Consider the following 57196-nt stretch of genomic DNA (forward strand, 5'->3'; position numbering starts at 1 on the left):
CATCCTCGTGTGCTGCGCGCTGGCACTGGCTTTTTCCTGCTGGCCGTCAGGCTGGACCTGGCCGAACGGCTGACGCACGCGCTCTGGCGCCAGGAACACTGGCAACTCGATGAACTGGCCCTGAGCCTGTTGCTGCTGGCGCTGGCGCTGGCCGGCTTTGCCGTGCGGCGCGGGCGCCAGGTGGCGCTGCTGCTGGCGCAAAACCGCGCCCTCACGCAGCGCCTGCTGCGCGCGCAGGAAGAGGAACGCTGCGCGCTGGCGCGCGAGTTGCACGATGAAGTGGGACAGGACTGCACGGCCATCCGCGCCGCCGCCAGCTACATCCTGCGCGCGCGCGACGGCGACCAGGCGAACGTGCAGGCGTGCGCCGCCAGCATCGCCCGCTCGTCGGAAGCGCTGCACGCGATGGTGCGCACGATGCTGCGCCGGCTGCGCCCGCCCGTGCTCGACAGCCTGGGATTGGCGCCGGCCCTGCAGGCGCTGTGCGACAGCTGGGCCCAGCAGCACGGCATCGCCTGCCATTTCGCGCCGCACGCCATCCCCGCCAGCCTCGACGACAGCACCGCCACCGCCATCTACCGCCTGGTGCAGGAAGGCTTGACGAACGTGGCGCGCCACGCGGGCGCCGACCGTGCCACGGTGGAATTGCGCGCCGATGCGCACGGCGTGCTGCACCTGGCCATCGAAGACAATGGCCAGGGTTTGCGCCAGGACAAAAGGGAAGAAGGCGGTTTCGGCATGCTGGGCATGCGCGAGCGCGTGGCCGGCTTGCGCGGCCATATCCGCTGGATCAGCGCGCTGGGCAGCGGCTTGCGCATCGAAGTGGCGATGCCGCTGGCGGCCGGTGCGGCATGAACGCAGCCATGACCCCGATCCGCGTGATGCTGGTCGATGACCATCCGGTGGTGCGCACGGGCTACCGCCGGCTGCTGGAACAAGGGGGCGACATCGCCGTCGTGGCCGAGGCCGGCAATGGCGAAACGGCATATGCCCTGCACCTGGAACAGGCACCCGACGTCTGCGTGACGGACTTGTCCATGCCCGGCATCGGCGGCCTGGAATTGCTGCGCAAGCTGCTGGCCCGCGATGCCGGCGCCCGCGTGCTCGTATTTACCATGCACGACACGCCGCAGCTGATCGCGCGCGCGCTTGATGGCGGCGCCTGCGGCTTCGTCAGCAAGCAGGCGGACCCGGAACACCTGGTCGACGCCGTGCGCGCCGCCCACGCGGGCCGCCGCTACCTCGATCCGCACAGCGCACCGGGCGTGCTGCAAGGCACGGCCCGCATGGAAGCGGACCGTTTGAGCAGCCTGAGCCAACGCGAATTCGAAATCTTCCGCCTGCTGGCCGAAGGCCGCAGCGCCGCCGACTGCGCCCGCCTGCTGCACCTGAGCAGCAAGACGGTGGCCAACCACCAGACCTGCATCAAGGAAAAACTCGACGTGCCCGGCCCCGCCGCCCTCGTGCACCTGGCGCTGCGCAATGGCGTCATCGAGCACGTCCAGCCTTAAAACGCGTAGCGCAGACCCGCATTCACGCTGCGCGGCGCACCGGCCGCATAGAAGGTCGCATTGACCATCGGATAGTCGCCGTTCACGGCGGGCAGCGGCCGGGCGGAAAAATTGCCGTTGGCGTCGAAGCCGGTGGCGCCCAATTGCGCCGCCGTCGCATATTTGCGGTCGAACAGATTATTCACTTGGGCAAACACGCTCAACTGCGGCGTCAGCTGGTATTTCCCGCTCAGCTCGACCACGGCGTAGCCGCCGCTCTTGCCCGCGCCCAGGTACGCTGGTCCGCCCGCCTGGTGCCGGTTGTTCTCGTTGCCGCGCGCATAGGAACTCGACACGGCCGTCATGGCCAGACCCACCGTCCAGTCGCGTCCGCCCTGAACATCCACGTGCGCCTTCAGGATATGGCTCGGTGTCAGCGGTATGCGGTTGCCGGGCGTGATGACGATATTGCCTTCCAGGCCAGGTGCGTCCGCATCGCTGCTGCTGTTGGCGCTGCCGTTGACGAGCTCCCGGCTTTGATACGTCGCCTGCAGCCACGTGTAGTTGACGCCGAAGTCCAGCGCGCCCGCCTTGCCGTCCAGCGCCAGCTCCACGCCCTGGTGGCGCGTCTTGCCGAAATTCTTGAAGTAGCCAAAACCGGCCTGGTTGTCGGCCACGAACAGGATATCGTCGTGGTTTTCCGCGCGGAACAGGCCGGCGCTCCAGCGGGCCACGTCGCCCCATGGGCCGCGCACGCCCGCTTCCCACGTCTTGGTGACCACCTGTTTCAAGGGCGGGTCGCCCGCCATGGCGTTGGGCAGGCGGCACGGGTTTTCCGGGTCGGCGCAGCCGAGTTCGATGGCCGTCGGCGTGCGGCTGCCTTCGTTGTAGCCAAGATAGGCGCTGGTGCCGCCGGCCGGCGCATAGGCCAGACCGATGGCGGGATTGAAGCGGCTGAAACGGTGGTCGCCGTCGAGCGAGCCGCTGCCGCCGCCCGGCGTGATGGCGTCGCGGTTGCGCACGGTGCTGCGGTTGTAGCGGCCGGAGATGGTCAGGGTCAACGCTTGATTGAACGCCATGCTGTCGCTTGCATACACGCTCCACGTGCGCATGCGCCCGCTCAAGTCGACCCGGTTGTCGACGGGTGTGCCATCGTCGTCGATCTGCGTACCGTCGGCAAAGAAGTCGACGGGCGTGATGCTGCGGTCCGGGTTCAGGTAGCCGAACTGGCTGGTCTGGCGAAAGGTGGCGTGGCTGGCATCGAAGGCGGCGCCGGCCGTGACGGCATGGCGCGCGCCCGCCGCGTCGGCCAGCGCGGTGAGCTGGCCCGTAAAACCATAGTTTTCCTGCTCGGTATGGCTGCGGTTGAGCATGCCATTGCACTTTTCGGCCGGTTCATCGTTCAGCAAGACGTTGGCGATGCAGCGCCATTTCGGGAACGGCGTATTCGACGCGTTCGCCCCGCTGGCGGGAAAGCCCGTGTAGCCGGCCGCCGCCAGGGCCGCCCGTTCGGCCGCGCCGGGCTGGTAGACGGACTGGTCGAGCGATTCGTCGTTCAGGTCGCCATTGAAGGTGTGCGTGTCGATCTTGCGGTAGTACACATTGCCGGACAAGAGCAAGCCGGCGCCGGCCTGGTGCTTGCCCGTCAGGTTCAGCAGGGTCGACTTGTTCTGCGTCAAGTCCGGCTTGGTGTAGACGCTGCGGTAATCGCGCGCCAGCATTCGCTGCTCCTGCAAGCCGTTGCCCGTCAGCGCATTGTCCGCGTGGGTCACGGTGACGGCGATATCCGTGCGCGCATCGCTCCAGCCCAGCTTGCCAAACACCTGGCGTACGTCCGATGGGGAATCGTCGCGCCAGCCGTCTTCCCTGAAGCGGTTGCCCGTCACGTACCAGTGCCAGCCCTGCGCATTGCTGCCGCCATGTTCGACCTCGACGCCGCGACGTTGATCGGAACCGAGGCGCGCCTCGACGGCTGTGCCGGGATTGCTCTTGCCATCCTTGGTCTGCAGGGCCAGCGCGCCGCCCAGGGTGTTCAGGCCGAACAGGGGGTTCGAGCCGGGCATCAAGGTCAGCGAGGCGATGGCCATGCGCGGGATCAAGTCCCAGCTGACGACGTCGCCAAACGGCTGGTTCAGGCGCATGCCGTCGAGGTAGATGGACAAGCCTTGCGGCGTGCCCAGCAGCGGCGAGGCCGTATAGCCGCGGTAGCTGACGTCGGGCTGGAACGGATTGTTCTGCACTTCATTGACATACACGCTGCCCAGGTTGCGGCGCAGGAAGGCGGAAATGTCGAGCGCGCCGCTGCCGGCGATCTGCTGCGCACCGGCCGTCTGCACGGGCGCGGCGAAGGTATCGCGCGGCTGCTCCACGGTGGGCAGCGGCATGCTGCCCGTGATGATAACGGTGGGCAAGTCGTACGCCAGCTCTAGGCTGGCAGGGTCGGCAGCTTGCGCCTGGCACAGCGCCATGGCGGCGGCGGCGAATAAGGTCAGTCTCATGCAGGTCCCCGATTTATCGTGTTTTTTATTACTGCCCAGTATCGGACAGCCACCATCAATGAACTAGGGAAAAACTCCCGCCGTGCGGGGAAGGGGTCACAAAGTCAACGCTGCAAGGGCAGGTAGCTCTGCTTGAGCTGGCGCAAGACAAAGCTCGATTTGCTGTGGCGGATGCCGGGAATTTTATACAGGCGCTCACGCAGCAGGCGTTCGTAGTCGCGCGTGTCGCTCACCGCGATGCGCAGGTAGTAATCGTAGTCGCCGGACACAAGAAACGCTTCCAGCACTTCCGGGATCATGGCCAGCGCGTGGCCGAATTCAAACAGGGCCTGGTCGGAATGGTCGTCCAGGGTGACTTGCACGATGACGGTATCGGCCAATCCCACCTTGGCCGCGTTGACGTTCACCGTATAACCCTCGATGACGCCATCGTCTTCCATGCGCTTGATGCGCGCCCAGCATGGCGACGAGGTCAGGCCCACCTTGGCGCTCAGGTCGTGCAGGCTGATGCGGGCATCCTGCTGCAGGGCCGTCAGGATGGCGAGGTCGAATTTATCCAGTTTCATTCTGTTAATTCCTTATTTCACAGCAAATTTTGCTGAATACTGCATTCTATACGAGAAAACCAGCAGCCTTTTCTGCCGCATCAGGCAGAAAATAAGGCCATGAAACCCGATCCCTCCCCCTCCTCGCGCGCGCCTCCCGCAACGGCGCCAGCACCCTGATCGACACCCTGCTGGCGCTGGGCGTCGACACCGTCTTCGGCTACCCGGGCGGCGCCGTGCTGCCCCTGTACGACGCGCTGCACGCCCAGCCGCGCCTGCGCCACGTGCTGGTGCGCCACGAACAGGCGGCCGTGCACGCGGCCGAAGGCTATGCGCGCAGCACGGGCCGGCCCGGCGTCGTCTTCGTCACGTCCGGTCCCGGCATGAGCAATACCACCACGGGCTTGCTCGACGCCCTGTGCGATTCGATCCCCGTCATCTGCATCAGCGGCCAGGTGGCCACCACCAGCATCGGCACGAACGCCTTCCAGGAATGCGACGCGCTGGGCATTTCGCGCCCCGTCACCAAGTGGAACCGGCAAATCCGCACGGCCGATGAAACGGCGGCCGTCGTGCGCGAAGCGTACGCGCAGGCCACGCAGGGCCGGCCCGGCCCCGTGCTGGTCGATTTCCCCAAGGATCTGCAACTGGCGCCGGTGCAGGAAACGACGGTGCTTGCCCCTGCCACGCCGGCCCCGGTGCCGATGCCGGCAGCCTCCGATCTCGAACGGGCCGCCGGCCTGATCGCCGCCGCCCGCCAGCCCGTGTTCTATGGCGGCGGGGGCCTCATCAACTCCGGCCCCGCCGCCTGCGCCGCCTTCGGCCAGCTGGTGAAGCTGGCGGCCGCGCCGTGCACCCTGACCTTATTGGGCCTGGGCGCCTTTCCCGCCTCGCATCCGGCCTTCCTGGGCATGCTGGGCATGCACGGCACACTGGAAGCGAACCTGGCCATGCACCATGCGGACCTGATCGTCTGCGTCGGCGCCCGCTTCGACGACCGGGTGACGGGACGGCTGGATGCCTTTTGTCCGAACGCAAAGGTCATCCACGTCGATATCGACCCGGCGTCGATCGGCAAGGTGGTGCGCGCCGACGTGGCCCTGCGCGGCGATTGCGCGCCCGTGCTGGCGGCTCTGCTGGCGCAGCTGCGCGGGCGATTGCTGGCGGACCGTCAGCCGTGGTGGCAGCGCATCGATGGCTGGCGCGCGCAGGACTCGCTGGCGTTCGACGACACGCCCGACGTCATCGCGCCGCAGGCGCTGATGCGCCGGCTGCAGGCGGCGCTGGACAGCATGGATGGCGGCGACGCCATCGTCTCCACCGACGTGGGCCAGCACCAGATGTGGGCGGCGCAGCATTTGCGCTTCGAGCAGCCCCGGCGCTGGCTGACCTCGGGCGGCGCCGGCACCATGGGTTATGGCTTGCCGGCCGCCATCGGCGCGCAGATCGCCCATCCGGATGCCTGCGTGGTGTGCGTCAGCGGCGACGCGTCGATCCTGATGAATATCCAGGAACTGGCCACGGCCGTGCAGCACCGCCTGCCCGTGAAAGTGGTGCTGTCGAACAATGGCTACATGGGCATGGTGCGCCAGTGGCAGGAACTGATACACGGCGGGCGCTACAGCCACAGCTACACGGAGGCGCTGCCCGATTTCGTCGCCCTGGCGCGCGCGTTCGGCTGGCAGGCGCACACGGTAAGCCGGCGCGAGGAGCTCGACGCGGCATTGACTACCTGCCTGGCATCCGAGGGCCCGTACTTCCTCGACGTGCGCGTGCACGGCGCGGAAAACTGCTTCCCCATGATGGCGCCCGGCGCGGGGCACCATGAAGTGACCTTATCCAAGGGCAAAATGTACAGCGGACGGTAGGTCGGGTTAGCGAGGCAACGCCTCGCGTAATCCGACACCGTCACCGCCCGCGCCAACGATGTTGTCGGATTACGCTCTACGAGCTAATCCGACCTACGCCAGCTTTCCCATGATGACGCCCGGCACGAGGCGCCATGAAGCTGTCTTATCAAGGGCAAAATGTACAGCGGACGGTAGGTCGGGTTAGCGAGGCAACGCCTCGCGTAATCCGACACCGCCACCGCCCGCGCCAACGATGTTGTCGGATTACGCTCTACGAGCTAATCCGACCTACGCCCATATCCGGTAGATCCAGTAGCTTTCATCTTCCTTCATGGCGCGCGCCAGTTCCGTGGGGCTCAAGCCCGTGATTGCGCGCGTCTCGCGGCAGAAATGCGCCTGGTCGGCGTAGCCGCCGCTGGCGGCGACGTCGGACCAGGACGCCGTGCCCTGCAGGATGGCGCCGCGCTCGTCGAGAAACAGCTGTTCCGCGCGGCGCATGCGGCGCAAGGTGCGCATGGGCTGGCCGGCCCAGGCCTTGATGCGGCGCTCGATATGGCGCGCGCTGCTGGCCAGGCCCGTCGATGCGGCCTGCACGCCCAGGCGGCGCACCCAGTCCTGGATGGCGCCGGCCGGATGGTCGCCGCTCTTGCGCGCCAGCTGCCAGCGGGGCGCGAGAAAATCCTCCACCAGCCTGACGCGGGCCTCGTCGTCCGGCGCGGCCAGCACGGCGTCCGACAGGGCCAGCCAGTCGGCATCGAACAGCGCGCCCAGGGGGCGGAACTGGTCCAGCAAGGCATCCATCGAGATGCCCGTCAACGCATGCAGGGCGGCCGGATAAAACATCACGATAAACGAATGCACGGGGCCGGGGTTGTAGCTGACCAGCGGATACGAACGGGGGCCGCCGAACAGCGCGGGCGGCATGCGCACGTCCGGCAGCGACAGGCCCGGCGCGGCCGCTTCCACGTGGCCGGCGACGGTCCAGACGATGCTGCACATGGGCGCGGCGGGAAAGCGGTTCAGGCGCTGGGCCGGCGGCAGGGGCGCGCAGCCCGTGGTGTCGCGCACGAGCATGGCGCGCACGCAGGAAGCGAGCGCGGCGCGCGGTGCGATCAAACGGGTCAGGGGCGTATGGGCGGCAGGCATGGCGACGATTGTACCGGCAAAGCCGGGCGCCGCACGATGTCGTATTCGTTCAAGACGCGGGCGCGCAAGCGCGCTACAGTGATGTCATTGTCGCCATCCACCAGGAGTCCGCCATGCCCCCGCTCGACCATGCCGCCGCCCCCGCCGTCGCCACGCCCTTGCGCCAGATCCGCCGCCTGCCGGGTCCCTTCGCCCTGCCCATCATCGGCAACAGCCTGCAGCTCAAGCTCACGCGCATCCACCGCGACGTGGAACAGTGGGTACAGCGCTACGGCCCCTTCATGCGCGCCTGGTTCGGCCGCACCCTGGTGCTGGTGGTGGCCGACAGCGAGGCCGTCGGCGCCGTGCTGCGCGACCGGCCCGACGGTTTTCGCCGCCCCCTGAGCAGCTCCGTCGTGTCCGAGGAAATGGGCGGCATCCCCGGCCTGTTCCTGGCCGAGGGCACGGAGTGGCGCAACCAGCGCCGCATGGTGATGGCCGGCATGGCGCCGGGCGCCATCAAGGCCTACTTCCCCGCGCTGGTGACGGTGGCGCAGCGCCTGCAGCGGCGCTGGCATCTGGCCGCCACGCAAGGCCAGGCGATCGACCTCGATGGCGACCTGAAACGCTACACGGTCGACATCATCGCCGGCCTGGCCTTCGGCACGGAAGTCAACACGCTCGAATCGGGCGAAGACGTGATCCAGCGCCACATGGACGACATCCTGCCCGCCGTGGCGCGGCGCAGCCTGTCCATGTTCCCGTACTGGCGCTATGTCAAGCTGCCCATCGACCGCCGCCTGGACCGCGACGTGGCGGCCCTCTCCGCCGCCGTGGCGGACCTGGTGCAGCAGGCGCGCACGCGCATGGCGCACGACCCGGCGCGCCGCGCGCATCCGCCCAACCTGCTCGAAGCCATGATCGCCGCCGCCGACCTGGAAGGCAGCGGCGTGACGGACAGCAACGTGGCCGGCAATGTACTGACCATGTTGCTGGCGGGCGAGGATACGACGGCCAACACGGTGTCCTGGATAATTTACCTGCTGCAACGCCATCCGGCATGCCTGGCGCGGGCGCGCGAGGAAGTGCGGCGCCTGGCGCCCGACACGGCCCACTTCACCATCGAGCAGATGGATAGCCTCGATTACCTGGGCGCCTGCGCCAGCGAAGCCATGCGCTTGAAACCGGTGGCGCCCTTCCTGCCCGTCGAGGCGTTGCGCGACACGGTCATCGGCGACATCGCCGTGCCGGCCGGCACCCTGGTCTGGTGCGTGATGCGCAATGACACCGTATCCGATGCGCACTTTCCCGACGCGCAGGCCTTCCAGCCCGAACGATGGCTGGCCGACAGCGGCGAGGCGAACAACAAGCGCGCTTCGATGCCCTTCGGCGCCGGCTTGCGCACGTGCCCGGGCCGCTATCTGGCCTTGTTGGAAATTAAGATCGCCATGGCCATGCTGCTGGGCAGCTTCGACATCGCCGGCGTCGACACGCCCGATGGCGGCGAGGCGCAGGAACTGATGGGTTTTGTGATGTCGCCCATCGGCCTCGCCATGCGCCTGGCGCGGCCGCAGTGATACCATGGGGGCAATCTCAGTTAACGTGCTTTCCCCATGCAAATTCACCTGGAATCGCCGCAGCAAGCGGACGTGCAAACCCTGATCGCCGAGCTTGATGCCTATCAACAAACGCTGTATCCGGCCGAGTGCGTCTACTCGCTGGACCTGGCATCGTTGCCGCCGGACACCCTGCTGTTCGCCGTCGCCCGCGATGCGGCGGGCACGGCGCGCGCCTGCGGCGCCATCGTCGTCACGCCCGATTTCGGCGAGCTCAAGCGCATGTATGTGCACCCGGACAGCCGCGGCCTGGGCCTGGCCAAGCGCCTGCTGGCACTGCTGGAAGAGCAGGCGCTGGCGCGCGGCTGCCGCTTGCTGACGTTAGAAACGGGCATCCACCAGCCCGAGGCCATCGCCCTGTACGCGCGCCACGGCTACCAGCGGCGCGGGCCCTACGGCGGCTATCCCGACGATCCATTCAGTGTCTTCATGGAAAAACCGCTGCGGGCGGCCGCATGAGCGCCCCATCCGACAGCCTGCTCGACATCCGCGCGCGCCTGCGCGCCTTTGCCGCCGAGCGCGACTGGGACCAGTTCCACACGCCGAAGAACCTGGCCATGGCCCTGTCCGTGGAAGTGGCGGAACTGGTGGAGCACTACCAGTGGCTGCCCACGGGGGCGGACGCCGAGCTGGACGAGGCCAAGCGCGCGGGAATCCGCCACGAGCTGGCCGACGTGCTGATGTATCTGGTGCGCCTGGCCGACAAGAGCGGCGTCGACCTGCACGCGGCCGTGCTGGAAAAGATGGCACTGAATGCGCAGAAATACCCGGCGCAGCAGGTGCGCGGCGATGCGCGCAAATATAGCGAGTACTGATAGGCCCACCCGTGCGTGGCTGCCGCGCAAAAAGCGTAGCATCAAACCATGCGCATTCCTCTCTCCCTGCTGCTCGCCGGCTTGCTCGCCGGTCCACTCTCCAGCGCTGTTGCGCAGGCGCAAACCGCGCCCGTGCCGCAGGTCAAGGTAGACGCCACGCGCGACCCCGTCGACAAATCCTACCGCAAGATGCTGCAAGGCGTGGATCGCTTCGAGCGCGACCATGCGCTGGCGCCGCAGGCCGTGCTGCGCTTTCGTCTGCTGCCGCGCCAGCCCGGCGTGGACATGAGGGGCGTGCAGCTGCGCATCGCGGGCGACACCGTCAGCATCCCGTTACCGCTGGCCGAGGACAACAGCTTTGCTCCCGTGCGCAATGCACAAGCGGTGCGCGAAGACGCCGTGCTGATCGCCAACCGCAAGGCCACCACCATGAGCTGGCGCGCGCAGGTGATCACGCCCGGCTTGCCGCCCGGCACGCGGCGCCTGGGCGACTTGCGCCTGGAATGCCGCGCCGGCATGGATTCGGGCCTGATCTCGAACGACCCGCAAATCATCGCCTGGCTCTCCAGCATGCTCTACAGCACCGACAAGGTCTGCTCGCAGCCGGACGGCAATTATCTGTTCTTTACGGAGCGACCCCTGTTCGGCGTGACCCTCGTGCATGGCGAACGCCGCCTGGCCCTGCCGTTCGCCATGCTGTACGCGGGCGGCGAACAGACGCCCGCCTCGCTGCCCTATTGCGATTGCCAGGTCTTGCTTGACCGCACGTATTACGCGCCCCTGTGGGATGCCAGCTGGCCCGACGATACCCTGCTGGAATTTAACTATATGGACGAGGTGGCGCCATGAAATGGCTGCTGATCGCCATGCTGGTGCTGCTCACCGCCTGCTCCGGCACGCGCGCCTTGCAGGCAAGCAAGAATGTGCCTTACGCCACCCTGGAACAGACGGTGCAAGTGGGCAGCAGCACGCGCGAGCAGGTGCGCGCCGCGCTGGGCGACAGCACATTGATCCGCTTCGACAGCGGCAAGGAAGTGTGGATGTACACCTACCCGGCCGCCTCGGGCACGCCGGGAGAATATGTGATTCTGTTTGGCGGGGATGGGGTGGTGAAGAAGGTACGCAGCGGGGAAGTGTATCGGGTACGGAAGTAAAACCCGCCAACGGTGCGCTGGCGGGATGATCGTCTTAGCGTGCCTTCAGCAAGGCCCGCGACGCGACGCCAGCGCCCACGCTGCGCCCCACGCCGGCAGCCTTGCGCTTGGGCGAGGCCTTCAATTTGAAGATGCCGATCGACTGGGCCACGCTCTCCGTGCGCTGCGCCAGGCTGGTGGCGGCGGCGGCCGCCTGCTCGACCAGGGCCGCATTCTGCTGCGTGATGCCATCCATGTGGATGACGGCCTGGTTGACCTGGCCGATGCCCTGGTTCTGCTCGCGCGTGGTCGAGGAAATCTCGTCCATCACTTCCGTTACCCGGGCCACGGAGGCGATCACTTCCGTCATGGTGGCGCCCGCATTGCTGGTCAGCACGCTGCCCGCATTCACGGTGGCGATCGAATGGTCGATCAGATTCTTGACCTCTTTCGCCGCCGTGGCAGAACGCTGCGCCAGGCTGCGTACTTCGCCCGCCACGACGGCGAAGCCGCGGCCGTGCTCGCCCGCGCGCGCCGCTTCCACGGCCGCGTTCAAGGCCAGGATGTTCGTCTGGAAGGCGATGCCGTCGATGAGGCCGATGATGTCGAGAATCTTGCGCGACGAAGAGCTGATCTCGTCCATCGTGGTGACCACTTCGCTGACGATGGTGCCGCCCTTGGCGGCGACGGTCGATGCCTGCGCCGCCAGGTCGTTGGCCGTGGCCACATGGTCGGCGCTGTTTTGCACGGTCGACGTCAGTTCTTCCATGCTGGCCGCCGTCTGCTCCAGGCTGGAGGCCTGCGACTCCGTGCGGCTGGACAAGTCCATATTGCCCGTGGCGATTTCCGCCGTGGTGATGCGGATATCCTCGAAGTTGGCGCGCACGTCGCCGATGATGCTGTGCAAGTTGATGTTGGTCTGGCGCAAGGCTGCCATCAATTGACCCATGTCATCGTCGCGCACCTTGTCGATGACGCCCGTCAAGTCGCCACCGGCCATCTTGCGCGCCACCGTGATGGCGTCGCCCAGCGGCGCGACGAGGGAGTTGTGCAGGTGCGCCCAGAAATACAGCATCAGCGCCACGGCGGCAGCAGCAGCGCCGCTGAGCCAGCTGCGCGTGGCCGTGCTCGTGTCGCCGTCGATATTCCACACGGCGCAGCCGAGGATGGCCAGCACCACGCCAAAGACGATGCAATGCAGGGCCAGGTCTTGCGACAGGGTCAGCTTGCGCCACTCGGCCAGCTTGGCGGCCCAGCCCTGACGCACGACGCGGCCATTGCGGATCGCCAGGTTCGCGCTATTGCCGTCTTTAAAACTTTTATACAGGGCTGCCGCTTCGTTGATCTGCTCGCGCGTGGGCTTGGTACGCACGGACATATAGCCGATCGGGCGGCCGTTTTCGATGACGGGCGTGATATTGGCGAAGACCCAATAGAAATCGCCATTCTTGCAGCGGTTCTTGACCATGCCGGTCCACGGCATGCCCGTCTTGATGGTGTCCCACAGGTCGGCAAACGCTTCGGCCGGCATATCGGGATGCCGCAGGATATTCTGTGGCGCACCCAGCAGTTCCATTTCTGAAAAACCGCTGACCTCAATGAAATACTGATTGGCGTAATTGATGTTTCCCTGTAAATCCGTGGTGGAAACAATCGTCATGCCTTCATTTAATACGTATTCATTTTGCGTGATAGGCGTATTGACCCGCATCGTCGCTCCTCTATTTTTTTCAACTAGCATAACAAAAACATAAAAACAATATACCACATCAAGCACCCATGATATATCGCCTCGGCGACAGTGACGCTGGTCAAACAATTTAATAAAAATCAATTCATTTATGTTTTAGAATTTACTTTGACTCAACTTGATTGATTTTATTGAAATACAAAATTTAAATTGCGCGCAGATACAATAATTAATAAAAAATTATGTATCGATGCGGCAGGCAATAAAGACGGTGCTTGCGCCGATAAAAAATGCACAAGCGCTGTAATAAGCGCCGGCCCATGGCGGGCCTGCCGGCAAGCATAATGCGGCAATCCCAATCGTTTCTTGAGGGAAAATAAAAACTGGCGCGAACGCGCCAGTGGGGGAACTGTCTCCAATCCGCGACACAGGCGCCGGGGGAGGCGCCTGGGAAGGGACAGCTTACTTGAATGATTTACGCGGTGGCGATTTCGGACGCGGTGGCGCAGGCTTGCGCTCCGTCGTGCCGTCATCGAGGCTGATGCGCAGTTTCTGGCCCGACACCACGACCGATTTCAGGTGGTCGAGGATTTCCGGCGGCATGCCTTCCGGCAGGTCCAGCACGCTGTAGTTGTCAAAGATATCGATGCGGCCGATATGCTTGGCTTCCAGGTTCGCTTCGTTGGCGATGGCGCCCACGATGTTGCTTGGCGTCACGGCGTGCTCGCGGCCCACTTCGATGCGGTAAGCCGTCACGCCCGGGCGTGGACGTTCCTTCTTCGGCGCGCGCGGCGCAGGTGCTGCCTCGCCCGCATCCGCTGGCGCGGACTTGGCGGCAAACGGCTTGCGCGGCGCGGCTGGCGGCGCCAGGTCCGGCGCGTCGCCGTCACGGCTGATGCGCAGCTGCTGGCCCGCGACCCACACGGTTTTCAGCTGGTCCAGCAATTCTTTCGGCATGCTGTCCGGCAAGTCCAAGACACTGTAGTCGTCATAGATTTCGATGCGGCCGATGTTTTTCGAATCGATGCCCGCTTCGTTGGCGATGGCGCCCACGATATTGCCCGGTTTTACGCCATGTTGATGACCTACCTCAATACGGAACGTCTGCATGCCGGCGTCGGCTGGACGCTGGATGCGTTCCTTTTTCGGGAAGGCCGGGCGTTCGCTGCGCTCGTTGCGGTCGAAGCGGTCGCCCCGTTCCGGACGGTCGTTGCGCTCAAAGCGGTCCTGGCGCACGGGGCGGTCGTCTTGCCACGTTGCTTGCTCGCGCGCCTTGTTCTTGTCCAGCAACAAAGGCACATTGCCACGCGCCATCTTCGCCAGCGCGGCGGCGATTTCGATGGCGGGAATGTTCTGTTCGCGCTCGAAATCCTCGATCAGCGACTGGAACTGCTCCAGTTCGCCCAAAGCCAGGGTTTCGCTGATCTGTTCCTTGAACTTGGCGATACGCACGTCGTTGACGGCCTGGATCGTCGGCAGTTCCAGCATGCCGATCGGCTGGCGGGTCGAGCGTTCGATAGCTTTCAACAAGTTCTTTTCACGCGGGGTGATGAACAGGATTGCTTCGCCGCTGCGGCCGGCGCGGCCCGTGCGGCCGATGCGGTGGGTATAGCTTTCCGGATCGTGCGGCACGTCGTAATTGACGACGTGGCTGATGCGCTCGACGTCCAGGCCGCGGGCGGCCACGTCGGTTGCGACCAAAATGTCGATCTTGCCGTCTTTTAATTGCTGGATCGTGCGCTCGCGCTGCGCTTGCTGGATGTCGCCATTGATGGCGGCGGCCGAGAAGCCGCGGGCTTGCAGCTTGCCGGCCAGCTCTTCCGTGCCCAGCTTGGTGCGGGCGAAGATGATCATGCCGTCAAACGCTTCCGCTTCCAGGATGCGCGTCAGCGCGTCGAGCTTGTGCATGCCCGACACGAGCCAGTAGCGCTGGCGGATGTTGTCGGCCGTGCCCGTCTTGGCGGCGACCGTCACTTCGGCCGGGTTCACCAGGTAGGTGGTGGCGATGCGCTTGATGACGGAAGGCATGGTGGCCGAGAACAGGGCCGTTTGATGGCCTTCCGGGGTTTCTTTCAAAATACGTTCGACATCGTCGATAAAGCCCATGCGCAGCATTTCATCGGCTTCGTCCAGCACCAGCGTTTTCAGCTTGGACAGGTCGAGCGAACCCTTGTCCAGGTGATCGATGACGCGGCCCGGGGTGCCGACGATGACGTGCACGCCGCGGCGCAGGGCCGACAGTTGCGGGCCGTAGCTTTGGCCGCCGTAGATCGGCAGCACGTGGAAGCCGGGAATGTGGGCGGCGTACACCTGGAACGCTTCGGCGACCTGGATGGCCAGTTCGCGCGTCGGTGCCAGGACCAGGGCTTGGGGTGAGCTTTGTTTCAGATCGATGCGCGACAGGATAGGCAAGGCGAAGGCGGCGGTCTTACCCGTGCCCGTTTGCGCCTGGCCCAGCACGTCGCGGTTGGCGAGCAATAATGGAATCGTGGCCGCCTGGATAGGCGACGGTGTTTCGTAACCGACATCCTTGAGCGCGCGAACCAGCGGCTCGCTCAGGTTAAGGTCGGAAAATAAGGAAATTGGTGTATCAGACATGAAATCACTCACAAGTTCGCTCGAATCGCCCAATGCGAAAGAGTGTATCTGCTAGTTTACTCTTTACTGGACCATACCGGGTGGAACGAGGCGGCAGAACGCCATTTTTTGCATCCTAAAACGCAGAAAAATCGGCGATCCGCACGCAATTGGTGCAAAAACCAAGCAATATTATGTGTTTTACAATAGATTCAGCTGTTTTACAGATGCGCCCCGATATTGCTTGCCGCATCGACCGAGTGGCGCAGGAACTCCAGCAAGTCCTCGTTCAGGCGGTCCTTGTGCGTCGTCGCCAGGCCGTGCGGCGCGCCCGCGTACACAAGCAATTTGCTGCCGATGATGAGCTCAGCCGTGCGCCGCGCCGAGGCGGCGATCGGCACGATCTGGTCGTCGTCGCCATGGATCACCAGGGTCGGCACGTCGAATTTGGCCAGGTCGCTGGTGAAATCCGTTTCCGAAAATTGCTTGATGCATAAATACGATGCCGGCATGCCCGCCTGCATGCCCTGCAGCCAGAAGTGCTCGCGCACGCCCTGCGACGGCGTGGAACCGGGCCGGTTGTAGCCATAGAAGGCCTCGCTCAAGTCGCGGAAGAAGGCGCTGCGGTCGGCCTGCACGCCGGCGCGGATGGCATCAAAAACGGAGAGCGGCAAGCCCAGCGGGTTATCGGCCGTCTGCAGCATCAGCGGCGGCACGGCGCCCACCAGCACGGCGCCGGCCAGGCGCCCGGTGCCATGGCGGCCGATGTAGCGCGCCACCTCGCCGCCGCCCGTCGAGTGACCGACGAGGGTGGCGCCCGCCAAGTCGAGTGCGTCGATCAGGGCGGCCAGGTCGTCGGCATAGGTATCCATGTCGTTGCCGCCGAAAGGCTGGCTGGAACGGCCATGGCCGCGCCGGTCGTGCGCGATGACGCGATAGCCGCGCGCGGCCAGATAAAACATCTGGTCTTCCCAGGCGTCGGACGACAAGGGCCAGCCGTGGCTGAAGACGACGGGCGGGCCGCTGCCCCAGTCCTTGTAGTAGATCAAGGTGCCGTCGGCGGTACGCAGGGTATTGCTCGTTTGCAAATCGGTGGCAGTCATGGAACGCTCCTTGTCGGTGGGCCAGCGGCCATTGTGGCCGCAATCGGCTTGCGCACGCCGCGCGCTACGCCAGGGCATTGCGGTAGAGTAAGATTGCCGCTGCTTTGCTTTCTCGTATTCACTTTTGGAGTTGTCATGCGCTTTCCCTTCGTCCTCGCCGCCAGCCTGTTCAGCACGGCCGCCCTCGCCCAACCGCTCGTCGCCGAAGCGCCCCTGCGCGCCCATTTGTCCTTCCTGGCCGACGATTTACTGGAAGGACGCGGCACGGGCCAGCGCGGCGGCGACCTGGCCGTGCGCTACCTGGAAACGCAGGCGGCCGTAGCCGGCTTGCAACCGTTACAGGATGGCAGCTACCGCCAGGCGCTGACCATCGTCGGCAGCAAGGCCTTGCCATCGAGCAAAGTCACCTTCAGCGCGGGCGGCAAGACCATGTCTCCCGCCTTCGGCAAGGACATCGTCTTTGGCGCGGCGAATGGCCAGCAGACAGTGGCGTTCGACGCGCCCGTGGTGTTTGCCGGCTACGGCATCCGCGCGCCCGAGGAACGCTGGGACGATTTCAAGGGCGCCGATCTGAAGGGCAAGCTGGTCATCATGATGGTCAACGACCCGCAGCCCACCAGCGCCGAACCGCAGCGCTTTGCCGGCAAGTCGCTCACGTATTACGGCCGCTGGGTCTACAAGTACGAGGAAGCGCTGCGCCAGGGCGCCGCCGGCGTCTTGCTGATCCACACGACCGAGTCCGCTTCTTACCCATGGTCAGTACCCGCCAACGGTTTCGGCCACGAGCGCTTCAACCTGGCCGGCGCGGGCAATGCGATGGAAGGCTGGCTGCAGGAAGACATGGCGCGCGCCCTGTTCCAGGCGGGCGGACAGGACCTGGACGCCTTGCGCGCGCAGGCGGAAACGCGCGCATTCCGCCCAGTGGCCCTGAACGCGACGGTCAAGGTGGCACTGAATAGCCAGGTGCGCAGCATTGAGCAATTCAACGTGGCCGGCATCGTGCCGGGCACGGACCCGAAACTCAAGGACGAAGCCGTCATTTACTCGGCCCACTGGGACCACCTGGGCAAGGATGACGAAGGCAGCGCGCGCGCAGGACAGAGCGACCATATCTACAACGGCGCCATCGACAATGCCTCGGGCGCGGCGGCCCTGCTGGCCATGGCGCAAGTGGCCGTGAAACAGCCGGCGCGCCGCACGCAGATCTTCCTGTGGCCGGCCGGCGAGGAAACGGGCATGCTGGGCAGCACGGCCTACACGCGCGCGCCCCTGTGGCCGCTGGCCAAGACGGCCGCCGACCTCAACCTCGACAGCATGAATTTCGTCGGCAAGACGCACGACATCGGCGTGGCCGGCGCCGAGCGCAGCAGCCTGTACGCAAGCGCCGCCAAGGTGGCCAAGCGCATGGGCCTGCGCCTGGCGCCAACCATTCCCGACCTGTCCGGCGCGTTTTACCGGGCCGACCATTTTGCCTTCGCCAAGGCCGGCGTGCCCGCCTTCAACGTGGGCTCGGCCGTGTTTTCCGGCGACGGCTCGTTCGACTTCGTCAAGGAGCCGAAGGCGTCCAGCGAACGCCTGGTCGCCTTCAAAAAGGATTACCATCAGGTAACGGATGAGTACCACCCGTCGTGGGACTTGTCGGGCATGGTGCAGCAGGCGCAGTTCACCTTGAACCTGGGCTACGAAGTAGCGAACGACAAGAATTTGCCGGTGTGGAACAAGGGCGAGGCATTTGGAAAAGTGAAGCGCTAACGTCAAGCGTAGGTCGGATTAGCGGGGCATCGCCCCGCTAATCCGACAACATTGTTAGCGCCGGTGGTGGTGTCGGATTACGCGGCGTAGCCGCTAATCCGACCTACGCTCTTTGATTCAAATCGCCATGATGCGTTTCAGGTCGACGAATGCCGTCTCGTACAAATGCTGGAACGCGCCCACCATGACCTCTTCCACGCCTTCGGCCGCGTCGAACTCGCTCGACCATTGCGCCACGCACTCATTCGCGCCCGGTTCGCCCGTGACGCGCAGGGTGGAACGGTAGTTCTTGACGGGGATCGGGCCCGAGACGATGGTGTAGCTGTAGCTCTTGTCCGCTTCGCTGTAGCTTTGCAGGCGTTCGGCGATGATGGCGCCGTCCGTGGTTTTCAGGCGGCGCACGCGGCCGCCGTGTTCGGACAGGCTGGTCTTGATGGAGCTCGACCATTCAGCCAGCGACTGGAAGCCGCCGATAAAATCCCACACGCGTTCGGCGCTTGCCGCCAATGTTACAGAAACAATTACTTGGGCCATCTTTAATTCGGTTCCTCATCCAGGTTTGCCGGGCGCCGCGCCCGGCCGGCCGGAGTTGCCCGGCACAGCCGCTATTTTAGCGCCCATGCGGCTTTGCTGCTGAGCAAACCATGGCAACCGGCCAGCCTGGGCTGGCTCTCTTATAGATTTTCCGCCAAGAAAATCAAGGAATTGCCGTGCGCGTGGGCTGCGGCGCGCTGCTGGTAGCTGTCGCGGTGGGTGCAGTTGAAACCGTGCTCGGCGCCCGGGTAGATATGGATTTCCACGTCTTGCCGGTCTTCGAAGCGCTCGGCGATCTTTTGCACGGCTTCCGGCGGAATATGGCTGTCCTGGCCGCCGAAATGCATGAGCAGCGGCACCTGGATCTTGTCGGCCAGGTCCAGCTTGTTCTGGATGCCGCCGCCGTAATAGGCGATGGCCGCATCAACTAGGCCAGCCGCGGCCGTCTGGAACGACAGCCTGCCGCCGAAGCAGTAGCCGACCGAGGCCAGCTTGCCCGTCACTTCCGGGCGGGCGCGCAGGACGGCGACGGTGGCGGCGATATCGGTATTGGCGTGCGGATTGTCGGTGGCCTGCATCAGTTCGACGGCGCGCTTCCAGCCATCCGCGTCATAGCCCAGTTCGATGTGCGCGCCGGCGCGCCAGAACAGGTCGGGCACCAGCACCACGTAGCCATCGGCCGCGTACTGGTCGGCCACGGCGCGGATGTGCTCGTTGACGCCGAAAATTTCCTGCAACAGGATGATGGCGGGCCCCTTGCCCACGTGCGGCACGGCCAGGTAAGCCTGAAAGCTGCCGTCCGGGCCGGCGATATCGATCCACTGCGAAGTTGTGCTCATAGAAACTCCAGTCTGAGGTTGGGGGAAATGCCACAGCCAGGCATGTTACTGGTTTTTCCCCCTTTCTGCGCCCACCCTTTGTTCTAGCTCAATACATCTCGCGCAGGTAAATCACGGGACCCGATTTGAAGACGCCAAAGACGACGGTGCCCACCGTGCTGGGCAGGTAGGGATGACCGGAGACGGAAACGTCGACGCTGCCAGTCTTGCCCCCGCCGGGTGCCGCCAGGGTCAGGCGTTTATTCAGCGGCAAGACGCCCTTGTCGACCGTATAAGTAATAGTAGTGCCAGCGGGGAATGCAAAGTCCTTGCACTCCAGTGTTTTCTTGCAATTGGCAAACACCACCTGGGTGTTGCCGAACGCGCTGATGCTGTCGAGCAGACTGGTGACCCAGGTCTTGCCGTCCCAGTACTGCGCCTGCACCGCCAGCCGCACGGGATAGCGCTCGGAACCGTAGTCATGCGGCACCATCAGGCGGCCCGTGAGCACGGTCAGCTGCGCTTCCTTGCCATCAACTGGCGCCGAGCTCACCGTTCCGGCGGCAGGAAAAGCATGGGTCGCGCGCAGCAGCAGGCCCGTCGGCGAGGCCAGTGCTGTCGGTTCTTTGGGTACGGCGTAGGCGGCAGGGAAGCTGTAGGCGATGGGGCGCGTGGCAACGCCATTGCTGAAACTGGTGACGGGGACGCCCGTCACGGCCGCAGGTGCTTTTGCCCCATCCGTCAGCGTGCTGCCCGATGGCGCCGTGGGTGGATAACTGTTCTTCCCCGTGGCCACGTCATACGGGAGCAGCGTCACTTGCGTTTTGTTGATGTCGTCATTCCTGGCGTCAAAATTCTTGGTGTCCACGCCACCCGAGGTCTGGGCACGGATGGTCAGATCGAAGGGCTGGCGCGAGTACACGGCGCGGTCGCCGGAGCAGGCGAGCGGCGCGCTGCACGGGAAAGGAAACTCCGTCTTCGCCCCCCCGGGAGGTCCACTTGCTTGATAACCAGTTCCGTCACGAAATGATGCGGATAAAAGAGCACAGGGTCGCTCGGTCCCGGCGACGTCAGGCTGCTGCCCAGATAACCGTTTTGCAGCGCAGCCGTGAAGTTGATCTTGCCCACTTCGGGCCAGACCAGCGGCGGCGCCGTGATGACGCCCCCTCTTTTCACGAAATCGAGATCGCCGCCAACCTCTGGATTGGCTACGCCTGTATAGAGCGGCGCCAGCAGGATACGATTGAGCACGACTTTTTGCACGGCGACACCGCTTTCGTTGCCGAAATTCTTCGTCACGGCACCGAGCGCGTTGACGGCCGACAGCATGATGGTCGCACCGGGCGTCAAGGGCGCCGCCGCCAGGCCCGCGCGCTGCATCGGCGCCAGCTTCGTGAACAGAAATTTCGCTGGCGCCACGATGACCGTGCCGCTGCCGCTCATCTCCAAACCTTTATCGCTGCCGCTGTCCGGCTTGTAGGAGGCTGTCAGCAGCAGCGCTCCCGCATCGGCATACAGCATGTTCGGCTTGGCCACGCCATTGGCGCCGAACGTTACCGTCACCTTGGTGCTCGACCCGGCGCAGCTGCTCTGGTCGTTGGCCGCCAGGGCAACATAACTATTTTTGGCACTGTCAAAGATGCGCGCAGGCAATGTCCCCTTGTCCGGATTGCTATACGCACAAGTCAGGTTCAAGTCCTTGTTCTGGTTGGCGAACATGGTCACGCAAGCGGTCGGATCGTTGGGCGCTACTTGCAAGGCGCTGATTTCCAGTTCGCCCGCCTCTTCCGCGTAGCGCGGGAGGCCGCTCACCTGGAAGCCGCTGGAGAGAAAGCTGATCTGGCAATTGCTCGTATTGCCGCCGCTCTTGCACACCAGCGCCCCCGTCGTGGCGGGCGTGCTGACCAGGCTCAGCGTGGCGATGCCCACCGTGGTCTGGCGCACCGCGACATTGGCGTTGACGCCGCTGGTATCAATCTGCGTCGGCACGCCGCCAGGGCTGACGGTGACGCTGGGGCTGGGACTACCCTTGTAGACCGCGCTGCAGCTGGCATCGGCGCAGGCCGTCACTTTCACCGTGGGTACCTGGCAAGTAAGCGCCGTCAGCGGGTGGTCTATCTGGAAATGGTGCAGTCCGCTCGGCGTACTGGGTCCGCACTTCGGCCCCATCGGTTCATTGAAAGCCCAGCCGCTGTTGTTCGTCACGCAGCTGCACGGGTTCGACGGCGTATCGCCTTGCAAGTGATGGTTTGCTGCACCCGGCCCTGCCAGCCCAGGGTGATGTGGTCGACCTTGGCGTTGCCCGTGATATAGGCGTTGGACGAGTCGAGCGTGACCTCGCCGGCATCGACGTTGCCCTTGATGCCATTGCCGGAAGCGATCGACAAGGAATTGCTCGCCTCTACATTGCCCGTGACGAGCAGGCCCGACGCCTTCAGGTCGATCGTCGGCGATTTCAGGTTGCCCGTCACCTGGCTGCCGGAACCGATAGTCAGCGAGGTGGTCGCCGTGATATCACCCTGGATGCGGGTACTGGCGGCCAGGATATTGACGACGGTGCCGCTGATGGGACCGTTGATGACGGAACCCGAGGCGATTTCCACGGGCCCCTTGGCGCTGATCTTGCCCGTCACCGTGACGTTGTTCGAGCCCATCTTGATGGTCGTGGCGGAGATATTCGCCGTGATCGTCTGTTCCTGCGCGCCCATGAGGAAGGTGCCGCCCTCGGCGCTCAAGCTGCCCCCGTCACCTTCAGGTTCGGCGGATTGATATCCTTGATGTCGAGATTGCCCTTGACCGTCAGCGCGGCATTGCCGCTCATCGTCAAGCCCTGGTTGTAGCTCATCGCCAGGGAACTGTTGACCGTCACGCCATACGCGCTGCCGATGACGATGACGTCGGTGGAACCCAGCGCCAGCGAAGCGCACGTGTATTGCAGGCCATCCGTGCTCAGGCTGCAGCCGCTGACGGCACCGCCATTGAAGTTGAGCGTGGCCGCTTGGGCAAGGGATGAGCCCAGCAGCAATGTCAGGGCGGCAAAAATGTGGAGTAAGCGCACGATATCGAGGAATCCGGTGGGTGGGGAGCCAGCGGGCGCGCGGATTATTTCATGCTAACCTACGCCATCGCTGTTGTTGCATTATGGCAGTATTTATCCCCCTCGCGCATATCGCATGATCAAGCAAAGCCCCAAAGAATTCCCCCTGCGCACCGTCGACATCATCGTCTATCCCGGCTTCAAGGCGCTCGAAGCCATCGGCGCCATGAAAGTGTTTGACTACGCCAACACCCATCTGCGTCTGCGCAAGCTGCCCGGCGGCTACGACGTGCGCATCGCCTCGACGGCCATCGGTCCGGTCGAGTCCGACACGCTGATGTCGCTGCACGCCAGCAAGACGCTCGATGCGCACCGTCTGCCCGACCTGGCCGTCATCGTCGGCTGCCACCACGTCGAGCAGGTGCTGCAAGACATTCCCGCCCTCGCCGCCTGGGTGGCTGCGGCGGCGCCCCGCATCGACACCCTGGCGGCCCTGTGCACGGGCTGCTTCTTCCTGGCCGAGGCGGGTGTGCTCGACGGCAAGAGCGCGGCCACGCACTGGAGCGCCGTGGACAGCCTGCGCCAGCGCTACCCCTTGATACAGGTCAATGCCGATGCGATTTTCGTGCGGGAAGGCAAATTCTGGACGTCGGCCGGCGTGACGGCCGGCATCGACCTGGCGCTGGCCCTGGTGGAAGACGATTTCAGCCGCGATATCGCGCTGGAAGTAGCGCGCGACCTGGTCGTGTATCTGAAGCGGCCCGGCGGCCAGTCGCAGTTCTCCGTGCACCTGTCGAGCCAGATGACGACGCATCCGACCATCCGTCAGTTGCAGGGCTGGATCATGGAACACCTGGCCGACGAGCTCACGGTGCCGCTGCTGGCGGCCAGGCTGGCCATGAGCGAGCGCAATTTTACGCGCGTGTTCCAGCGCGAAACGGGCACCAGCCCCACGGAATTCATCGACACGGCCCGCTTCGAAGCGGCGCGCCGTCTGCTGGAAGACAATGTGTCTTCCTTAAAACAGGTGGCCGTGCAGGCGGGCTTGCATAGCGAGGACAGGCTGCGCCGCCTGTTTCAAAAGAAACTCGCCATCACGCCGCGCGATTACCGCGAACGTTTTTCCAGCACGGCGCGCTAGGATTTCAGCGCGGCTTGCCGTGACGCACGTGGCGCGTGGCCAGTTGACGGCTCTGCCGGGCCAGCGGTGTAAACAGCAGTGCGCATAGCAAATACGTGGCCAGCAGCGCCAGCCAGATGGCGGGCGTGGCAAGGGTGGCGGCATTGCTCCACCACAAGGCCAGCAGGGAAGACAGGGCCGCGCCGAGGAAGACGGGCAACATGCGGCGCAAGGTCGCGAGGTAGGCAGTGGCAAACATGAACGGCTCCCAAAGCAAGGCGGTATGCCTTCACACTAGCAGGGGCAGGCAGCGAAGTACAGCCTGCCGCCCTGCCCCGTCCGTCAAGTGTTGCGCAATGAGTACATCCGATAAAATTAGTACAACACGACGGAACGGATCGATTCGCCGCTCTTCATCAGGTCGAAGCCTTCGTTGATGCGTTCGAGCGGCAGGCGGTGCGTGATCAGGTCGTCAATGTTGAGCTTGCCTTCCATGTACCAGTCGACGATCTTCGGCACGTCCGTGCGGCCGCGCGCGCCGCCAAAGGCGGAACCGCGCCATTCGCGTCCCGTCACCAGCTGGAATGGGCGGGTGGAAATTTCCTGGCCGGCCGCCGCCACGCCGATGATGAACGATTTGCCCCAGCCCTTGTGCGTGCATTCGAGGGCCTGGCGCATCAGGGTCGTGTTGCCCACGCATTCGAAACTGTAGTCGGCGCCGCCGTCCGTCAGCTGCACGATGGCGTCGACGACGTTTTCCACCTCGTTCGGGTTGATGAAATGCGTCATGCCGAACTTGCGCGCGATGGCCTGGCGCGCAGGGTTGATATCGATACCGATGATCTTGTCGGCGCCGACCATCTTGGCGGCCTGGATCACGTTCAGGCCGATGCCGCCCAGGCCGAACACGGCCACGTTGGCGCCCGCTTCCACCTTGGCCGAGAACAAGACAGCGCCCACGCCCGTCGTCACGCCGCAGCCGATGTAGCAGACCTTGTCGAAGGGCGCGTCTTCGCGGATCTTGGCAAGCGCGATTTCCGGCACGACGATGTAATTGGAAAAGGTGGACGTGCCCATGTAATGGAACAGCGGCTGGCCGTTCAGCGAGAAGCGGCTGGTCGCATCCGGCATCAGGCCGCGGCCCTGCGTCGAGCGGATAGCCTGGCACAAATTCGTCTTTTGCGACAGGCAGAACTTGCACTGGCGGCATTCCGGCGTGTACAGGGGAATGACGTGATCGTCCTTTTTCAGGGTCGTCACGCCCGGGCCCACGTCGACGACGACGCCGGCGCCTTCATGGCCGAGGATGGCGGGGAAGATACCTTCCGGATCGGCGCCGGACAGGGTGTAGTAATCGGTATGGCAAATGCCCGTGGCCTTGAGTTCGACCAGCACTTCGCCGGCGCGCGGGCCGGCCAGGTCGACTTCTTCGATGGTCAGCGGGGCGCCCGCCTTCCAGGCAATCGCGGCTTTGGTTTTCATGGGGTGTCTTCCTGCTCGGTTTCAGATGCGCCATTATCGGGCGCAGGCGGGCACAGCGGCGTAGCTGGCCCCGCGCTTGTCTGAAAACGCGGCGCATTTGTCCGATGCCGCCGCACGTTTGCGCCAGCTCAATCTTCCCGGCATACAGAGGCGCATTCTTGGCGCAAGCCTAACTCCGCTTGAGCACCCATTGCCGCGTTCCCGCAGGAGACTGATATGCGCCCTATTTTTCGATGCCAGCAGACCTGGCTGGCCCTGCTGCTGGCATGCTGCCTGGCCCTGCTTGCCGCCTGCGGCGGCGGCCATCACCACCCGGCGCCCGGCGCGACCACGGGCAACCTCACCGTCACCATCGGCGGCTTGCCGGCCGGCGTGGCGGGCGCCGTCACGGTCACGGGACCCGCGTCGTACAGCAAGACGCTGACGGCCACCACCACGCTCACCAGCCTGGCGCCCGGCGCCTACGCCATCAATGCCGCCAGCGTGGCGCAGGGCACGGGAACCCTGGCGCCCACGCCCGTTACCCAGCAGGCGCAAGTCACTGCGGGGGCCACGGCCAGCGCCAGCGTCCTGTATGCGGCGGCGGCGCCGCTGGCCCTGCGCCTGCAGGAAGTGGCCAGCGGACTGGACGCCCCCATCTTCCTCACGGCGCCGCCCGGCGACAGCCGCCTTTTCATCGTGGAACGCCCCGGCCGCATCCGCGTGGTGCAGAACGACAACCTGCTGGCCACGCCCTTCCTCGACGTCAGCACGCTCACCACCACCAGCGGCGAACGGGGCCTGCTGTCGATGGCCTTCCATCCGCAGTACGCGAGCAATGGCTATTTTTTCATCTACTACACCAACCTGGCCGGCGATATCGTCATCGAGCGCCGGCAAGTGTCGGCCGGCAACGCCAACGTGGCCGATCCCCTGTCCGCGCTGACCATCCTCACGATACCGCACCCCACGTTCAGCAACCACTATGGCGGCCTGCTCAGCTTCGGGCCGGACGGCTATCTGTATGCGGGCACGGGCGACGGCGGCAGTGGCGGTGATCCGCCAGGCAATGCGCAAAACACGAATGTGCTGCTGGGCAAGCTGCTGCGCCTGGACGTCAACGCCAGCACGGTAGCCCAGCCGTACGCCATTCCGCCCGGCAACCCATTTGCCGGCACGGCCGGCGGGCGCGGGGAAATCTGGGCCTACGGCTTGCGCAACCCCTGGCGCTACGCCTTCGACCTGCCGGCCCAGCTGCTGTACATCGCCGACGTGGGCCAGGCCAACTGGGAAGAGGTCGACGTGCGGCCCGTAGGCCAGGCGGGCAACAACTATGGCTGGAACATCATGGAAGGCGCACACTGCTACAACAGTGCCAGCTGCAACCAGGCGGGGCTGGTCCTGCCCGCCATCGAATACGGCCACGATACGGCCGGCGGCTGCTCGATCACGGGCGGCTATGTGTACCGCGGCACGGCCCTGCCGGAACTGGCAGGGCAATACCTGTACTCGGACTATTGCAGCGGCTGGCTGAAAAGTTTCAGCTACAGCAACGGTGCGGCATCGGCCGTGACGGACTGGGGCATCACCAACGTGGGCAACATCCTGTCGTTCGGCCAGGATGCGCAAAACGAGCTGTACATGCTGAGCGGCACGGGCAAGGTGTACAAGATCATACGTAAATAAGCGTGCGCCAATGAAGCGCAGCCACGCACGTGGCTGGGGCCGTTTTTCGACGGGGCGCGGGGAACCGGCTAAAATTGTTTTTTCCGCCGCGCCCTGCGCACCAGCCCAAGAGAACACCATGGCCCGTTTGAAACTTGAATTTCCTGAAGACCAGTACTGCTATTCCTCGCAACTGACGGTACGCACGACGGACATCAATGCCGGCAACCATCTCGGCAACGATTCCATGATTTCCATGATTTCCGAGGCACGCGCCCGCTTCCTGTTCGAATACGGCGTGCGCGACATCGAAGCGGACGGCACCGGCATCATCGTCACCGACCTGGCCACCACCTACCGCGCCGAAGCCCATGCGCGCGACCAGCTGCTGTTCGAAGTGGGCGTCATGGATTTCAACAAGTATGGCGGCGACATCACCTTCCGCATCACGCGCCCGCGCGATAACACCCTGATCGCGATGGCCAAGTCCGGCTTTGTCTTCTTCAACTACAAGCGCAGCCAGGTCGTGCCCATGCCTGAAGAGTTCGGCAGCAAGTTTCCACAGGTAAACTGGATCGATTGATTCAGGTGCGGTTAAACGGGCCCTCATGCCGCCATGCTGTATGCTTATCAGGAAGACATTAAATCTGGAGCGGCATGCAATCAGCAATCACGGCAAGACTGTGCCTGGCCCTGGCCCTGCTGGGCATATTGCCGCCCGTCCTGGCCGCGCCGCAAACCGTCATCCTGTACGGCGACGATGACTATGCGCCGTACAGCTATGTGGAGCACGGCGCCTTCAAGGGCATGTACATCGATATCCTGCGCCAGGCGGCCAGCCGGATGCCCGGGTACCGGCTGGAACTGCAGCCGCGCCCCTGGAAACGGGGGCTCGACGCGCTGGAAAAAGGCCAGGTTTTCGGCCTGTTTCCACCCGGACGCAAGACGGAACGGCCATACGTGCAGCCGTATTCGGCCATGCTGCACCGCGAATCGGTGGTGCTGTTTTGCCATGACGCCGTCATGCGCACGCCACGCACGCACTTCCCGACCGACTTTGCCGGCCTGACCATCGGCGTCAACACGGGTTTTCTGCTGTCGGAGAAATTGATGGCGCCCGCCCGCAAAGGGCTGCTGCGCCTGGAAGCGGCCAAGGGCAATGAAGCGAACCTGAAGAAACTGGCCCTGCGGCGCATCGATTGCTACGCCAGCGACCGCGGCGCGGCACGCCACACGGCGCGCCAGCTGCAAGGCGAACTGGCCGGCTACGGCTTTCACTTGCGCGAAGTGCTGGAACTATCGTCCGAAGCCACCTACATCGCCTACAGCGCGCGCAATACCCCCGCCTACAAGGCCGATTTCATCGAGAAGATGAATGCCGCCCTGCTTGCCATGCGGCAAAACGGCCAGCTGGCGCGCATCGAAGAGGCTTATTTGCGTTGATTACCTGCGCTGAACGTCGCGCGGCTGCAAGGTCAGGACGGGACTGCTGCGGCCCTGGGGCTTGACGCCGAAGGTATTCTTGAACCACTCGTCGATCATGCGCTTTTCATAGCGCAAGGCGTCGCTGCTGGAATAGCGATTGATATGCTGTAAATAGGACATGTCCGACAGATAAGCGTTGCCGCTGGCAATGACTTTGCCATGTTGCTCGAGCGTATAGCGCAAGCGCAGGCGGGGCCAGTCAGCGCGGCCCGTCATCACGCGCACATCGAAGGCGCCGCGCCGCGCCGGGTCTTCGCGTCCCGCCAGATCGACATCGGTGATCTCGATCCTGAGGTCCTGACCGTGGGGCAAGCTCTTGCCCAGCCAGCTGAAGTGATCCGCCAGGCCCGCCAGCACCTGCTCCCGGTCGCGCGAGCTGAACGGCACATCGGAATAGTCGTCGGGTTTGTCGAACGTCACCTGGACGCCCGCCCAGGCGCTGCTGCCAGCGGCCAGCACCACGGCCGCCACCCATGTTTTCGCCATCGTGGAAATACGCATATGCCTTCCTTTCAGAAAGTTCACGGTCAGGCGGCAGCTGCCATGCCGGCCTCTGCCTGCCCTGTTTGACTATAGCCTGAAGTGAAAATTTCCGGAGCGCAATACGTTTCGTGCGGCGTCAGGTGCGGCGGCACGCCGCGACCGGCCGCGCCGCTTACTTGCGCGCGTGGCGCTTCGGCTTGACGCCAAAGGTAACGGCATACCAGTCGTCGATCATCAACTTTTCATAACGCAATTTTTCATTGCTGAAGTAAGGATTGAGGCGGGTCAGGTACGACATGTCGGACAGGGCCGCATCGCCGCTGCTGATGACCTTGCCATCCTGTTCCAGCACATAGTGCAGGCGCATGCGCGGCCAGTCGACCCGGCCGTTCATGACGCGGATATCCTGGCCGGCACGCAGCGATGGATTTTCACGTCCCGCCAGGTCCACGTCCGTGACGTCGATTTTCAAGGTCTGCCCGGGCGGCAGCGAGGCGCCCAGTTTCTCGAAATGCCGGCTCAGTTCCTTCAATACCTCGTCGCGGTCCTGCGGGTTGAACGGGACGTCCGTGAATTGATCCGGTTTGCTGAACCGCACTTCGGTTCCCGCCCAGGCCGCGCTGCTGGCCAGCAAGGCCAGGCCGGCGATCAGGGCGCGCGTCGTTTGCTTTTGCATGATGTACCCTTTCAGGAAATGTGAGTGGCATGGAGCCACTTCTTATGCCTGCCCAATATAGCGCGCTCCAGTCGATTCCGGCGCGGAATTCATACCTTGTTACTTTTCCGTTGTTCCGCCGGGAAGGAAGACGCCGTATTTTTTTGCAGATTCATTGGCAATATTAATTAAAACAAAGTATTGTCTTGAAAATATAGTTGCCTAAGCGATAAAGTATAGATAGTGTAGACAGCACGGATTTAAAGTGTTTTTTTAGCACGTGTGTTGCATGATTTTAGTCAATTGTTCTTGCTTATTGTTAATACTTAGCGGTCGGTCTACAATCGACAAAATGCGCCCGAAAAACGCGCAACGCCGTTCATGGCGCACAGGAATTCCTGGCGCGGGCGTCTCAGCATTGCGTCAGTTATGCCTTTTAGCGGAACTCGCCCTTATGTCATTTTTGTCTTCAGCATCGCCCAAGTTACCCCCTGGAAAGTCCTGCTCGTCGATGATGAACCCGACATCCATGACATCACCGAGCTGACGCTGAGCCGTTTCCGCCTCGAGGGCCGCGCCCTGAGCTTCGTGCATGCATACAGCGGCGCCGAGGCCAAGCAGGTGCTGGCGCGCGAAGACGGCATCGCGCTCGTCTTCCTGGACGTGGTGATGGAACGCGAAGACAGCGGCCTGGAAGTGGCGCGCTGGATGCGCGAAGACCTGGGCAACCAGTTTACGCGCATCGTGTTGCGCACGGGGCAGCCGGGACAGGCGCCGGAAGAACGGGTGATCGTCAACTACGACATCAACGACTACAAGGAAAAAACCGAGCTCGACCGCACAAAGCTGTTTACCACCACCTTTGCCGCCCTGCGCGCCTACCGCGACATCATGAAGGTGGAAGAAGCGCGCCAGGCCCAGCTCCATTACCGCGAAGGGCTCGAGCGCGTCATCGCCGCCTCGGCGCACATTTTCAAGCAGCGCAACCTGCGCGACTTCGCCAGCGGCCTGCTGCAGCAAGTCGTCGCCCTGCTGCGCCTGGAAACGAGCATGCTGCTGCGCCTGCGCGGCGCCAGCGCCATCTCGGGCGAGCAGGATTATGAAATCCTCGCGCAGATCGGCGACACGGACGACGGCATCCTCAGCCCGTCCCTGCTGTCGCAGCTGGACGACGCCAAGAGCAATAAAATTTCGCGCCTGCATGGCGACACCTATGTCGGCTATTTTCCCAACAGCAGCGGCAAGGCGTCCCTGCTGGTGCTCAAGGGCGTGGAAGAAATTTCCGACCTCGACGCGCAATTGCTGGAAGTATTCTGCTCAGGCGTGGCCATCGCCTTCGACAACATCCTGCTGACGCAGGAAATCACCGATACCCAGGCCGAGCTGATCCTGCGCCTGGGCGACGTGGTCGAATCGCGCTCGCACGAAGGCGGCAACCACGTGCGCCGCATGGCCGAGGTGTGCCAGCTGCTGGCGCAGGCCTCCGGCATGTCGGAGGAAGAAACCATGGTGCTGCGCCACGCGGCGCCCATGCACGACATCGGCAAGATTTCCACGCCCGACGCCGTGCTGCTGAAACCCGGCAAGCTCGACGCGGCCGAATGGGAAATCATGAAACAGCATCCGACGGTGGGCATGTCCATCCTGGACGGCTCGCAGCGCCCGCTCTTGAAGGCGGCCGCCGTGATCGCCCACCAGCACCATGAAAAATACGACGGCAGCGGCTACCCGCAAGGCCTGGTGGGAGAGAACATCCACAAATACGCACGCATCGCCGCCGTCGCCGACGTTTTCGACGCGCTGATGCACAAACGCTGCTACAAGGACGCCTGGCCCCTGGAGCGCGTGGTGGGCTACCTGCGCGAAGTGAGCGGCAGCCACCTCGATCCGCAGTATGTGGAGTTGCTGATTGCGAACCTGGATGAGGCGCTTGCGCTGAATCAACGTTTCCCCGATTAAAAGCTGGCGGTGGTGTCGGATTACGCGCAAGCGCTAATCCGACCTACGGGACATGCGTTAAATCAACGTTTCCCTGATTAAAAGCCGGCGGAGGTCGGATTACCCGATACGCACGCCAGCAAACCACGCGTCGGCCCAAGACCCCAACTTAGGCTCTCAGGCCCGCGTCTCCGGCCCGCCGTTTTTAGCCTAGCCGCCGGCGTCGGATTACGCGGCCTTGCCGCTAATCCGACCTACGTGGCTCCAGCGGAAAGCGTATCTTGTAATGCAACCCCATCCCCGGCGCGCTGACCACCTTCACCGTGCCGCCCAGCGGTCCCGTCACCAGGTTATACAGGATATGCGCCCCCAGGCCGCTGCCGCCCGAGCCCCGCTTCGTCGTGAAGAAGGGGTCGAACAGCTGGCCCAGGGTGGCGCTGTCCATGCCCATGCCGTCGTCGCTGTAATCGAGTTCCAGCATGTCGCCGGCCGTCCGGGCGGACAGCTTGATCTTGCCCGGCTCGCCTTCGGCAAAGCCGTGCACCAGTGAATTGACCACCATGTTCGTGACGATCTGCGAGACGGCGCCCGGATAGCTGCGCAGCTGCACCTCGGGCGCGCAGTCGATTTCCACCTTGACGGGCTTGCCCTTCAGCTTGGGCTGCAAGGAGAGCAGGATTTCATCGAGGTATTTACGCAAATTAAAGCTGCGCAGTTCGTCCGATGACTGGTCGACGGCCACCTGCTTGAAGCTGCGCACCAGCGCCGCGGCGCGCTGCGTATTCGTCGTCATGATGCGCAGGGTCTGGTCGACGATGTCGAAAAACTGCTGCAAGCCATCTTCATCGAGCTGGCCGCCCGCCAGGTCTTCCCGCGTGAGCTTCAATTCCTGCACCAAATGGCTGGTGGCCGTGACGCAGATGCCCAGCGGCGTATTGATTTCATGGGCCACACCCGCCACCAGGCGTCCCAAGGACGCCAGCTTTTCCTGGCGCACCAGTTCCGACTGCGCTTCCTGCAAGGCGTTCAAGGCGCTGTTCAGGGCCGCGTTCTGCTCTTCCAGCGCTTCCTTGGCCTGGCGCATGGCGCTGTCGGCCTGGATGCGGGCCATCGCCACGGCCACGTGGCTGGCCATGAAGGCCAGCACGTCCAGTTCCGCCTGGCCATACACGACGGATTCGTCGTAGCTTTGCACGATGATCACGCCATATTTGCGGTCGCCCAGCAGCATGGGCGCGCCCATCCAACTGGCGATGCTGGTATTGCCCAGCGGCTCGTCCATCTCGCCGCTGGCCACCAGCGCCGCATAGCTGCCGGCATCGAGCAAACACGCTTGCCGGCGCGCCAGCACATAGGAACTCATACCGATGCCGTAATGAAAGCGTTTTACGGGCGCCTGCGCATCCTTTTCATCGACGAAATACGGGATCGTGATGTCCTTGTTGTCCGGGTGATACAAGGCGATGAGGAAATTCTTTGCCGTCACCAGCTCGCTGATGATGGCGTGCAGGCGCGCATACAAGGTGGTGGCGTCGGCCGCCTGCGCCGACAGGTTGGCGATTTCATACAGCGCATGCTGCAGGTTTTCCGCGCGCCGCCGCTCGGCCACCTCGTGCGCCAGCAGGGCCGTGCGCTCCTGCACCGCCTTTTCCAGCCGGTCCATGCTTTGCATGCCTTGCAGGGCGCTCGACACGTGCGTGGCGATCAGCGCGAACAGGGCCTGGTCTTCCAGGCTGAAGCGGTGCTGCGCGTCGTAGCTCTGGATGACGATGGCACCGAGCACCTGGTGCTGCTGGTCCAGCAGCGGGCAGCCGATCCAGTGCTCGGCCGCCGTGCCGCCGCCCCAGGCGCCGCCGCCGATGGCGCGCATGGCGTCGTCGTCGGCCGTCATCACCAGCTGCTTGCGGTTGACGATGACCCAGGCCGTGGGCGACTGCGCGGCGCTGGCCAGGCGCACGCCCTCGTCCGGATCGGGCGCGGCATCGAATTCGTCGACAAAGTAGGGAAAGCGCACGAGGCCGTCGTCGCGGTCGCTGAGCGCCACGTAAAAGTTGGCCGCATACATGATGCGTCCCAGCGCCGCATGCACCGCCTGCAGGAATTCGCTGATATCGCTGCAGGTGCTCGAGCGCTGCCCGATTTCCAGCAACACGGTCTGGACGGCTTCCAGGCGGCTGAGACGGCTTTCCATGGGTGGCTATGTACCTTGTGCAAGTATATGTTCTGAAAATCAATATTATCAGTTCAGCCCAACCTTGGCACGGCATAAAACACAGAATCTTGCCTTGAGGCAGAGCAGCACACGCCACGCGCGCATTTGCCACGCTGGCAATACAGTGGCAGACTAGGCCCCTTCCTACAGACCAGACCGTCCTCATGACCGCCATGCTACGCGCCTCGCTTCGCCCCTACACCCTCGCCGGCCTGCTGGCCTTTGCCGCGCTGGGCATGCCGCCGCTGTGCGCCGCGCCAGCCAAGGCGCCGGCGGCGGAAACGGCCGATGGCGGACGCTATTTCGGTCCCCTCGTCGCGGGCAAGATGCACGGCCAGGGCCGGCTCGAATACGCAAGCGGCGCCTATTACGAAGGGGGCTTCGCGCGCGGCGTGTTTTCCGGCCAGGGCAAGCTGCGCCAGGCGTCCGGCGTCGAATACACGGGCGCATTCCGCCAGGGCGCCTTCGACGGCATCGGCCGCTACACCTCGCCCAAGGGCGAAATCTATGCGGGCAGCTTCGTCAACGGCAGCTTCGAGGGACAAGGCCGCTTCCAGGGCGCCGACGGCGCCACCTTCGAGGGACAGTTCAAGCACTGGCGCCCGCACGGCGCCGGCAAGCTGACCGACACGGACGGCACCGTCTTCGAAGGCGACTTCGTCCAGGGCCAGGTGCAGGGCAAGGCGAAGGTCACCACCAGCGACGGCATCCACTACGAAGGCGAGCTGAAAGACTGGAAATTCGAGGGTGTAGGCGTGCTGCGCACGGCCGACGGCGACGAATACCGGGGCGGCTTCAAGAATGGCCAGTTCGACGGCAAGGGCGTGCTGCGCTACGCCGTGGCGCAGCCGGACGGCCGGCGCGAAGACAGCGGCAACTGGACGGAAGGCCAGCTCGACGACCCGGCCCTGGACAAGCTCACGCGCGACAATATCGAGCTGGCCCTGTACAACCAGCGCACCCTGCTTGACGGCGCCCTGGCCCGCATCGCGCCGCGCGACGGGGCGAAAAAGATCAACCTGTACCTGCTGGGCGTGGCTGGCGACGGTGCGCAGGAAGTGTTTCACCGCGAAACGGCCTTCGTGCAGCGCCAGTTCGACCGCGATTACGGCACCGTGGGCCGCTCCTTAATGCTCGTCAACAGCCGCAACACGGTGGCGCAGCAGCCGATGGCCACGCGCACCAGCATCGCCGCCAGCCTCGACGCCCTGGGCGCGAAGATGGACAAGGCCAACGACATCCTGTTTTTATTCCTCACCAGCCACGGCTCGCCCGAGCATGAACTGGCGCTGGCGCAAAACGGCATGGACTTGCACAGCCTGCCCGCGCAGGAGCTGGCGGGCATGCTCAAGCACAGCGGCATCCGCTGGAAGGTCATCGTGATCTCGGCCTGCTACGCGGGCGGCTTCATTACGCCTTTGAGAGATGACAACACCCTCATCATCACGGCCGCGCGCAGCGACCGCACCTCGTTCGGCTGCGACGACCAGAACGATTTTACTTACTTCAGCGAAGCGTATTTCAAGGAAGCCTTGCCCAAGAGCGCCGGCTTTGCCGAGGCGTTCGACAAGGCCAAGGTGCTGGTGCAGGCGCGCGAGGCGGCCGATTTCCTCGAAGGCGGCATGGAGGCGGAAGAGCATTCCGAGCCGCAGCTATTCCAGGGCAAGGCCATCGCCGCGCAGCTGAAGGCGTGGCGCGCCCAGCCAGGCATGCGGGACCGCCTTTCTGTACAATAGATGCATACATGAAAAAATTCTTCCTCATTTTGCTGCTGTTCGTGCTTCCGCTCCAGATGTCCTGGGCCGCGGCGAGCGCGTATTGCCTGCACGAGGAAGGCAAGGCGGCGCAGCACCTGGGCCACCACAGCCACCAGCACAAGGCCGATGCGGACAAACAACCCGCCGGCGATAAAGCTGAGCAGCAGAAAAAAGGCCAGCCGCACAGCGATTGCAACGTCTGCCACGGCATCGGCCATGCGTGGCTGCCGGCCGGCTCCAGCCTGCCCATCGGCGGCATGACTTCCGTCAACGCGGACACGTCCCCCTTCTTTTACGCGTCCCACATCCCGGACGCGCCCAAGCGCCCTGACTGGTCGTCGGCCATCTAGGCCGACGGGACGTTTCTTTCACTGATCGCAATATGCGGGCCTGACTAAAGCAGGCGCCAGCCTGCGCGTCCCGTCGAATTCTTTTTCCATTCCCTGGAGAATTCGATGTACCGAATCATCTTGTTACTTTCCGCTGGCCTGCTGGCCGGCAACTTTGTGCACGCGCAAACACCTGCAGAACCCGCCGCGCCCCTGACCCTGCCCGCCGCCCTGCTGCTGGCCGAAGGCGGCAACGCCACCCTGTCGGCCGCCCGCCATGAACTGGCGGCGCAGGGCGGCGCCCTGCAACAGGCGCGCGCCCTGCCCAACCCGGAACTGCAAACCGTGCTGGAAGACACGCGGCGCGCCACGCGCAGCACCACCGTGCAACTCAACCAGCTCATAGAACTGGGCGGCAAGCGTGGCGCGCGCGCCGCCGTCGCCCAGCGCGGCGAAGACCTGGCGCAAGCTGGCCTTTCCCTGCAGCAAGCCGACACGCGCGCGCTAGTGACCACCGCCTTCGTCGACGTGCTGGCGGCGCAGGAAGGCTTGCGCCTGGCCGACAGCGCGCAGGCGCTGGCCGCGCGCGCCAGCGACATCACGGCGCGCCGGGTGACAGCCGGCAAGGCGTCCCCCGTCGAGGAAACCCGCGCCAGGGTCGCCGAAGCGAGCGTGCGGCTGGAGCTGAACCTGGCCCGCAGCACGCTGGCTGGCGCCCGCAAGCGCCTGGCCGCCCTGTGGGGCAATGCCGCGCCCCGCTTTACCGTGGCCGAGGGACACCTGGAAACCTTGCCGCCGCTGCCGCCAGGCAGCGAACTGGCGGCACGACTGGAGCAAGCCCCTGCCGTGCGCCAGGCGCGCAGCGCGCTTGCCCAGCGGCAAGCCATGCTGGACGTGGAACAGCGGCGCGCCACACCCGACGTCACGGTGAGCATCGGCATGAAGCGCTCGGAAGAGCTGGGCCGCAACCAGGCCATCATCGGCCTGGCCCTGCCGCTGCCTTTGTTCGACCGCAATGCGGGCAACAAGCTCGACGCCCTGCGCCGCAGCGACAAGGCCAGCGACGAGCTGGTCGCCGCCCGCATCGCCGTGCAGACGGCCGTGGCCGCCGCCAGCGAACGCCTGGCCACGGCCCGGCTCGACGTGGAGAGCTTGCGCCAGGACATCTTGCCCGGCGCCCAGAGCGCCTACGACGCGGCCAGCAAGGGCTTTGAGTTCGGCAAGTTCGCCTTCCTCGACGTGCTCGATGCCCAGCGCACCTTGCTGCAAGCCAAAAACCAATACCTGCGCGCGCTGACGGAAGCGCAGCACGCCGCCGCCGAGATCGAGCGCCTGCTGGGCGCCCCGGCTCCCCTGTAAGGAATCCATGACAATGAATATCAAACTCGACAAGAAACAAGCGATCGCCATCGGCGCCATCGCGGCCGCCGGCATCGTGCTGGCCATCCTTATCCTGGGCACGGGTAATTCCAAGACCCCGCCAGCGCCCGCCGCCAAGGCGGAAGCACATGCTGAAAAGAAAGACGAACACGGCCACGAGGAGGTGGAAGGCCGGCTGGAATTGACGGCGGCGCAAGGCAAGGCGGCCGGCGTCGTCATCGCCACGGCCGCGCCCGGCCGCATCAAGACGACGGTGGCCCTGCCCGGCGAAATCCGTTTCAATGAAGACCGCACGGCCCACGTCGTGCCGCGCCTGGCCGGCGTGGTGGAAGCCGTGCAGGCGGACCTGGGCCAGCTGGTGAAAAAGGGGCAAGTGCTGGCCGTCATCGCCAGCACGGAACTGTCGGAACAGCGCAGCGCACTGCTGTCGGCGCAGCGGCGGCTGTCGCTGGCCCGCTCCACGTATGAGCGCGAAGAAAAACTGTGGCGCGAGAAGATTTCGGCCGAACAGGATTACCTGCAGGCGCAGCAGGCGTGGCGCGAGGCGGAAATCGCCGTGCAGAACGCGCAGCAAAAGCTCAGCGCGCTGGGCGCCAGCGGCGCCGGGACCGGGGCCAGCAAAGGGCCGCTGAACCGCTACGACATCCGCGCGCCGTTCGACGGCATGGTGCTGGAAAAACACATCACCCTGGGCGAAGCCGTGAAGGAAGACGCGAACATCTTCGTCATTTCCGACCTGTCGACCGTGTGGGCGGAAATCGCCGTGCCGGCAAAAGACCTGGCCACCGTGCGCATGGGAGGCAAGGCGGAAGTCAAAGCCAGCGCGTTTGATGCCAGCGCGCAAGGCACAATCACCTACGTGGGCGCGCTGCTGGGCGAGCAGACGCGCACGGCCAAGGCACGCATCAGCTTGCAGAACCCGGACATGGCCTGGCGCCCGGGGCTGTTCGTCAGCGTGGAAGTGGTGTCAGGCGAAGCGGACGCGCCCGTCACCGTGCAGAGCACGGCCATCCAGACGGTGGAAGACAAGCCCGTCGTCTTCGTGCAGATCAAGGAGGGCTACCAGGCCACGCCCGTGGTGCTGGGGCGTAGCGATGGCAAGTTGACGCACATCAAGCAGGGCCTGGCCGCCGGCACGCCGTACGCGGCGCAAGGCAGTTTCGTCCTGAAGTCCGAGCTGGGCAAAGATTCCGCCGGCCACGAACATTGATCACGTCAAACGAAAGGAAACCATCATGTTTGAACGCTTGATCCGCTTCGCCATCGACCAGCGCTGGCTGGTGATGCTGGCCGTGGCCGCGATGGCCGGCCTGGGCATCTACAGCTATCAAAAGCTGCCCATCGACGCCGTGCCCGACATCACCAACGTGCAGGTGCAAATCAATACCCAGTCCGCCGGCTATTCGCCGCTGGAAACCGAGCAGAGGGTCACCTTCCCCATCGAGACGGCCATGGCCGGCTTGCCCAACCTGGAACAGACGCGCTCGCTGTCGCGCTATGGCCTGTCGCAAGTGACCGTGATCTTCAAGGATGGCACGGACATCTATTTTGCCCGCCAGATGATCAACGAGCGCTTGCAGGAAGCGAAGGAAAGCTTGCCGGCTGGCATCACGCCGAAGATGGGCCCCGTCTCCACGGGCCTCGGTGAAATCTATTTGTGGACGGTGGAAACGCAGGAAGGCGCGAAAAAGCCGGACGGCACGCCGTACACGCCGACGGACTTGCGCGAAATCCAGGACTGGATCATCAAGCCGCAGTTGCGCAATGTCACGGGTGTTACGGAAATCAATGCCATCGGCGGTTACGCCAAGCAATACCAGGTGGCGCCGTATCCGGAAAAGCTGGCCGCCTACGGCATCAGCCTGCAAGACGTGGTGACGGCGCTCGAGCGCAACAACAGCAACGTGGGCGCCGGCTACATCGAACGGCAGGGCGAGCAGCTGCTGATACGCGCGCCGGGCCAGGTGGCGTCCAAGGACGATCTCGGCAACATCGTCGTCGCCAATGTGCAGGGCGTGGCCATCCGCATCCGCGACGTGGCCGACGTCGTGCTGGGGCGCGAGCTGCGCACGGGCGCGGCCACGGAAAACGGCCGCGAAGTGGTGCTCGGCACCGTCTTCATGCTGATCGGACAGAACAGCCGCGCCGTGTCGCAAGCCGTGGATAAAAAGATGGTGGAAATCAACCGCAGCCTGCCCAAAGGCGTGCACGCCGTCACCGTGTATGACCGCACGGTACTCGTCGACAAGGCCATCAATACGGTGAAGAAAAACCTGCTGGAAGGCGCGGTACTGGTGATCGCCATCCTGTTCTTATTCCTCGGCAATATCCGCGCGGCCGTCATCACGGCCATGGTGATACCGCTGGCCATGCTGTTCACGTTTACGGGCATGGTGCAATACCATGTGAGCGCCAACCTGATGAGTCTGGGGGCGCTCGATTTCGGCATCATCATCGATGGCGCCGTGGTCATCGTGGAAAACTGCGTGCGCCGCCTGGCCCATGCGCAGCAGAAACTGGGACGGCCCTTGACCTTGCAGGAGCGTTTTCAGGAAGTGTTTGCCGCATCGCAAGAAGCGCGCCGGCCCCTGCTATATGGCCAGCTGATCATCATGGTCGTGTACCTGCCCATCTTCGCGCTGACGGGCGTGGAGGGCCGCATGTTTACGCCGATGGCCCTGACGGTGGTGATCGCCCTGCTGGGCGCCATGCTGCTGTCGATCACCTTCATCCCGGCCGCCGTGGCGCTGTTTATCGGCGACAAGGTGGCGGAGAAGGAAAACGCCATCATGCGCGCCGCCAAGCGCTGGTATGCGCCGCTGCTGGACAAGGTGATGCGCAACACGCCCGTCGTGTTGACGGGCGCGGCGGTAGCCGTCGTGCTGTCGGGCTTGCTGGCCACGCGCATGGGCAGCGAATTCGTGCCCAGCCTGAACGAGGGCGACATCGCCATCCAGGCCCTGCGCATCCCCGGCACCAGCTTGACGCAATCGCTGGCCATGCAGCAGCAACTGGAAAGCAAGCTGATGGCAAACCACAAGGAAATCGCGCGCGTGTTCGCCCGTACGGGAACGGCCGAGATCGCCTCCGACCCCATGCCGCCGAATATTTCCGATGGCTACATCATGCTGAAACCCCGCGACGCATGGCCAGAACCGAAGAAGTCGCGCGAGCAATTGCTGGCGGAAATCGAAGCCACGGCCACGAGCTTGCCGGGCAATAACTACGAGTTTTCGCAACCGATCCAGCTGCGCTTCAATGAACTGATTTCCGGCGTGCGCAGCGACGTGGCCGTGAAACTGTTCGGCGACGACATGCTTGTCCTCGACAGCACGGCGGCGAAGATCGCGGGCGTGCTGGGCAAGATACCGGGCGCGACAGAGGTAAAAGTCGAGCAGACGACGGGGCTGCCGATGCTGACGGTGCAGATCGACCGCGAGCAGACGGCCCGCTACGGTCTCAACATTGCCGACGTGCAGGCGGCGATCGCCACGGCCATCGGCGGGCAGGAGGCCGGCACCCTGTTCCAGGGCGACCGCCGCTTCGACATCGTCGTGCGCCTGCCCGACAGCCTGCGCAGCGACCTGGAGCAACTCAAACGCCTGCCCATCGCCCTGCCCCTGGGCGCGGCGGCGGAAGGCCGCGCACGCTTCATTCCGCTCGGCGAAGTGGCCAGCCTGCAGGTGGCGCCGGGACCGAACCAGATCAGCCGCGAAGACGGCAAGCGCCGCATCGTCATCAGCGCCAACGTGCGCGGGCGCGATATCGGCTCGTTCGTGGCCGACGCCACGCAGCAGCTGCAGGCACAAGTAGCCATCCCGGCCGGCTACTGGACCAGCTGGGGCGGCCAGTTCGAGCAATTGCAGTCGGCCACCAAGCGCCTGGAACTGGTGGTGCCCGTGGCGCTGGCGCTCGTCTTCGTCCTGCTGTTTGCCATGTTCGGCAATGTGAAAGATGGCTTATTGGTCTTCAGCGGCATCCCGTTCGCCTTGACGGGCGGCATCGTCGCCCTGTGGCTGCGCGACATTCCCATGTCGATTTCGGCGGCCGTGGGCTTCATCGCCCTGTCCGGCGTGGCCGTGCTCAACGGCCTGGTGATGATCGCCTACATCCGCCAGCTGCGCGAACAGGGCATCCCCTTGCAGGATGCGATACGCGAGGGAGCGATTACGCGCCTGCGGCCCGTCTTGATGACGGCGCTGGTGGCGTCGCTGGGCTTCGTGCCGATGGCCATTGCCACGGGCACGGGCGCTGAAGTGCAGCGTCCGCTGGCCACCGTGGTGATCGGCGGCATTTTATCGTCGACGGCATTGACGCTGCTGGTGCTGCCATTGCTGTACCGGCTGGCGTATGCCGTAAGAGGCAGGTCGGATTAGCGGGGGCCGCCGAGGTCGCAAGCGCGTCATCCGACGCATTGTTGACGCTGGTAGCAATGTCGGATGACGGCCTTTCAGGCCTGATCCGACCTACCTGTCCATGGGTGGCGGACGTAGGTCGGATTAGCTCCGAAGGAGCGTCATCCGACACCAGCATCGGCGCCAACAATATGCAGCTTACGGCCGGCGGTAGCCGCCTTCGATCCAGTTCGCCGCGGACGTGGCATTGAACTTGAACGCGGCCGAGGTGCGCACCTTGGCGATCTGTTCGCCGTCGGCGTCGTAGGCGCTCAGTTCAGCGTACGGGTGGTCTTCGTCGGGCACGATGTCGAACATCACCTTGATCTGCCCCTCGTCGGTGGCGACGAACAGGTTCTTGTGCAGTTGCGCGTGCAGCTGCTGCTCGTGGCGGCGCAGCACCTCGGACGCCGTCTTGACCAGGGTATTGAAGGCGTTGACGTCGAGCGGCTTCGGGTTTTTCTTGTCGCGGCCCATGGTCCACGGTCCCACGAGGGCCGGCTCCGGTTCGCCATCCTTGATCATGGCCACGGCCCAGCCTTCATCTTCCTCGTTCTTGATCACGCGCGCCGTCCAGCCATTGCCTACCCACAGGCGCGGCTCCTGGATCGGGGCGTCATTGTCCTGCTCGGCGGATTCGTCGGAAAAGTCGGGAAAATCGGTACTCATGGCGGTGCTCGTGATGGAAGGTCGGGGCTAGCATGATAGTCGAAAACGCCCGCCCGTGCCGCCTTGCCGGCGGCAACGGTGAACCTTCACCACTTCCTTCCGGCACCTTCCCGGGCAACTGTCAGCACATGGACATGGCAGGCCGGTTGGGCCAGGTCAGCGGCGGACCGGGCGGCACCCAGCGCGGGTCGATGGCCGGCAGCGGTGCATGGTAATTGAACGGGGTGATGATGATCGGCGGTATCGCCGATGGCGCGCCGACGGGCTCGGCGCAGGACTGCGGGGCGCTACGCTGGCGCGTGGTTCGATGGCGGGAAAGGGATAGCGATTGATCCCCGGTATCTGCAAACATGTTGCCCTCCTTGCGGGACTGAGGTAATCAGTATAGGACGGCTTGCGCACATTACAAGAAAAGAAATCTTGTTATACATCAGCGTTTTTCCGGCCTCCAGCGCCTTCCATACCGTGAAAATGACGGCCTGTCGCACGCCGCTGGCGGCAAGCGGGGCGCGCCCCTACAGTGTGACCATGCAACACCCCATCCCCCACACAGCGAGGCTTACCATGAAAAAATTGCTCACCTTCGTCCTCATCGTCATGCTTGCCTGCCTGTTCCTCGACAAGATCGGCGCCGCGGACATGCACATGCAGCTCAACGGCGACGAGATCGACGGTCCGCTGGAGTGGCTGTTCGGCCTGGTGTTTGCCGGCGGCGGCTTGCTGATCGCCGCCATTGCGCTGGTGTGCGCCGCCGTCGTCACGGGCGTGGTCCTGGCCGGCGTGGGCGTGGTGCTGATCGCCGTGGTGGCCCTGTGCGTGGCGCTGGCACTGGCGCTGAGCACGCCCGTGCTGCTGCCGCTCTTGATTCCCGTCGCCATCGTCTGGCTGATCGTCAGCCGCAACCGCAAGCAGGCGCAGACGCATCAGCACAGCCTGTAATCACTGCGCCATGAACTTGCTGAGCACGCCGTCACCGCCGCCGTCATTCTGCTCGATGCGGTTGCGCCCACCCCGCTTGGCCCGGTACAGCGCCTCGTCGGCGCGCGCCAGCACGGCGTCGCAATCGGCATCGGTGCCGGCCATGGCGGCCATGCCGATGCTCACCGTGATGGTGAGCACAATGCCGCCATCGATGGTCAGCGAACTTTCCGCCACGCGCCGGCGCAGCCGTTCGGCAAACACGGCCGCCGCCGGCAGATCCGTGCCCGGCAGCAAGATGGCGAATTCCTCGCCGCCCACGCGGCCCGGCACGTCGACCTTGCGCAGCGCCTGGCACATCAGCGCGCCCAGGTGACGCAGCACGGCATCGCCCACGGCGTGGCCGTACTCGTCGTTGACGCGCTTGAAGTGATCGATGTCGAGCATCAGCACGCTGGCGCAGCTGGCCAGCTCGCGCTGCAGGCGGGCATGCTCGTTTTCCAGCGACGCCATGAAGTGGCGCCGGTTCGGCAAGCCGGTCAGGAAATCCGTGGTGGCCAGCTGCAGCAGTTCCGCGTTCATGCGCTTGCGCTCGGTGATGTCGAGCGAGGACACCATGACAAAGTCCAGGCTGTCCGCATGACCGGGCATCACCAGCAAGCTCAATTCATTTTGCCGCGCCGCGCCGTCGAGACGCACGAAGCTGCTTTCGCACTCGTACAGGTGGGCGCCGCCAGCCAGCGCCAGCAGCGCATCGCCGAAACGGGGCAAGGCGCTGTCATCGAAATTCTGTGCCAGGCTCAGCGCGCCGCGGCGCTGGTCGTCCTCGTTGGCACGCACCTGCGCCAGCGCGGCGCCGTTCGCATCGATGATGCGCACCAGCCCCGCCAGCCGCTGCAGCGCGTCCGGATTGGTCTGGAAATGGGCGCCCAGGTCGCGCACGCCCGCTTGCTCGAGAGCATCGAGCGCGGCGCGCACGGCCGACCAGTCCTGTTCCCACAGGGCCACGGGCGCATGGTCGTACAGGCTGCGGAAACGCGCTTCGCCGGCGCGCAGGGCCAGCGCCACCTGCGCCTGTTCGATGGCCATGCCGGCCAGGTGCGCCGCCTCGCTCAGCCGCGCCAGATGCGCCGCACCCGGTAGCGTCGGCTGGCGGTGATACGCCATCAGCACGCCCAGCAGCTTGCCCGAGCCGCCACGCACGGGCTCGGCCCAGCACGATTGCAGCTGGGCCCGGCACGCCAGTTCCATCGTTTCCTGCGCCTCGGCATGCAGGTCGCCGACGATCACGCGCTGGCCGTCGCGCACGGCTTGCGCGGCGATGCCATGCACGCCCTGCAGCGTGTCGAGGTCATGCCCATGGCTGGACAGGTTGAAGAACGCGGGCAAGCTCGGCGCCGCGCCCAGCACCAGGCGGTGGCGGCTTTCATCGAGCAGCAAGATGCTGCACAGCATGGCCGGATGGTCCGCTTGCACGCTCAGCACCACGCTTTCCAGCACCCGCTCCAGCGGCGCGCCCGTGGCCAGCATTTCCAGCACTTGCCGCCGCGTATGCTCGCGCCGCTCCATCTGGCTGCGCTCGCTGATATCGCGGAAGGTCCACAAGCGCGCCTGCTCATTGCCCAGCTGCATGCTGCGCACATATTGTTCGACCACCCGTCCATCGCGCAGGTGCAGCACGTCGCGCCGCTCGCGGTGGCCGTGCGGCGCGTGGGCGCGTGCCCCGAGGAACGGCGCCGCCTGCTCCAGCTGGCTTTCCACATGGCGCACCAGCGCCGCGCCATCGGCTTGCCAGTCGAGCGCGTCGGGCACTTGCCACAGGTCGCGGAAGCGCCGGTTCGAGGTGAAGATGCGGCCATTGATGTTGTCGACCAGAATGCCGTCGATGGTCGAATCGAGGATGCTGCGCAGCATGGCCTGGCTGCGCTGCGCTGCCTCGGCCATCGCCAGCACGCTCGCCTGCCCCTGCTCCAGCTGCGCAGTCAGCTCGCTCGAGCGCGCCAGCGCCGCCTGGGCGCGGGCGCGGCCCGCCGCCAGCAGCCAGGCCGCCAGCGCCAGCACGATGCTGGCCAGCAAGCCGGCCCAGGCCACCAGGCGGGGCCGCGCCAGCACCTCGCCATCGAAGCCCGGCATGGCGCGCACGCGCAAGGTCCAGGCGCGGCCGGCGATGGTGATCGCCTGCCGCGACACCAGGCTGTCCGACGCGGCGGACGACAAGGCGCCCGGCAAGCTGTCATACATCAGGGCCGCCTCGGCCAGTTGCGCGCCGTCATAGATTTCCAGGTCCAGCTGGCGCGCCGCCTCGCCGCCCACGCCCGCCATCAGGTCGCCCATGCGGAACGGCGCAAACACCCAGGCGCGCAAGGCGGCGCGCCGCTGCTCCACGCCGGCATGCGGCAAGCCATTGTCATACACGGGCAGCACGATCAGGAAACCATGCGCCTGGGCGCTGCCGCCATCTTGCACCAGGTGGATCTTGCCCGTCATGGCGGCCTGGCCCGTATCGCGCGCCTGCTCGAGCGCGGCGCGGCGCACCGGTTCGGACCAGATGTCATAACCGAAGGCCAGCAGGTTGCTCTCGCTCAAAGGTTCCAGATAGGTAATGGGCGCGTGCCAGGCGCGCTGGCCTTGCGGGCGCACGGCATAGCCGGGATAGCCCTCCGCGCGCACGCTGGCCTCGTGCCGCGCCAGGGCGGCGCCGGGCAACAGCGGCAGATAGCCGATACCGTGGATGCCGGGAAAGTTTCGGTCGACTTGCTGCACCGCCAGATAAGCATGGAATTCGCGGCGCGTGACTTCCTGCGAACTGGCATACAGTCCCTGCACCCCGTGCAGCACCTGGATATAGGTCTGCATGCGGCCGGCGATGTTGCCCACCAGTTCGCGCACGCGGAAATCGAAATCGGCCCGCACCTGCTGTTCGCTGGCGTCGTGGGCATTGCGCCAGGCGCCATACGTCAGTCCCAGGCACAGCGCCAGCACCAGCGCGGCCAGGGCGCGCGGTCCCACCCAGTGCGACACTGGCCGGGCAAACCACGACAAAGACGCGCGTGTAGGCATGGCAGGCTGACAGGCAGAATGACATCAAACCGCGACACGGCCGGCAACATGGCTGGCCGCGGCTGCACGATTACCATCGGTAGTCGATGAGAATGATAGTACGTTACAGCGGGCGCCCTTGCAATGCTGAATATTGTGCTAAAAAGCGCACATGTTTCGTCGATGCAATGATGCGTACTCCATGAAAATTCGATGCCATGAAAACCATCTCGCGCCCGCTGGTATGATCGCCCCGCAATCCATCAACAAGGAGCCACATTTGCAGCAAGACAGCTGGCAGGGAACACTCTGGCTGGCGCCGGACTTCGCCATCCTGCATGGCGCGGCGGGCGCCACGGACAGCCACGCCCATTATGCGCACCAGTTGATGCTGAGCATGGGCGCGCCCTTCACAGCAGAGCTCGACGGCATCGTCCACACGGCGCGGCACTTGCTGGTCGATAGCCTGCGCCCGCACGCCATCGTGACCGCGCCGGCGCCCATGCTGACCATCTATGCGGAGCCGCAGCGCCTGGGTGGCGCAGCCTTGCTGGCGGCCGCCGCCCAGGCTGGCGCGCCCACGCTGGAGCATATCGCCGCCGCATTGCGGGCCCAGCCGCGCGAGCCCTTGCCCGATCCCCGCTTGCGCCGCGCGCTGGAGCAGGTCGACATATTGTTGTCGGGCAAGGTCAGCGCGGCCGCCGTGGCCGGGGCCGCGCATTTGTCGCTGAGCCAGCTGGAACGCCTGTTCAGCGCCCAGCTGGGCTTGCCCGTGCGCCGGCTGGTGCTGTGGCGCCGTTTGCGCCTGGCCATCCGTTTTATCTTGCTCGGCAGTACCTTGACGGACGCGGCCCACGGCGCCGGCTTTGCCGATGCGGCGCATTTTTCGCGCACCATGCGCAGCCTGTTCGGCGTGCGCGCCGACCGCAGCTTGCGCCAGCTCGACGTCAAGCTGCTCGATTGACCTGCCGGCTACGACCCGTTGCGCAAGCCGGCCGGCAGCTCGGGCGCGCGCACGCCCTCTTCCGCGCGGAACGGTTCGATCAATTGCGGCAGGTAGGCCACGGGATAGTCGGGACGGCTGCCGATGCCCAGGTCCTCGCCCCGCATGCGGTAATCCGGTGCGTCGAAGGCCGTGCCCAGCAGGCGATCCCAGCAGGTAAAGAACAGGCCGAAATTCACGTCGCCGGCCGTGCCGTACTTCATGTGGTGAAAACGGTGCAGCGGCGCCCAGGCGAATACGTGGCGCAGCGGCCCCATGCGCATATCGACGTTCGCGTGCTGCAACAGCAGCTGGATGGCCACGGCAAACGCCAGCACGGCCATGACGGGCTCCGGTATGCCCAGCAGCAATAAGGGCAGCATGCCGCCCGCCGCTTCCAGCAGCAGATGCAGCGGGTGTTTCATCCAGCCATTGAAACCGTACAGGCGCCGCACGCTGTGGTGCACGGCATGCAGTTTCCACAGAAAGTAATAATGGTGGCTCAGGTAATGCACGAGCGTGATGCCGCAGTCGGCGATAAGGATGGCCAGCAGCAGCTGCGCCCAGAATGGCAGCTGGTCCGGCCAGAATGCGCCCAGCGCCAGGTGTCCGGCCAGCAGGGGGAAGGCAACCAGGCCCAGCAGGTACAGCGCCTCGTTGACGAGCGCATGCACGGCGTCGCGCCAGCCGTCGCCGTGCGCGTGGTTCCACGCGCCGTCATACGGCAGGTAGCGTTCGGCAAGCAGGGAAGTGAGCAGGGCCAGCAGCAGCAAGGGCGGCAAGACCCAGAGGGAATAGTGGCACACCGCGATCAGGCAACTGGCGGCGCCGATGAAGCCGGCCCAAAAGACGGGGCCGTACAGCGCGGCAAAGAAGGATGTCATGGCAAGGCGCTCCTGTGGCAAAAACCACAGCATCGCTTGCACGCCTGCCGCGCCGCTTGAAGAAACGGCGCAACTTGCTACATTGCCGCCTTGCGCGCCGCGTACTGCTGGTAACCGTTCGCGCGCAGGGCGCAGGCGGGGCAGGTGCCGCAGCCATAGCCCCAGTCGTGCAATTCGCCCCGCTCGCCCAGGTAGCACGTATGCGTGCCGCTGCGGATCAGGTCGACCAGCGGCTGGCCGCCCAGGTCTTCCGCCAGGTCCCAGCTTTGCGCCTTGTCCAGCCACATCAGCGGCGTTTCCAGCTTCAAACGCGTATCCATGCCCAGGTTCAGGGCCACTTGCAGCGCCTTCATCGTGTCGTCGCGGCAATCCGGGTAGCCGGAGAAATCCGTCTCGCACATGCCGCCCACCAGCACCGTCAAGCCGCGGCGGTAGGCCACGGTGGCGGCCACCGTCATGAACAGCAGGTTGCGTCCAGGCACGAAGGTGTTCGGCAAGCCGTTTTCCTGCATGACGATCTCGACGTTCTGCGTCATGGCCGTATCGGAAATGGCGGAAATCAACGACAGGTCGATCATGTGGTCCTGGCCCAGGCGGCTATCCCACTCGGGCGACTGCCGGCGCATCTGTTCCAGTACGCCGGGACGCACGGTCAGCTCGATCGCATGGCGCTGCCCATAGTCAAAGCCGATGGTTTCCACGCGGCTATAGTGTTTCAGGGCCCAGGCCAGGCAGGTGGTGGAATCTTGTCCACCGCTAAAGAGCACCAGTGCGGAGTCCGTTGCTAGCATAATTTCTTTCTTTTCAGTGTGATTCTGTTCCAATTGTGCGCAGGGAAACATGATTCCCAGTGCAAAAAATACTTATTCGTCCGCCATCAGTTTACCTATTCCGGTAACATGCAGTCAGCATTTACTCATCTGGAGCACCATGTTTTCTGCACGACCCATACGGCATACGGCTGCCGGCAAGGCGATACGACCACGAATTTTGGCACAAGTAGTGACAAAAGCAATGGGTCAACTGACACTGGCGGCCGCCGGCGGCGTCATCTCGCTGTTTCCCATCGCCCATGCGGCCGCGCAAGATGCTGCTCTGGAAAGCGCCAGCGTCACGGAAACGGCACCCGCCCCGCTGCAGTACGAGGTCAAGGTCAACGCCCCCGGCGACCTCGATGAGTTGCTGGAAAAAACCTGGACCTGGAACGCTTCCGCGGCAACCCGCGCATGGACCGCGAGCAATTGCAGCGCCTCGTGCGCGATACGCCCGAGCAAGCCAAAAACCTCATCGCCACGGCCGGCTACTACACGCCCGTCGTCACGGTGCGCGTCGACACGACGGGCGCCAAACCCGTCGTCATCGTCGACGTCGAGCCGGGCCAGCCCGTGACCGTCGACAAGGTCGAGCTGGAATTGCGCGGCTTCGATCCCACGCCGCCGCTGGCCGCTTCCGAACCCTACGATACGGAAGCCCTGAAACGTAGCTGGGCCCTGAAGACGGGCAGCGTGTTCCGCCAGGCGGAATGGGAATCCGCCAAGCGCGCGCTGCTGCGCGAAGTGGTGCAGACGCGCTACCCGCGCGCCCAGCTGGTCGATACGCAAGCCGTGGTCGATCCGGAAACGCACAAGGTGTCCTTGCTGGTCGTGCTCGACAGCGGCCCCGAGCTGCGCTTCGGCGAGCTGCGCATCGAAGGCTTGAAGCGCTACGACGCCAGCATCATCCGCAACCTCGACAAGATACGCCCGGGCGACTATTACAGCGAGTCGGCGCTGCAATCGTTCCAGGCGCGCCTGCAGGACACGGGCTACTTTGCCAGCGTGGAAGTGAGCGCCGACATGAGCAGCATCCTGGGCGAGCAGATCGAGGCGGGCCAGGAAAGCCAGCAAGCCGAGGCCGATGGTGCCGCCGCCGAAGCCAGGCCCGCCAACCGCGGCCCCGCGCCGCTGCTGCCGCTGGTGGTGCGCGTGACGGAAAACAAGCAGCAGAACGTCAGCGCCGGTCTCGGTTTCAGTACGAATACGGGGAACCGTGCCCAGCTCAACTATGACAACCTGAACGTATGGGGCACGCGCTTCAAGAGCGCGCTCACCATGGAAACGAAGAAACAGGCGGCGCACGCCAATTTTTACTTTCCGACCACCGAGCGCGGCTACAACGACAGCGCGGGCGCCTCGTTCGAGCGCAGCGACATTTCCAATGAAATCACGGCCGTCACCACCATCTCGGCCAAGCGCAACTGGGGCGGCACCAACCTCGAACGCAGCCTGACGTTCGAGTTCCTCAGCGAAGACAAGACGGTGGTGGGCCTGGAACAGACGCGCAGCAAGAGCTTGCCGCTGACCTATGCCATCACCAAGCGCAGCCTCGACAGCCTGCTGTTCCCCACCAAGGGCTATGTCATCAATGCGCAGGTGGGCGGCGCGCTGCTGCCCGTGCTGACGGACGAGCGCTTCGTGCGCGTCGCCGGCAAGGCCGTGTATTACCGTCCGCTGGGCGAAAAGGGCGAACTCATCCTACGCGGCGAAATGGGCGCGCTGGGCTCGAAAGAGAAGCGCGGCGTGCCGGCCGTCTACCTGTTCCGCGCGGGCGGCGACCAGTCGGTGCGCGGCTATGCCTACCAGGAACTGGGCGTCAAGGAAGGCGACGCCACCGTCGGCGGGCGCTACATGGCCACCGCCAGCGCCGAGTACCAGTACTGGTTCAAGCCGAAATGGGCCATCGCCGCCTTCTACGACGCCGGCAACGCGGCCGATACCGTCAAGGCGCTGACGCCGAAATCGGGCTACGGCCTGGGCGGACGCTACAAGAGTCCCGTCGGCCCCATCAATGTCGACGTGGCATATGGCCACGCCGTCCACGCCTACCGTTTGCACTTTTCTCTGGGATTCACTTTCTGATGTCCGATATTTCTACCGAGTCCCACGACGCCGCGCCGCCACCGCCGGCGAAAAAACCGCACCGCTGGGTGCGCTACGTGCTGATCGCCGTCGCCAGCCTGGCCATGCTGCTGGGCGGCGCCTTCTGGTTCCTGGGCCGCGAATCGACCTTGCAGATGCTGGTGCAAAAAGTGGCCAGCGCCAGCGGCGGCGACATCCAGGTGTCGGGCGTGTCCGGCTCGCTGTACAACCGCATGCACCTGGGCCACCTCAGTTACCGCAGCAAGACGCAGCACATCACGGCCGACAACATCGACATCAACTGGTCGCCGTTCCAGTTCTTTCGGAAGGCATCGCCATCAGCGAACTGCACGTGGCCAGCCTGTCCGTGGAAAGCACGGCGCCGTCCGACGAACCGTCGACCATGCCCGCCAGCCTGGCCGCGCCATTCAAGATCGGCATTGCCGACGCGCGCCTGGACAAGGTGACCCTCATCAGCCCGGGCGGCAACACGGTGTTTGAAAAGATCCATTTCACCTTGTCGGGCGACAAGTCGCAATGGCAGCTGGAAGACGCCTCGGCCCTGACGCCGTTCGGCCAGGCCACGGCCAGCGCGACGATCGCCGCCACGCAGCCGTTCAAACTGTCAGGCAAGGCGGGCTTGACGCAGATCAACCCTGCCGCCGGCGAAAAACCGGCTGCCCTCGCCTTGCAGCTGGGCGGCGACCTGAATGTGCTCAACGTCACGGCCAAGGGCAGCGCGGGCGCGGCCACGGCCGATGCCCGGCTGGCGCTGGCGCCGTTCGACCCCGTCATCATCCTGCGCTCGGCCAGCATCAAAGGCCGCAACATCAATCCGGGCAAGTTCGACGCGACCTTGCCGCAGGCGGACCTGAGCCTGGAACTCGATGCCGCCATCGACACCCGGCCGGCCAGGCAAACGGTGTCGGGCAAGCTGGCCATCCTCAACCACGCCACGCCGGGCCCCATCGACCAGCAAAAGCTGCCGCTGCGCCAGTTCGAAGCGCGCCTGGGCGGCACCCTGACGGCCACGACGCTGGAGTCGGCCATCATCGATTTCGGCAACGCGGGCAAATTCACGGGCGGCGGCAAGCTCAACCGCGATGCCGTCGATGCCCCCATCGGCACTGCGCAACTGACCTTGCACACGGACAAGATCGACTTGCAGCATATCTACAGCAGCATCAACAGCACGAAGATCGTCGGTGACATCGTGCTCGACAGCGACGGCAAGACGCAAACCCTGCGCGCCAGGCTCGGCGAAGCCAAGCTGCGCCTGGATGTGGAAGCCACCCTGGCCGACTCGCTCGTGCAACTGCGCAAGGCCACCTTGCAGGCAGGCAAAAGCAGCGTCAACGCGACGGGCCAGATCAGCCTGAAGGACGAACAGCCATTCAAGGCCGTGGCCAGCACCAGCCGCCTCAATCCCGCCGACTTCGGCGCCTTCCCCATGGCCGACCTGAACCTCGACGTGCGCGCCAACGGCCACGTGGCCCCCAAGTGGCTGGCGAACGCGGACTTCACCGTGCGCCCCAGCAAGCTGCTCGACCAGCCCTTGTCCGGCAAGGGCAAGCTGACGGCCGATGCGGCCCATTTCAGCGGCATCGACGTGCAATTGGCGTTGGGAAAGAACAACGTGACGGCCAAGGGCAACTTTGGCGGCGCCGGCGAAAAACTCAACTGGAATGTCGATGCACGCCAGCTTTCCGCCCTGCAGGGCGACTTGCTGGGTACGGTGCTGGCCAGCGGCGTAGTGCAGGGCACCCTGCAGCAGCCGCGCACGAGCTTTGTGGCCGATGCAAAAGGACTGGGTTTAACGAGTGGCAAGCGCCCCGCGCCCGACAGCGCCATCCACGCCAGCGGCGAAGTGGGCTTGACGGGGCCGAAGCAGCAGGCGGAATTGAAAATGACGGGTTCCTTGCAAAAGATCAACCCGGCCGCGTTTGGCGCATCGCTGCCCAACGGCAACGTGAATGCGGATTTCAACGGCAGCGGCCGATTGACCAGCGACTGGCAAGTGGCCCTCAACCTGGCCTTGCGCGAATCGACCCTGCAAAACGCCCCGCTGGCCGGCTATGCCAAGCTGTCGGCCAACGCGAAACGCATCGACAGCGTGGATACGGAACTGCGCCTGGGGCCGAACAGCTTGCTGGCTAAGGGCGCGCTGGGCGGCGCCACCGACAAGCTGGCGTGGAAACTCGATGCGCCGCAACTGTCGACCCTGGGTCCCAATTTTGCCGGCGTGCTGCATGCGGCCGGTTCCGTCTCGGGCAAGATGGACGCGCCCGCCGCGCAGCTGACCCTCGATGGCAAGGATCTGACCTTCTTTGGCGAGCAGCAATTGAAAGCCGTGAAAGGCAGCGCCAGCGTGGGCGCCGGCCAGGGCGCACTCGACCCCATGGTCAGCAGCCTGGAAATCACGGGCTACGCCACGCCCACCTTCAAGCTGGCCAGCGCCCGCCTGGGCACGACGGGCACGCGCGGCAGCCATACGGTCAATTTGACGGCGCGCAATGACGATTTCGATGCCACCGTGCAAATCCGCGGCAGCCAGAGCGGCGCCGCCTGGACGGGCAGCATCGACAGCCTGCAAAACAAGGGCCGCTACGCGCTCGTGCTGCAAGCGCCCGTGCCCGTGAAAGTGGCAGGACCGGCCGGCAGCGGCGTGGCGGGCCTGGGCCAGCCCGAGCAGATCAGCGTGGGCAACACCGTCATCAAATTACCGGCAGGCAGCATCACCATGCAAAACCTCGTCAAGAACGGCCCCCGGTGGACCAGTTCCGGCCAGGCGGCCGGCGTGGCCCTGACCTATCTGGCGCAGGTCATTCCCTCGCTGCAGGCGAATGCGCGCAGCGACCTGACCCTGGGCGCGCAATGGTCGCTCGACATGCAGGTGCCGACGGCGAAACAGAAAGATCCCTCGCTGGCGGGCATGCTGCACATCTACCGCGAAAAAGGCGACGTGACGGTGGGCGTGGAGCAGCCGCTGGCGCTGGGCTTGCGCACCTTCGATGCCCGCGTGGATGTCGCCAACCAGCAGCTGCGCCTGGCCGTGAAACTCGATGGCGCACGCGCGGGCCAGAGCGATATCAATGCCACCGTGCAAATGCTGAACGGACGCATCAGCAACGACAGCGCCCTGTCGATGACGGGCACCACGAATATCGATTCGTTGGCGTGGCTGGCGCCGCTGACGGGCCAGCCGGGCCTGGAACTGGGCGGCGCCTTGAAGGTGGCCCTGTCCGGCAGCGGCACCATCGGCGCGCCGCAATTGAATGGCGACATCAACGGCAGCAAGCTGCTGGTGAACTGGGCCGACCAGGGCTTGAAATTGCGCAATGGCGTGCTGCAAGCCAAGCTGGCCGGCGATCAGCTGCAATTGCAGCGTTTGAGCTTTGACGGCGGCGACGGCAAGGTGCAGGCAGATGGCTGGGTACGCTTTGCGAATGGCGAAGCAAGCCTGGAACTGAAGCTGATGGCCGACCGCCTGCAGGCGCTGTCGCGCCCGGACCGCACTTTGGTCCTGTCGGGCAACAGCACCCTGGTGCGCAATGACAAGCGCTTCAGCTTCGAGGGCAAGTTCAAGGCCAACCGCGCGCTGATCGAGCTGGCGCCGCAGGATACGCCCACGCAAAGCAGCGACGTGGTGGTGCTGGGCAAGGAAGTCAAGGGCGGCAAGGAAGCGCCTTCGCTGCCCCTGAATATCGATCTCGAGTTTGACCTGGGCAACGCTTTCCACCTGCGCGGCATGGGCCTCGACGCGGATCTGGCGGGCAATGTGCGCGCCCGCGTCATCAACCGCGCCGCGCCGCGCGTGACGGGCAGCATCAAGGTCACGAACGGCCAGTACGCCGCGTATGGACAGAAGCTGTCGATCGAGCGGGGCCTGATCGCCTTCACGGGCGCCTACGACAATCCGTCGCTGAACATCCTGGCCGTGCGCAAGCGTCCCGAAGGCGAGGCGCTGTCGGAAACGAATGTGGAAGCGGGCGTGGAAGTGCGCGGCACGGCGCAGGCGCCGACGGCCAAGCTGGTGTCCACGCCCAGCGTGTCGGACAGCGACAAGCTGGCCTGGCTGATCCTCGGCCACGGCGCGGAAACGGCTGCCGGCGACGAAATGGCCCTGCTGACGACGGCCGCAGGCGCCCTCTTCGGCGGCTCCGGCGGCGGCTTGCAGGGCAAGCTGGCCAATTCGCTGGGCCTCGATGAAGTGGGCCTGTCGCAGGCCCAAGGGCTGGAAAGCACGGTCGTCACCGTCGGCAAGCGGCTGTCGTCGCGCGCCTACCTGACGTTCGAGCAAGGCACGAGCACGGCGACGAGCCTGGTGAAGCTGCGTTATAAACTGAACCGCCGCATCACTTTGCAGTTCCAGACGGGCACGAACAATGCGCTGGACGTGTTGTATACGTGGGCGTTTGATTAGAGTGGCGGCCTGTCGGATTACGCGGGGCGTGGCCCCGCTAATCCGACCTACGGCCCATGTGCATCCACGTAGGTCGGATTCGCGGCGCAGCCGCGTCATCCGACACCACCAGAAACAACAAAGGGCGCCTCGGCGCCCTTTTTCTTGATCTGCCGCAAAGGCGATCTTACTCAGCCACGTCGAGCCCCCGCTCGATCATGCCTTCGACATACGCGCGCAGATACTGCTCCAGCGCGGGACCGGACAGCACATTGGCCGTCAGCGCGCCGTGCGGCGAGCCTTTCAGCACGCCGTCGTGGTACACGCGCGCAATCCAGGCCACGTCCGCGCCCTGGGTGTAATCGAGTTCATAGTCGAACGATTCTCCGCTGACTTTGCGTGTGTAGACTTCCTTGACAATTGCCATCTAAAACAGCCTTTCTTGACGAGATTAACTAAGCAATCCTCAGGAAATTATTGTGAATTTATGACGAACAGAACCGGATGCTATGCAAGGCGCCCGCTGCGACGCAGTGCGAGCACTGCTAGCAGCGGGCAACGCCGCAGAGCGCCGGTTATGGAAGTCAGAAATCACAATAATTTATTGGGGGTTACTTAGCATAGGATGCGGGTGCGGCACGGGATCGTCCTGCGGCACCGGGTGCACGGGCCCCGGGTGGCGCCCGGGCGCCTCTTGCGGCTCCGGCGCCGGCATGGGTTCATCGACGGGCGCCGGGTCGGGCGCGCGGTGGGCGTGGATGACGGTCATGGCTGGCCTCCCTGCAGACAAAGGAAGACCATACCACGAGATGCGCGCCGCCGCCCTTATTTGCCGGCCGGCTTGACGTCGGCGGCTGGCGGCGCCGCGTTCTTCACATATTTCTCCAGCCAGTTGTTGCTTTCATACAGCATCTGCATGATCGATTCGCGCGCGCGGTAGCCGTGGCTCTCGTTCGGCAGCATCACCAGGCGCGCCGTGCCGCCCAGTCCCTTGACGGCCTGGAACATGCGCTCGCTCTGGATGGGGAAGGTGCCCGAGTTGTTGTCCTGCTCGCCATGGATCATCAGCAGCGCATCCTTGATCTTGTCCGCATAATTGAACGGCGACATGGCCTGGTAGACGGCCGGCGCCTGCCAGAACGCGCGCTCTTCCGCCTGGAAGCCGAACGGCGTCAGGGTGCGGTTGTAGGCGCCGCTGCGGGCGATGCCGGCGCGGAACAGCCGCGTGTGCGCCAGCAGGTTGCCCGTCATGAAGGCGCCATACGAGTGGCCGCCGATGGCGATGCGGTTGCGGTCCGACACGCCCCGGCGCACCACTTCGTCGACGGCCGCCTCGGCATCGGCCACCAGCTGCGGCAGATAGGTGTCGTTCGGCTCCTGTTCGCCGTTGCCGACGATGGGGAACGATGGATTGTCGAGCACGGCGTAACCCATGGACAGGAAGGCGGCCGGGCCCCAGTAGCTGACGGCATTGAATTTGTAGGGCGAGCCCTTGGTCTGGCTGGCGGCGCTGGCCGTCTTGAATTCCTGCGGATACGCCCACATCAGGGTCGGCAGCGGGCCGTCGCGCTTGACGTCGTAGTTCGGCGGCAGCATCAATGTCGCCGTCAAGTCCACGCCGTCGGCGCGCTTGTAGCGGATCAGCTCTTTCTGCACGTCCTTCAGTTGCGGCAGCGGATGGGGGAAATGCGTGAGGGCCGTCAATTGCGCCGCGCCCTGCTGTTTCAGGTTGCGCACATAGTAATTCGGCTGCTCGGTCGGCGATTCGCGCGTCGACAGCAGACGGCTGCCATCCTCGTCCAGCACGGCCACCACGTTTTCATAGTAGGGCGCGGCGCTCTGGAACAGGCGTTCCTTCTGTTTCGTCGCCAGGTTCAGGCGGTCGATGAACGGGCGGTCGCCCTCCTTCGATGCGCCTTGGCCGTCGAGCAGGATGGAACCGT

49 protein-coding genes and 1 pseudogene (1 of these 50 cut by a window edge) are annotated in these 57196 nt (G+C 64.7%); 25 read left to right on the top strand and 25 right to left on the bottom strand.

From position 1 onward, the window contains the following. Positions 1-9 precede the first annotated feature (9 nt). Positions 10-855, top strand: coding sequence for a histidine kinase (locus ACRHIG_RS31110; protein WP_489628986.1), 846 nt, complete (start codon positions 10-12; stop codon positions 853-855). An 8-nt stretch (positions 856-863) separates the two neighbouring features. Beyond that, a complete protein-coding gene (locus ACRHIG_RS31115) occupies positions 864-1511 on the top strand; it encodes a response regulator (RefSeq protein WP_489628987.1) in 648 nt (215 codons plus the stop codon). On the opposite strand, the gene ACRHIG_RS31120 is transcribed toward ACRHIG_RS31115, so the two are convergent. Together ACRHIG_RS31120 and ACRHIG_RS31125 are read right to left on the bottom strand one after the other, a co-directional pair. Further along, complete coding sequence (locus ACRHIG_RS31120; RefSeq protein WP_489628988.1) at positions 1508-3988, bottom strand: TonB-dependent receptor; 2481 nt, start codon at positions 3986-3988, stop codon at positions 1508-1510. The genes ACRHIG_RS31115 and ACRHIG_RS31120 overlap by 4 nt on opposite strands. A 104-nt stretch (positions 3989-4092) precedes the next feature. Continuing rightward, on the bottom strand, positions 4093-4554 hold the full coding sequence (locus ACRHIG_RS31125) for an Lrp/AsnC family transcriptional regulator (protein ID WP_070217690.1): 462 nt from the start codon (positions 4552-4554) through the stop codon (positions 4093-4095). A gap of 131 nt (positions 4555-4685) precedes the next feature. Here ACRHIG_RS31125 and ilvB point away from each other — a divergent pair. Further along, a pseudogene (gene ilvB, locus ACRHIG_RS31130) lies at positions 4686-6401 on the top strand (biosynthetic-type acetolactate synthase large subunit); the annotation flags it as partial. 270 nt (positions 6402-6671) lie between these two features. On the opposite strand, the gene ACRHIG_RS31135 reads toward ilvB, so the two are convergent. Beyond that, positions 6672-7529, bottom strand: coding sequence for a helix-turn-helix domain-containing protein (locus ACRHIG_RS31135; RefSeq protein WP_489628989.1), 858 nt, complete (start codon positions 7527-7529; stop codon positions 6672-6674). A 113-nt stretch (positions 7530-7642) separates the two neighbouring features. Here ACRHIG_RS31135 and ACRHIG_RS31140 point away from each other — a divergent pair, with 113 nt between their 5' ends. Genes ACRHIG_RS31140 through bamE form a run of 5 tightly spaced genes read left to right on the top strand, consistent with a single transcriptional unit; the run spans position 7643 to position 11093 of the window. After that, positions 7643-9085: a cytochrome P450 gene (locus ACRHIG_RS31140; protein WP_489628990.1), complete on the top strand. Its 1443-nt coding sequence runs from the start codon at positions 7643-7645 to the stop codon at positions 9083-9085. 36 nt (positions 9086-9121) lie between these two features. Continuing rightward, a complete protein-coding gene (locus ACRHIG_RS31145) occupies positions 9122-9583 on the top strand; it encodes a GNAT family N-acetyltransferase (RefSeq protein ID WP_475414882.1) in 462 nt (153 codons plus the stop codon). Further along, entirely contained in the window at positions 9580-9939 is a 360-nt protein-coding gene (locus ACRHIG_RS31150) for a nucleotide pyrophosphohydrolase (RefSeq protein ID WP_489628991.1), read from the top strand. The genes ACRHIG_RS31145 and ACRHIG_RS31150 overlap by 4 nt, the downstream gene beginning before the upstream one ends. Positions 9940-9987: 48 nt before the next feature. Next, on the top strand, positions 9988-10788 hold the full coding sequence (locus ACRHIG_RS31155; RefSeq protein ID WP_489628992.1) for a hypothetical protein: 801 nt from the start codon (positions 9988-9990) through the stop codon (positions 10786-10788). Then, positions 10785-11093 (top strand): outer membrane protein assembly factor BamE domain-containing protein, encoded by a 309-nt coding sequence (gene bamE / locus ACRHIG_RS31160; protein ID WP_489628993.1) that lies wholly within the window; start codon positions 10785-10787, stop codon positions 11091-11093. Before ACRHIG_RS31155 ends, bamE begins: the two co-directional genes overlap by 4 nt. Before the next feature lie 34 nt (positions 11094-11127). On the opposite strand, the gene ACRHIG_RS31165 is transcribed toward bamE, so the two are convergent. The 3 genes from ACRHIG_RS31165 to ACRHIG_RS31175 form a co-directional block, all read right to left on the bottom strand. Further along, entirely contained in the window at positions 11128-12783 is a 1656-nt protein-coding gene (locus ACRHIG_RS31165) for a methyl-accepting chemotaxis protein (protein WP_489628994.1), read from the bottom strand. Positions 12784-13224: 441 nt separating this feature from the next. Beyond that, positions 13225-15360 carry a DEAD/DEAH box helicase gene (locus tag ACRHIG_RS31170; RefSeq protein ID WP_489628995.1) on the bottom strand — a complete coding sequence of 712 codons (2136 nt, stop codon included), beginning with the start codon at positions 15358-15360 and terminating at the stop codon, positions 13225-13227. A gap of 200 nt (positions 15361-15560) precedes the next feature. Continuing rightward, positions 15561-16442 carry an alpha/beta fold hydrolase gene (locus tag ACRHIG_RS31175; protein ID WP_489628996.1) on the bottom strand — a complete coding sequence of 294 codons (882 nt, stop codon included), beginning with the start codon at positions 16440-16442 and terminating at the stop codon, positions 15561-15563. A gap of 135 nt (positions 16443-16577) precedes the next feature. Between ACRHIG_RS31175 and ACRHIG_RS31180 the strand changes: the two genes are divergently transcribed. Next, entirely contained in the window at positions 16578-18194 is a 1617-nt protein-coding gene (locus tag ACRHIG_RS31180; RefSeq protein ID WP_489628997.1) for a M28 family peptidase, read from the top strand. Between the two features lie 117 nt (positions 18195-18311). Here ACRHIG_RS31180 and ACRHIG_RS31185 read toward each other — a convergent pair whose 3' ends face one another. The 6 genes from ACRHIG_RS31185 to ACRHIG_RS31210 form a co-directional block, all read right to left on the bottom strand. After that, positions 18312-18728 carry an SRPBCC family protein gene (locus ACRHIG_RS31185; protein ID WP_082654475.1) on the bottom strand — a complete coding sequence of 139 codons (417 nt, stop codon included), beginning with the start codon at positions 18726-18728 and terminating at the stop codon, positions 18312-18314. 140 nt (positions 18729-18868) lie between these two features. After that, positions 18869-19567 carry a dienelactone hydrolase family protein gene (locus tag ACRHIG_RS31190; RefSeq protein ID WP_489628998.1) on the bottom strand — a complete coding sequence of 233 codons (699 nt, stop codon included), beginning with the start codon at positions 19565-19567 and terminating at the stop codon, positions 18869-18871. An 88-nt stretch (positions 19568-19655) separates the two neighbouring features. Further along, entirely contained in the window at positions 19656-20468 is an 813-nt protein-coding gene (locus ACRHIG_RS31195; RefSeq protein ID WP_489628999.1) for a hypothetical protein, read from the bottom strand. Next, entirely contained in the window at positions 20441-21787 is a 1347-nt protein-coding gene (locus ACRHIG_RS31200) for a DUF6701 domain-containing protein (protein WP_489629000.1), read from the bottom strand. Before ACRHIG_RS31200 ends, ACRHIG_RS31195 begins: the two co-directional genes overlap by 28 nt. Beyond that, positions 21748-22281, bottom strand: coding sequence for a polymer-forming cytoskeletal protein (locus ACRHIG_RS31205; RefSeq protein ID WP_489629001.1), 534 nt, complete (start codon positions 22279-22281; stop codon positions 21748-21750). Before ACRHIG_RS31205 ends, ACRHIG_RS31200 begins: the two co-directional genes overlap by 40 nt. Then, the gene (locus ACRHIG_RS31210) at positions 22278-22604 is read right to left on the bottom strand and encodes a hypothetical protein (protein ID WP_489629002.1); all 327 of its coding nucleotides are present in this window, start codon (positions 22602-22604) and stop codon (positions 22278-22280) included. The genes ACRHIG_RS31205 and ACRHIG_RS31210 overlap by 4 nt, the downstream gene beginning before the upstream one ends. A gap of 115 nt (positions 22605-22719) precedes the next feature. Between ACRHIG_RS31210 and ACRHIG_RS31215 the strand changes: the two genes are divergently transcribed. Beyond that, entirely contained in the window at positions 22720-23724 is a 1005-nt protein-coding gene (locus ACRHIG_RS31215) for a GlxA family transcriptional regulator (RefSeq protein ID WP_475417917.1), read from the top strand. A 4-nt stretch (positions 23725-23728) separates the two neighbouring features. Here ACRHIG_RS31215 and ACRHIG_RS31220 read toward each other — a convergent pair whose 3' ends face one another. Both ACRHIG_RS31220 and ACRHIG_RS31225 read right to left on the bottom strand, forming a co-directional pair. After that, entirely contained in the window at positions 23729-23962 is a 234-nt protein-coding gene (locus tag ACRHIG_RS31220; RefSeq protein ID WP_489629003.1) for a hypothetical protein, read from the bottom strand. 116 nt (positions 23963-24078) lie between these two features. Further along, positions 24079-25185, bottom strand: a complete 1107-nt coding sequence (locus ACRHIG_RS31225; protein ID WP_035824324.1) for an S-(hydroxymethyl)glutathione dehydrogenase/class III alcohol dehydrogenase — start codon at positions 25183-25185, stop codon at positions 24079-24081. A 216-nt stretch (positions 25186-25401) separates the two neighbouring features. On the opposite strand from ACRHIG_RS31225, the gene ACRHIG_RS31230 reads away from it, so the two are divergent. The 3 genes from ACRHIG_RS31230 (at position 25402) to ACRHIG_RS31240 (ending at position 28272) form a co-directional block, all read left to right on the top strand. Then, on the top strand, positions 25402-26850 hold the full coding sequence (locus ACRHIG_RS31230; protein WP_489629004.1) for a PQQ-dependent sugar dehydrogenase: 1449 nt from the start codon (positions 25402-25404) through the stop codon (positions 26848-26850). A 118-nt stretch (positions 26851-26968) separates the two neighbouring features. Then, positions 26969-27412: a thioesterase family protein gene (locus ACRHIG_RS31235; protein WP_034753479.1), complete on the top strand. Its 444-nt coding sequence runs from the start codon at positions 26969-26971 to the stop codon at positions 27410-27412. Positions 27413-27486: 74 nt separating this feature from the next. Next, positions 27487-28272, top strand: a complete 786-nt coding sequence (locus ACRHIG_RS31240) for a substrate-binding periplasmic protein (RefSeq protein ID WP_475417920.1) — start codon at positions 27487-27489, stop codon at positions 28270-28272. Here ACRHIG_RS31240 and ACRHIG_RS31245 read toward each other — a convergent pair whose 3' ends face one another. Further along, positions 28273-28815 (bottom strand): DUF3016 domain-containing protein, encoded by a 543-nt coding sequence (locus ACRHIG_RS31245; protein WP_489629005.1) that lies wholly within the window; start codon positions 28813-28815, stop codon positions 28273-28275. 154 nt (positions 28816-28969) lie between these two features. Further along, a complete protein-coding gene (locus tag ACRHIG_RS31250; RefSeq protein ID WP_489629006.1) occupies positions 28970-29473 on the bottom strand; it encodes a DUF3016 domain-containing protein in 504 nt (167 codons plus the stop codon). Between the two features lie 408 nt (positions 29474-29881). Here ACRHIG_RS31250 and ACRHIG_RS31255 point away from each other — a divergent pair, with 408 nt between their 5' ends. Then, on the top strand, positions 29882-31411 hold the full coding sequence (locus tag ACRHIG_RS31255; protein WP_489629007.1) for a DUF3369 domain-containing protein: 1530 nt from the start codon (positions 29882-29884) through the stop codon (positions 31409-31411). A gap of 223 nt (positions 31412-31634) precedes the next feature. Here the strand turns inward: ACRHIG_RS31255 and ACRHIG_RS31260 are convergent, their stop codons facing one another. Further along, positions 31635-33581, bottom strand: a complete 1947-nt coding sequence (locus tag ACRHIG_RS31260) for a GAF domain-containing sensor histidine kinase (protein WP_489629008.1) — start codon at positions 33579-33581, stop codon at positions 31635-31637. 185 nt (positions 33582-33766) lie between these two features. Between ACRHIG_RS31260 and ACRHIG_RS31265 the strand changes: the two genes are divergently transcribed. The 5 genes from ACRHIG_RS31265 to ACRHIG_RS31285 all read left to right on the top strand — a co-directional run bounded on the left by ACRHIG_RS31265 (position 33767) and on the right by ACRHIG_RS31285 (position 41444). Then, the gene (locus ACRHIG_RS31265; RefSeq protein ID WP_489629009.1) at positions 33767-35338 is read left to right on the top strand and encodes a C13 family peptidase; all 1572 of its coding nucleotides are present in this window, start codon (positions 33767-33769) and stop codon (positions 35336-35338) included. An 8-nt stretch (positions 35339-35346) separates the two neighbouring features. Continuing rightward, positions 35347-35709, top strand: coding sequence for a cation efflux protein, CzcI family (czcI, locus tag ACRHIG_RS31270; RefSeq protein WP_489629010.1), 363 nt, complete (start codon positions 35347-35349; stop codon positions 35707-35709). 105 nt (positions 35710-35814) lie between these two features. Further along, on the top strand, positions 35815-37047 hold the full coding sequence (locus ACRHIG_RS31275) for a TolC family protein (protein ID WP_489629011.1): 1233 nt from the start codon (positions 35815-35817) through the stop codon (positions 37045-37047). 13 nt (positions 37048-37060) lie between these two features. Next, a complete protein-coding gene (locus ACRHIG_RS31280) occupies positions 37061-38278 on the top strand; it encodes an efflux RND transporter periplasmic adaptor subunit (protein ID WP_489630901.1) in 1218 nt (405 codons plus the stop codon). 25 nt (positions 38279-38303) lie between these two features. Further along, a complete protein-coding gene (locus ACRHIG_RS31285; protein ID WP_489629012.1) occupies positions 38304-41444 on the top strand; it encodes an efflux RND transporter permease subunit in 3141 nt (1046 codons plus the stop codon). A 177-nt stretch (positions 41445-41621) separates the two neighbouring features. Here the strand turns inward: ACRHIG_RS31285 and ACRHIG_RS31290 are convergent, their stop codons facing one another. Further along, positions 41622-42131, bottom strand: a complete 510-nt coding sequence (locus ACRHIG_RS31290) for a hypothetical protein (RefSeq protein WP_070217754.1) — start codon at positions 42129-42131, stop codon at positions 41622-41624. Between the two features lie 121 nt (positions 42132-42252). Continuing rightward, on the bottom strand, positions 42253-42483 hold the full coding sequence (locus ACRHIG_RS31295; RefSeq protein WP_475417187.1) for a hypothetical protein: 231 nt from the start codon (positions 42481-42483) through the stop codon (positions 42253-42255). Positions 42484-42695: 212 nt separating this feature from the next. On the opposite strand from ACRHIG_RS31295, the gene ACRHIG_RS31300 reads away from it, so the two are divergent. Then, on the top strand, positions 42696-43070 hold the full coding sequence (locus tag ACRHIG_RS31300) for a hypothetical protein (protein WP_489629013.1): 375 nt from the start codon (positions 42696-42698) through the stop codon (positions 43068-43070). On the opposite strand, the gene ACRHIG_RS31305 is transcribed toward ACRHIG_RS31300, so the two are convergent. Beyond that, positions 43071-46109 (bottom strand): sensor domain-containing diguanylate cyclase, encoded by a 3039-nt coding sequence (locus ACRHIG_RS31305; protein ID WP_475417185.1) that lies wholly within the window; start codon positions 46107-46109, stop codon positions 43071-43073. A 259-nt stretch (positions 46110-46368) separates the two neighbouring features. Here ACRHIG_RS31305 and ACRHIG_RS31310 point away from each other — a divergent pair, with 259 nt between their 5' ends. Continuing rightward, the gene (locus ACRHIG_RS31310; protein WP_489629014.1) at positions 46369-47052 is read left to right on the top strand and encodes a helix-turn-helix domain-containing protein; all 684 of its coding nucleotides are present in this window, start codon (positions 46369-46371) and stop codon (positions 47050-47052) included. A gap of 8 nt (positions 47053-47060) precedes the next feature. Here the strand turns inward: ACRHIG_RS31310 and ACRHIG_RS31315 are convergent, their stop codons facing one another. Together ACRHIG_RS31315 and queC are read right to left on the bottom strand one after the other, a co-directional pair. Further along, a complete protein-coding gene (locus tag ACRHIG_RS31315; RefSeq protein ID WP_489629015.1) occupies positions 47061-47954 on the bottom strand; it encodes a sterol desaturase family protein in 894 nt (297 codons plus the stop codon). Positions 47955-48031: 77 nt separating this feature from the next. After that, positions 48032-48745, bottom strand: a complete 714-nt coding sequence (gene queC, locus ACRHIG_RS31320) for a 7-cyano-7-deazaguanine synthase QueC (protein WP_475417182.1) — start codon at positions 48743-48745, stop codon at positions 48032-48034. Between the two features lie 223 nt (positions 48746-48968). Here queC and ACRHIG_RS31325 point away from each other — a divergent pair, with 223 nt between their 5' ends. Genes ACRHIG_RS31325 through ACRHIG_RS31340 form a run of 4 tightly spaced genes read left to right on the top strand, consistent with a single transcriptional unit; the run spans position 48969 to position 55274 of the window. Then, entirely contained in the window at positions 48969-49343 is a 375-nt protein-coding gene (locus ACRHIG_RS31325; protein ID WP_489629016.1) for a hypothetical protein, read from the top strand. After that, a complete protein-coding gene (locus tag ACRHIG_RS31330) occupies positions 49241-50851 on the top strand; it encodes an autotransporter assembly complex protein TamA (protein WP_489630902.1) in 1611 nt (536 codons plus the stop codon). The genes ACRHIG_RS31325 and ACRHIG_RS31330 overlap by 103 nt, the downstream gene beginning before the upstream one ends. Further along, the gene (locus tag ACRHIG_RS31335; RefSeq protein ID WP_489629017.1) at positions 50851-51318 is read left to right on the top strand and encodes a hypothetical protein; all 468 of its coding nucleotides are present in this window, start codon (positions 50851-50853) and stop codon (positions 51316-51318) included. Before ACRHIG_RS31330 ends, ACRHIG_RS31335 begins: the two co-directional genes overlap by 1 nt. Further along, positions 51204-55274, top strand: coding sequence for a translocation/assembly module TamB domain-containing protein (locus tag ACRHIG_RS31340; protein ID WP_489629018.1), 4071 nt, complete (start codon positions 51204-51206; stop codon positions 55272-55274). Before ACRHIG_RS31335 ends, ACRHIG_RS31340 begins: the two co-directional genes overlap by 115 nt. 166 nt (positions 55275-55440) lie before the next feature. On the opposite strand, the gene ACRHIG_RS31345 is transcribed toward ACRHIG_RS31340, so the two are convergent. The 3 genes from ACRHIG_RS31345 to ACRHIG_RS31355 all read right to left on the bottom strand — a co-directional run. Continuing rightward, the gene (locus tag ACRHIG_RS31345; RefSeq protein WP_034753464.1) at positions 55441-55680 is read right to left on the bottom strand and encodes a hypothetical protein; all 240 of its coding nucleotides are present in this window, start codon (positions 55678-55680) and stop codon (positions 55441-55443) included. A gap of 174 nt (positions 55681-55854) precedes the next feature. Further along, entirely contained in the window at positions 55855-56022 is a 168-nt protein-coding gene (locus ACRHIG_RS31350; protein WP_489629019.1) for a hypothetical protein, read from the bottom strand. Positions 56023-56078: 56 nt separating this feature from the next. Beyond that, a protein-coding gene (locus tag ACRHIG_RS31355; RefSeq protein ID WP_489629020.1) for an alpha/beta hydrolase family protein crosses the window boundary here: on the bottom strand, positions 56079-57196 show its 3' portion. It continues 859 nt past the right edge of the window; only the last 1118 of its 1977 coding nucleotides appear in the window; its start codon lies off the right edge, out of view; its stop codon occupies positions 56079-56081.

It is taken from the genome of Janthinobacterium sp. C22 (genome assembly GCF_057919405.1).

Coding starts and splice junctions, on each gene's coding strand:
- ACRHIG_RS31250 (WP_489629006.1), bottom strand. CDS start 29,473: ATGCAAAAGCAAACGACGCGCGCCCTGATCGCCGGCCTGGCCTTGCTG.
- ACRHIG_RS31325 (WP_489629016.1), top strand. CDS start 48,969: ATGGGTCAACTGACACTGGCGGCCGCCGGCGGCGTCATCTCGCTGTTT.
- ACRHIG_RS31285 (WP_489629012.1), top strand. CDS start 38,304: ATGTTTGAACGCTTGATCCGCTTCGCCATCGACCAGCGCTGGCTGGTG.
- ACRHIG_RS31150 (WP_489628991.1), top strand. CDS start 9,580: ATGAGCGCCCCATCCGACAGCCTGCTCGACATCCGCGCGCGCCTGCGC.
- ACRHIG_RS31215 (WP_475417917.1), top strand. CDS start 22,720: ATGATCAAGCAAAGCCCCAAAGAATTCCCCCTGCGCACCGTCGACATC.
- ACRHIG_RS31175 (WP_489628996.1), bottom strand. CDS start 16,442: ATGACTGCCACCGATTTGCAAACGAGCAATACCCTGCGTACCGCCGAC.
- ACRHIG_RS31345 (WP_034753464.1), bottom strand. CDS start 55,680: ATGGCAATTGTCAAGGAAGTCTACACACGCAAAGTCAGCGGAGAATCG.
- ACRHIG_RS31295 (WP_475417187.1), bottom strand. CDS start 42,483: ATGTTTGCAGATACCGGGGATCAATCGCTATCCCTTTCCCGCCATCGA.
- ACRHIG_RS31260 (WP_489629008.1), bottom strand. CDS start 33,581: ATGGAAAGCCGTCTCAGCCGCCTGGAAGCCGTCCAGACCGTGTTGCTG.
- ACRHIG_RS31230 (WP_489629004.1), top strand. CDS start 25,402: ATGCGCCCTATTTTTCGATGCCAGCAGACCTGGCTGGCCCTGCTGCTG.
- ACRHIG_RS31305 (WP_475417185.1), bottom strand. CDS start 46,109: ATGCCTACACGCGCGTCTTTGTCGTGGTTTGCCCGGCCAGTGTCGCAC.
- ACRHIG_RS31140 (WP_489628990.1), top strand. CDS start 7,643: ATGCCCCCGCTCGACCATGCCGCCGCCCCCGCCGTCGCCACGCCCTTG.
- ACRHIG_RS31240 (WP_475417920.1), top strand. CDS start 27,487: ATGCAATCAGCAATCACGGCAAGACTGTGCCTGGCCCTGGCCCTGCTG.
- ACRHIG_RS31165 (WP_489628994.1), bottom strand. CDS start 12,783: ATGCGGGTCAATACGCCTATCACGCAAAATGAATACGTATTAAATGAA.
- ACRHIG_RS31145 (WP_475414882.1), top strand. CDS start 9,122: ATGCAAATTCACCTGGAATCGCCGCAGCAAGCGGACGTGCAAACCCTG.
- ACRHIG_RS31180 (WP_489628997.1), top strand. CDS start 16,578: ATGCGCTTTCCCTTCGTCCTCGCCGCCAGCCTGTTCAGCACGGCCGCC.
- ACRHIG_RS31300 (WP_489629013.1), top strand. CDS start 42,696: ATGAAAAAATTGCTCACCTTCGTCCTCATCGTCATGCTTGCCTGCCTG.
- ACRHIG_RS31135 (WP_489628989.1), bottom strand. CDS start 7,529: ATGCCTGCCGCCCATACGCCCCTGACCCGTTTGATCGCACCGCGCGCC.
- ACRHIG_RS31170 (WP_489628995.1), bottom strand. CDS start 15,360: ATGTCTGATACACCAATTTCCTTATTTTCCGACCTTAACCTGAGCGAG.
- ACRHIG_RS31125 (WP_070217690.1), bottom strand. CDS start 4,554: ATGAAACTGGATAAATTCGACCTCGCCATCCTGACGGCCCTGCAGCAG.
- ACRHIG_RS31350 (WP_489629019.1), bottom strand. CDS start 56,022: ATGACCGTCATCCACGCCCACCGCGCGCCCGACCCGGCGCCCGTCGAT.
- ACRHIG_RS31255 (WP_489629007.1), top strand. CDS start 29,882: ATGCCTTTTAGCGGAACTCGCCCTTATGTCATTTTTGTCTTCAGCATC.
- ACRHIG_RS31235 (WP_034753479.1), top strand. CDS start 26,969: ATGGCCCGTTTGAAACTTGAATTTCCTGAAGACCAGTACTGCTATTCC.
- ACRHIG_RS31315 (WP_489629015.1), bottom strand. CDS start 47,954: ATGACATCCTTCTTTGCCGCGCTGTACGGCCCCGTCTTTTGGGCCGGC.
- ACRHIG_RS31190 (WP_489628998.1), bottom strand. CDS start 19,567: ATGAGCACAACTTCGCAGTGGATCGATATCGCCGGCCCGGACGGCAGC.
- ACRHIG_RS31155 (WP_489628992.1), top strand. CDS start 9,988: ATGCGCATTCCTCTCTCCCTGCTGCTCGCCGGCTTGCTCGCCGGTCCA.
- ACRHIG_RS31120 (WP_489628988.1), bottom strand. CDS start 3,988: ATGAGACTGACCTTATTCGCCGCCGCCGCCATGGCGCTGTGCCAGGCG.
- ACRHIG_RS31225 (WP_035824324.1), bottom strand. CDS start 25,185: ATGAAAACCAAAGCCGCGATTGCCTGGAAGGCGGGCGCCCCGCTGACC.
- ACRHIG_RS31185 (WP_082654475.1), bottom strand. CDS start 18,728: ATGGCCCAAGTAATTGTTTCTGTAACATTGGCGGCAAGCGCCGAACGC.
- bamE (WP_489628993.1), top strand. CDS start 10,785: ATGAAATGGCTGCTGATCGCCATGCTGGTGCTGCTCACCGCCTGCTCC.
- ACRHIG_RS31115 (WP_489628987.1), top strand. CDS start 864: ATGACCCCGATCCGCGTGATGCTGGTCGATGACCATCCGGTGGTGCGC.
- ACRHIG_RS31290 (WP_070217754.1), bottom strand. CDS start 42,131: ATGAGTACCGATTTTCCCGACTTTTCCGACGAATCCGCCGAGCAGGAC.
- ACRHIG_RS31265 (WP_489629009.1), top strand. CDS start 33,767: ATGACCGCCATGCTACGCGCCTCGCTTCGCCCCTACACCCTCGCCGGC.
- ACRHIG_RS31335 (WP_489629017.1), top strand. CDS start 50,851: ATGTCCGATATTTCTACCGAGTCCCACGACGCCGCGCCGCCACCGCCG.
- czcI (WP_489629010.1), top strand. CDS start 35,347: ATGAAAAAATTCTTCCTCATTTTGCTGCTGTTCGTGCTTCCGCTCCAG.
- ACRHIG_RS31275 (WP_489629011.1), top strand. CDS start 35,815: ATGTACCGAATCATCTTGTTACTTTCCGCTGGCCTGCTGGCCGGCAAC.
- ACRHIG_RS31280 (WP_489630901.1), top strand. CDS start 37,061: ATGAATATCAAACTCGACAAGAAACAAGCGATCGCCATCGGCGCCATC.
- ACRHIG_RS31220 (WP_489629003.1), bottom strand. CDS start 23,962: ATGTTTGCCACTGCCTACCTCGCGACCTTGCGCCGCATGTTGCCCGTC.
- ACRHIG_RS31245 (WP_489629005.1), bottom strand. CDS start 28,815: ATGCGTATTTCCACGATGGCGAAAACATGGGTGGCGGCCGTGGTGCTG.
- queC (WP_475417182.1), bottom strand. CDS start 48,745: ATGCTAGCAACGGACTCCGCACTGGTGCTCTTTAGCGGTGGACAAGAT.